The sequence below is a fragment of the Candidatus Dependentiae bacterium genome (assembly GCA_040878395.1).
In the GTDB taxonomy this organism is placed as follows: domain Bacteria; phylum Babelota; class Babeliae; order Babelales; family Vermiphilaceae; genus JAKBEL01.
In genome coordinates this window covers 1-43,808 of sequence record JBBDMI010000004.1, presented here as the reverse complement: position 1 = coordinate 43,808, position 43,808 = coordinate 1, and the positions used below count along the sequence as shown (strand labels likewise).

At 36.3% G+C, this 43,808-nt stretch carries 40 protein-coding genes, 5 tRNA genes and 2 rRNA genes; 34 read left to right on the top strand and 13 right to left on the bottom strand.

Annotated elements, in window-relative coordinates:
- The 5 genes from WD055_01505 to WD055_01485 all read left to right on the top strand — a co-directional run.
- Positions 1-630 (top strand): 23S ribosomal RNA (locus tag WD055_01505); the annotation flags it as partial.
- A gap of 91 nt (positions 631-721) precedes the next feature.
- Positions 722-836 (top strand): 5S ribosomal RNA (rrf, locus tag WD055_01500).
- 187 nt (positions 837-1,023) lie between these two features.
- Entirely contained in the window at positions 1,024-1,620 is a 597-nt protein-coding gene (locus WD055_01495) for a hypothetical protein (GenBank protein MEX0848881.1), read from the top strand.
- A gap of 39 nt (positions 1,621-1,659) precedes the next feature.
- Positions 1,660-2,244 carry a hypothetical protein gene (locus WD055_01490; protein ID MEX0848880.1) on the top strand — a complete coding sequence of 195 codons (585 nt, stop codon included), beginning with the start codon at positions 1,660-1,662 and terminating at the stop codon, positions 2,242-2,244.
- Positions 2,245-2,351: 107 nt separating this feature from the next.
- Positions 2,352-2,813 carry a hypothetical protein gene (locus WD055_01485; protein MEX0848879.1) on the top strand — a complete coding sequence of 154 codons (462 nt, stop codon included), beginning with the start codon at positions 2,352-2,354 and terminating at the stop codon, positions 2,811-2,813.
- A 72-nt stretch (positions 2,814-2,885) separates the two neighbouring features.
- Here WD055_01485 and WD055_01480 read toward each other — a convergent pair whose 3' ends face one another.
- The 4 genes from WD055_01480 to WD055_01465 form a co-directional block, all read right to left on the bottom strand.
- A complete protein-coding gene (locus WD055_01480) occupies positions 2,886-3,671 on the bottom strand; it encodes an NTP transferase domain-containing protein (GenBank protein ID MEX0848878.1) in 786 nt (261 codons plus the stop codon).
- 11 nt (positions 3,672-3,682) lie between these two features.
- On the bottom strand, positions 3,683-4,474 hold the full coding sequence (locus tag WD055_01475) for an NTP transferase domain-containing protein (GenBank protein ID MEX0848877.1): 792 nt from the start codon (positions 4,472-4,474) through the stop codon (positions 3,683-3,685).
- A 111-nt stretch (positions 4,475-4,585) separates the two neighbouring features.
- A complete protein-coding gene (locus WD055_01470) occupies positions 4,586-5,008 on the bottom strand; it encodes a J domain-containing protein (GenBank protein MEX0848876.1) in 423 nt (140 codons plus the stop codon).
- Positions 5,001-8,369, bottom strand: coding sequence for a type II CAAX endopeptidase family protein (locus tag WD055_01465; protein ID MEX0848875.1), 3,369 nt, complete (start codon positions 8,367-8,369; stop codon positions 5,001-5,003). Before WD055_01465 ends, WD055_01470 begins: the two co-directional genes overlap by 8 nt.
- 118 nt (positions 8,370-8,487) lie before the next feature.
- Between WD055_01465 and WD055_01460 the strand changes: the two genes are divergently transcribed.
- The 3 genes from WD055_01460 (at position 8,488) to WD055_01450 (ending at position 11,649) form a co-directional block, all read left to right on the top strand.
- On the top strand, positions 8,488-9,651 hold the full coding sequence (locus WD055_01460; protein ID MEX0848874.1) for a cation:dicarboxylase symporter family transporter: 1,164 nt from the start codon (positions 8,488-8,490) through the stop codon (positions 9,649-9,651).
- Positions 9,652-9,762: 111 nt separating this feature from the next.
- Entirely contained in the window at positions 9,763-10,296 is a 534-nt protein-coding gene (locus WD055_01455; protein MEX0848873.1) for a hypothetical protein, read from the top strand.
- Between the two features lie 183 nt (positions 10,297-10,479).
- On the top strand, positions 10,480-11,649 hold the full coding sequence (locus WD055_01450; protein ID MEX0848872.1) for a cation:dicarboxylase symporter family transporter: 1,170 nt from the start codon (positions 10,480-10,482) through the stop codon (positions 11,647-11,649).
- 1 nt (position 11,650) lies between these two features.
- Here the strand turns inward: WD055_01450 and WD055_01445 are convergent, their stop codons facing one another.
- The gene (locus tag WD055_01445) at positions 11,651-12,469 is read right to left on the bottom strand and encodes an inositol oxygenase family protein (protein MEX0848871.1); all 819 of its coding nucleotides are present in this window, start codon (positions 12,467-12,469) and stop codon (positions 11,651-11,653) included.
- A gap of 168 nt (positions 12,470-12,637) precedes the next feature.
- Here WD055_01445 and WD055_01440 point away from each other — a divergent pair, with 168 nt between their 5' ends.
- Positions 12,638-12,901: a hypothetical protein gene (locus WD055_01440; protein ID MEX0848870.1), complete on the top strand. Its 264-nt coding sequence runs from the start codon at positions 12,638-12,640 to the stop codon at positions 12,899-12,901.
- Here the strand turns inward: WD055_01440 and radA are convergent.
- The 7 genes from radA to WD055_01405 all read right to left on the bottom strand — a co-directional run bounded on the left by radA (position 12,898) and on the right by WD055_01405 (position 20,706).
- Positions 12,898-14,244, bottom strand: coding sequence for a DNA repair protein RadA (gene radA / locus WD055_01435; GenBank protein ID MEX0848869.1), 1,347 nt, complete (start codon positions 14,242-14,244; stop codon positions 12,898-12,900). The genes WD055_01440 and radA overlap by 4 nt on opposite strands.
- Positions 14,245-14,250: 6 nt before the next feature.
- Positions 14,251-14,850: a thymidine kinase gene (locus WD055_01430; GenBank protein ID MEX0848868.1), complete on the bottom strand. Its 600-nt coding sequence runs from the start codon at positions 14,848-14,850 to the stop codon at positions 14,251-14,253.
- A gap of 97 nt (positions 14,851-14,947) precedes the next feature.
- Positions 14,948-15,571 (bottom strand): hypothetical protein, encoded by a 624-nt coding sequence (locus tag WD055_01425; protein ID MEX0848867.1) that lies wholly within the window; start codon positions 15,569-15,571, stop codon positions 14,948-14,950.
- Positions 15,572-16,047: 476 nt separating this feature from the next.
- Positions 16,048-16,419, bottom strand: a complete 372-nt coding sequence (locus WD055_01420; GenBank protein ID MEX0848866.1) for a hypothetical protein — start codon at positions 16,417-16,419, stop codon at positions 16,048-16,050.
- A 130-nt stretch (positions 16,420-16,549) separates the two neighbouring features.
- Positions 16,550-19,003 carry a phosphoenolpyruvate synthase gene (ppsA, locus tag WD055_01415; protein MEX0848865.1) on the bottom strand — a complete coding sequence of 818 codons (2,454 nt, stop codon included), beginning with the start codon at positions 19,001-19,003 and terminating at the stop codon, positions 16,550-16,552.
- A gap of 83 nt (positions 19,004-19,086) precedes the next feature.
- Complete coding sequence (locus WD055_01410; GenBank protein ID MEX0848864.1) at positions 19,087-19,878, bottom strand: mechanosensitive ion channel family protein; 792 nt, start codon at positions 19,876-19,878, stop codon at positions 19,087-19,089.
- Positions 19,879-19,968: 90 nt separating this feature from the next.
- The gene (locus tag WD055_01405) at positions 19,969-20,706 is read right to left on the bottom strand and encodes a hypothetical protein (GenBank protein MEX0848863.1); all 738 of its coding nucleotides are present in this window, start codon (positions 20,704-20,706) and stop codon (positions 19,969-19,971) included.
- A 102-nt stretch (positions 20,707-20,808) separates the two neighbouring features.
- Here WD055_01405 and WD055_01400 point away from each other — a divergent pair, with 102 nt between their 5' ends.
- The 5 genes from WD055_01400 to WD055_01380 all read left to right on the top strand — a co-directional run bounded on the left by WD055_01400 (position 20,809) and on the right by WD055_01380 (position 26,740).
- Positions 20,809-21,570 carry a pseudouridine synthase gene (locus tag WD055_01400; protein MEX0848862.1) on the top strand — a complete coding sequence of 254 codons (762 nt, stop codon included), beginning with the start codon at positions 20,809-20,811 and terminating at the stop codon, positions 21,568-21,570.
- Positions 21,571-21,596: 26 nt separating this feature from the next.
- A complete protein-coding gene (locus WD055_01395; protein ID MEX0848861.1) occupies positions 21,597-22,619 on the top strand; it encodes a hypothetical protein in 1,023 nt (340 codons plus the stop codon).
- Between the two features lie 121 nt (positions 22,620-22,740).
- The gene (locus WD055_01390) at positions 22,741-24,906 is read left to right on the top strand and encodes a hypothetical protein (protein ID MEX0848860.1); all 2,166 of its coding nucleotides are present in this window, start codon (positions 22,741-22,743) and stop codon (positions 24,904-24,906) included.
- A 20-nt stretch (positions 24,907-24,926) separates the two neighbouring features.
- Positions 24,927-26,252, top strand: a complete 1,326-nt coding sequence (gene murA, locus WD055_01385) for a UDP-N-acetylglucosamine 1-carboxyvinyltransferase (GenBank protein MEX0848859.1) — start codon at positions 24,927-24,929, stop codon at positions 26,250-26,252.
- 77 nt (positions 26,253-26,329) lie between these two features.
- Positions 26,330-26,740 carry a DUF2177 family protein gene (locus WD055_01380; GenBank protein MEX0848858.1) on the top strand — a complete coding sequence of 137 codons (411 nt, stop codon included), beginning with the start codon at positions 26,330-26,332 and terminating at the stop codon, positions 26,738-26,740.
- 8 nt (positions 26,741-26,748) lie between these two features.
- Here the strand turns inward: WD055_01380 and atpG are convergent, their stop codons facing one another.
- Entirely contained in the window at positions 26,749-27,594 is an 846-nt protein-coding gene (gene atpG, locus WD055_01375) for an ATP synthase F1 subunit gamma (protein ID MEX0848857.1), read from the bottom strand.
- Between the two features lie 106 nt (positions 27,595-27,700).
- On the opposite strand from atpG, the gene WD055_01370 reads away from it, so the two are divergent.
- The 20 genes from WD055_01370 to rpoC all read left to right on the top strand — a co-directional run bounded on the left by WD055_01370 (position 27,701) and on the right by rpoC (position 43,765).
- Positions 27,701-28,396, top strand: a complete 696-nt coding sequence (locus tag WD055_01370; protein MEX0848856.1) for a cyclase family protein — start codon at positions 27,701-27,703, stop codon at positions 28,394-28,396.
- A 64-nt stretch (positions 28,397-28,460) separates the two neighbouring features.
- Positions 28,461-29,036, top strand: coding sequence for an NYN domain-containing protein (locus WD055_01365; protein MEX0848855.1), 576 nt, complete (start codon positions 28,461-28,463; stop codon positions 29,034-29,036).
- Positions 29,037-29,039: 3 nt separating this feature from the next.
- Positions 29,040-29,465, top strand: a complete 426-nt coding sequence (gene tsaE, locus WD055_01360; GenBank protein ID MEX0848854.1) for a tRNA (adenosine(37)-N6)-threonylcarbamoyltransferase complex ATPase subunit type 1 TsaE — start codon at positions 29,040-29,042, stop codon at positions 29,463-29,465.
- Complete coding sequence (locus WD055_01355) at positions 29,462-29,671, top strand: (2Fe-2S)-binding protein (GenBank protein ID MEX0848853.1); 210 nt, start codon at positions 29,462-29,464, stop codon at positions 29,669-29,671. The genes tsaE and WD055_01355 overlap by 4 nt, the downstream gene beginning before the upstream one ends.
- Positions 29,672-29,772: 101 nt before the next feature.
- Positions 29,773-30,402, top strand: coding sequence for a hypothetical protein (locus tag WD055_01350; GenBank protein MEX0848852.1), 630 nt, complete (start codon positions 29,773-29,775; stop codon positions 30,400-30,402).
- Between the two features lie 101 nt (positions 30,403-30,503).
- Positions 30,504-31,157: a hypothetical protein gene (locus WD055_01345; GenBank protein MEX0848851.1), complete on the top strand. Its 654-nt coding sequence runs from the start codon at positions 30,504-30,506 to the stop codon at positions 31,155-31,157.
- A gap of 74 nt (positions 31,158-31,231) precedes the next feature.
- Positions 31,232-31,316, top strand: a tRNA-Tyr gene (locus tag WD055_01340).
- A gap of 347 nt (positions 31,317-31,663) precedes the next feature.
- Positions 31,664-31,740: transfer RNA gene (locus WD055_01335), tRNA-Gly, on the top strand.
- A gap of 19 nt (positions 31,741-31,759) precedes the next feature.
- Positions 31,760-31,835, top strand: a tRNA-Thr gene (locus WD055_01330).
- 82 nt (positions 31,836-31,917) lie between these two features.
- Positions 31,918-31,993 (top strand) — tRNA-Thr (locus tag WD055_01325).
- 48 nt (positions 31,994-32,041) lie between these two features.
- Positions 32,042-32,203 carry a 50S ribosomal protein L33 gene (gene rpmG / locus WD055_01320; protein MEX0848850.1) on the top strand — a complete coding sequence of 54 codons (162 nt, stop codon included), beginning with the start codon at positions 32,042-32,044 and terminating at the stop codon, positions 32,201-32,203.
- A 5-nt stretch (positions 32,204-32,208) separates the two neighbouring features.
- A tRNA-Trp gene (locus WD055_01315) sits at positions 32,209-32,284 on the top strand.
- Between the two features lie 54 nt (positions 32,285-32,338).
- Positions 32,339-32,536: a preprotein translocase subunit SecE gene (secE, locus tag WD055_01310; GenBank protein ID MEX0848849.1), complete on the top strand. Its 198-nt coding sequence runs from the start codon at positions 32,339-32,341 to the stop codon at positions 32,534-32,536.
- Between the two features lie 18 nt (positions 32,537-32,554).
- On the top strand, positions 32,555-33,073 hold the full coding sequence (nusG, locus tag WD055_01305; protein ID MEX0848848.1) for a transcription termination/antitermination protein NusG: 519 nt from the start codon (positions 32,555-32,557) through the stop codon (positions 33,071-33,073).
- Positions 33,074-33,099: 26 nt separating this feature from the next.
- Positions 33,100-33,528, top strand: a complete 429-nt coding sequence (gene rplK / locus WD055_01300) for a 50S ribosomal protein L11 (GenBank protein MEX0848847.1) — start codon at positions 33,100-33,102, stop codon at positions 33,526-33,528.
- 15 nt (positions 33,529-33,543) lie between these two features.
- Positions 33,544-34,236: a 50S ribosomal protein L1 gene (gene rplA, locus WD055_01295; GenBank protein ID MEX0848846.1), complete on the top strand. Its 693-nt coding sequence runs from the start codon at positions 33,544-33,546 to the stop codon at positions 34,234-34,236.
- Between the two features lie 18 nt (positions 34,237-34,254).
- A complete protein-coding gene (rplJ, locus tag WD055_01290) occupies positions 34,255-34,773 on the top strand; it encodes a 50S ribosomal protein L10 (protein ID MEX0848845.1) in 519 nt (172 codons plus the stop codon).
- Positions 34,774-34,870: 97 nt separating this feature from the next.
- The gene (rplL, locus tag WD055_01285; protein ID MEX0848844.1) at positions 34,871-35,251 is read left to right on the top strand and encodes a 50S ribosomal protein L7/L12; all 381 of its coding nucleotides are present in this window, start codon (positions 34,871-34,873) and stop codon (positions 35,249-35,251) included.
- A gap of 83 nt (positions 35,252-35,334) precedes the next feature.
- Entirely contained in the window at positions 35,335-39,642 is a 4,308-nt protein-coding gene (rpoB, locus tag WD055_01280; GenBank protein ID MEX0848843.1) for a DNA-directed RNA polymerase subunit beta, read from the top strand.
- On the top strand, positions 39,635-43,765 hold the full coding sequence (rpoC, locus tag WD055_01275; GenBank protein ID MEX0848842.1) for a DNA-directed RNA polymerase subunit beta': 4,131 nt from the start codon (positions 39,635-39,637) through the stop codon (positions 43,763-43,765). The genes rpoB and rpoC overlap by 8 nt, the downstream gene beginning before the upstream one ends.
- Positions 43,766-43,808 lie beyond the last annotated feature (43 nt).

Genomic DNA, 43,808 nt, shown 5'->3' with positions numbered 1-43,808 from the left:
GTAACGGAGGCGTTCAAAGGTTCCCTCATGACGAATAGAAATCGTCGGTAGAGCGCAAAAGCAGAAGGGAGCTTGACTGCAAGACATACAGGTCGAGCAGGTGCGAAAGCAGGATTTAGTGATCCAGTGGTTCCAAATGGAAGGGCCATTGCTAAACGGATAAAAGGTACGCCGGGGATAACAGGCTGATCTCCTCTAAGAGTCCATATCGACGAGGAGGTTTGGCACCTCGATGTCGGCTCATCACATCCTGGGGCTGAAGAAGGTCCCAAGGGTTTGGCTGTTCGCCAATTAAAGTGGTACGCGAGCTGGGTTCAGAACGTCGTAAGACAGTTCGGTTCTTATCCGTCGTGGGCGTAGGGTACTTGAAGGAAGTTGTCCCTAGTACGAGAGGACCGGGATGAGTAAACCTCTGGTGTTCCAGTTGTTCTCCAAGAGCAGCGCTGGGTAGCTACGTTTATAAGAGATAACCGCTGAAAGCATCTAAGCGGGAAACTTGACCTAAGATGAAGTACCCCCTAATTTAATTTAGATAAGATCCCTCGAAGACTACGAGGTTGATAGGTTGGGTGTGTAAGGACAGTAATGTCTTGAGCTAACCAATACTAATAGATCGAATGTTTTAACTACGTCTAAAAAAATTATTTTCGCTTCATATACTTTTATCTATAAATATTTCAAAAATCACACTTATAGATTTTTTCTGTTGAAATAAAAGATTTCTGGTGGAGATAGCTGTAGGGAAACACCCGTTCCCATCTCGAATACGGCAGTTAAGTCTGCAGCGCCGATGATACTTGTCTGGAGACGGACTGGGAAAGTAGGTACCGCCAGTTTAAATAAAAAAGCCTTGAAGTTTATTCTTCGAGGCTTTTTTATTGCTTAATTTTTTTATTAATTTCTTTTTTAGAGTTTCTTTCTCTTGTAAGTCCGCATGTGCTTAAACATTTTATTGTTTTTATGTATTAATGTATTTTAATATAAGAAAAAATAAAGTTTTTTATATTGAAAAAGGGCAAAAAAATGATGAATTGTGTTATTGCTTTGAATGTATGTAGAGGATTTATTGGATTAATTGGTGCACTTATGGTTGTTACCGGTGTTATAAAGACAGATGGTGATTATGATAACTATGGTAAAACTGAAAATAAATGGGGATCATTTTTCTTTTTTGGTGGTTGGTTATTGTTTGCATTTTCTATTGGATTGCTTAATGGAACGGCAACAGGTTTTGTTTTTACACTTAAGGGTTTATTCGGCGTAGTGAGTTCTGTATTAGTCATTATTGCTGCAGGTCAATCACAAATGGTAATGTATAAACAAAATGAAAAGTTAATGCGTGCATTTTTAATTATGTTTATGTTCGCATGGGTGTGTGTAGCCTATAGTATTGCTTATTCTGTTATGCATCCTTATAGTCCTGATTATTTAAAGTTAGTTATTGCACTTGTTGGTGCGATTGGTGTTATTGCGGGCATGATATTTCAGATGAAATATCGCAAGCGTGGTTTTGATTTTATCAAAACAGGAACTCCATCTGATGGTAATGTTTATTCACCCGGCTTGCCTTTATTTACTGGTGGATGGATGTTGTTGGCACTTGCAAATGCATTAATTTAATTGTTGAGGCGCCAGCTTTCTTGTGGTTAGAATAGTAATATGATAGAAAATGAAAACAGTTTTTGTATAAAACCTACTATTTTTATCGCTATTCCAATTGCAGAGCAACTGCAAATGTTTGAAAATATGCAAAAATATTTTGTATGTATGTTGTCTAACAAAATTGAGCCTGCAAGAAATTTACATGTCACCATTGCTTATATTGGGCAAGTAGAAACAATCCATGTGAATGAAATTTTAAAAGTTGTAAAAAAGGCAATGAAAGATTTTGCAATGTTACGAAAGCCGGTACATTTGTTATGGTTGGGAGAAGTTTCATTATATAATAATGCGATTGCTTTAACGTTTGCATATGATGAGGGTTTGGCGTTACTGGCACAAGTGGTACGTAAAGAACTTGTCCGTGCCGGAATTCAGTTTGATGATAAATTTCCATTTCGAGCACATACAACTATTGCGCGTATTAAACCAAATGACATGATCAAAAAAATATCGGTTAAACGTGATGTTCTTGCACTGATTAAGCAAACAACAATATATGCATTACATCCAATTTTGATAAAACAAATTGGAGTATATAAATCCGGTCAAATAGTGCCATTGAAAATTTTTAACTGTACTTGATTTTATCTTGTGATACCATTATACATCTGTGTATTTTCGTTTATACTAAAGCATATAAATAGGACATCGTAAACAACATTACATATATGTTACATAAAGGGTATGACATGCAATATTTGAAATTAGCATTACTAGTGTTAACCAGTAGCTTGCTACATGGAGCTGCACCGGAAAAAAATGTTACAATCAAGGATCGTGTTGTTAATGTAAAAGATCAAGCTGTTAGTAAGGTAAGCGCATTGCTTGTATTGTGGAGTGGTACAAGTAAAGAAGATAAGTTAAAACGTTTAGATTATTATCAAAAATTATTAGAAGGCCTTAAAGATCGACGTTTTTTGAAAAACTGGCAAATGTATAAAAAAAGATGGTATGCATGGATTGTTGATGGAAAAATGCCGATTAAAAATCCGGATGGTCGTATAAGTGATGAAAAATTTATACAGTATGCTATGGTTGTTCACGAGCTTATTAAAGGAGCTCCATTAACACAAGATGAGAGAGAAGAACTATGCCGTCAAGAGCTTGAAGATATCGAACAATATCGAAAAGCAAAAGGTATACGTTCATAGAAATTGTTTAAAAAAAAGATAAAAAAACCGTTACAATTGTGACGGTTTTTTTTATTGAAAATAACTATGAGTTTATTGTATATGTTTTTGTAATAATGTTTGTGCATGTAGAAATTCTTCTTGTGTGTTTACACCATATACATAGTCAAATGGTACGTGAACCAAATTCACATCTACATTATGTTTGCTTGCAATTTCAATTAAATCAGTAATGTAATATTCATTTTTATTGGTATGTAGCCAAAGTTTGTCTATATGTTCTTCTAAAAATGTACGGCTGATCAAATAAAATCCTGCATTTACAAGAGGATAATCTTCCGGATTTTTTTTAAAGTCTACTGCTTCGACAATACGAGTGACACCATCTTTTTTAACAATACGCCCATATGCACAGTTAGGTTCAGCTTGAGCAGTTAAAATACTAAATTGCGCATTTGTTTTTTTGTGTTCATCAATAAAATGTTGTAACAGTTTTGCATTGGTGAGTGGGTGATCACCATTCATTATCAAAATATCATCTGCATGCCAAAATTCTTTGGTACATTGCAATGCATGTCCTGTTCCTAGCTGTTTATCTTGTACGGTAAATGTGATATCATGCTGTGGTAATGCTTGCACAATTTCTTGTTTAACCAACTCTTTTTTAAATCCAATTACCATAGTGATTGGCATATCCAATTGAGCAGCGGCTTTGACCGGATAAAGTACCATAGCCTGTTTGCCAATGTGAGTTAAAAGTTTTGGTGTATCTGAATCAAAACGAGTTGATTTTCCGGCAGCGAAAACAATTGCCTGTATACTTGCTTGGATATGTAAAGTCATACAGCATAAAAATAATACTAACGTTTTATATTTCATTAAAATTCCTTTTAAGTTGTTTTTTTCATTAATGCTTCAGCAAAGACAAGTTCATTTTTTGTATTTACTCCATGAACCATTTCATAAGGTACCGTAATGATGTTAATTTTATGCCCCTCACGGCTTGCAATTTCAATTAAATCGTTGATGTAATATTCTTGTTTATTTTTATGCATCCAAAGTTCATCAATATGTTTTTCAATAAAGTCTCGCTTTATCAAATAATAACCGGCATTAACGCGTGGATGTTTATGTGGATCCATACCCACAAAATCTTTCGCCTCAACACATTTAGTGATCCCATTTTTGTCAGTTACAATGCGGCCATAACTTCCCGGTTCAGTTCGTTTAGAAACGACAATAGTTATTACGGCATTTTTTTGTTCATGTGCATCAATTAATTTTTGTATGGTTTCGCTTTTCATTAACGGTTGATCACCGTAAAGCATCAAAATGTCATCACCGGTAAGTTTGTCAATCGCACAACGTAAAGCATGGCCGGTGCCCAGTTGTTTTTCTTGGATTGCAAATTCGATAGTAGCATTTGGCATTTCATTCAGTAAGGTTTGCTGCATTAAATCTCGTTGATGCCCAACAACAACCACCATAGGAATGCCCAGATTATCTACTGCTTGAGTTGGATAAAGGATCATAGGTTTTCCATTAAATGGTGTGAGCAGTTTTGATGTTTTACTTTCAAATCGTGACGATTTGCCTGCTGCAAAAATTACAGCTTGTATATGAGTTAGAGTATATTGTGCTTGCGTAACCAATAGCATGGATAATAATAATTTTTTGTACATTATAAGAACTCCTTCTTTATAAAAAATGTATTAAATAGATGCGCATTATCTTAGCGTGAATATGAAAAAAAATAAAATAAAGAAAAAAGTGTTGATTTCGTTATGGTATAATTAATCAAATTTACTTTCACATGTAGTAAATAATGACACATTACAAAGAAAGCAAGAAAGCACTCTTTTCAATAAAGTTGGTTGTAATGACGCATCATAAACGCGACGGCTTTCTTCATCTCTTAAAGTTTCATATATAGCATTCAAATCTTGAAACTGTTTAGTAGCATCAGAATGCGAATTTTTATCAGGATGTAGTTTATGTGATAAATTTAAGTATACTTTGCGTAAATCTCTTTGGCTTGAGCTCATATCTATTTTTATTTTATCATCTAATGCATGTTCCTCCAGATGCGTATTTAATATGTCATAGTAGCTTATATCTGAAGTTGAACCTGTTGTGCATAAAAAAATAGGCCAATAATCTTCCTCAGGTAAAACTGAATAAAACACGAAAATACAAACCCATGTGAAGTTACGCATGTTTCCTTTCCATATTTATGGATAACAATACTGCAGTTATAACGATACAAACTATAGATATTGTGCCAGTAATCCACATGTTGGGCAACAGGTCAAAAATCATTTGTTGTAGAATGTTTAGGCTAAACATAGTAGCTATTGCAAAAGGTACACTCGGTAATGAAAATCGAAGAAGTATATACCATATTAACATGAGGACAATGCCGTAACATATGCTTGAGCTCAACCAGTATGATATAATTTCTAATGAATCGATGCCATTCAGGCATAAGCTCGCAATGATACATAATCCAAATGCAATTGCCAAATGTTTTTTTCCATGATGAGTTATGTAGTTTAATGTTATGATGCCTAAACAGTATGCAAGGGTATATTGTATAAATTTAAGCAGATGTGCATTGGTGTATCCAATTGCATTTGACCAGGTACCTAAAGTGTTATAAAAACCCCAAAGCGGTTCTATTGATGGTTGCATCAGCTCTATTAATGCCCATGACCCACTGAGCAATAGGCCTGCACTCACACCAATAGATAAGGTGCTTAACCATTTTTTGTAAACAAATCTTTGCGGTAAATCTATAATTAAACTTAATACAAATGCAAAAACTGCTGCACGCATTAAAAATTGCAACATAAGGACGCTGAAGGTCATGAACAGTTGATTTGCAAATGGAGCTTGTGTATTGAATTGCGAAATTAAATGTGGCCAATTGTTACACAATTTTATAGTAAACAGTAGGGTGAAAAAAAGTAAACTCATTACAAAAGTCTTCGTATGGAGTTTTTTGTTTGCCCAACGAAGCAATGCGATTAACATGCCAAAAATAAAGAGCATGCGGATTAATAGATGGCACAATAGTTGAAGTGCTTGTGTTGTATTCCGTTGCTTACGTTCGTTGCGTTGCCATGTTTCAGGCATATGGATTTTTTTCTGCAGATGGGTAACGGTGTCTCCTGTAATGGAAATAACTATCTGTTTTTCACCTTTGAGTGTATTGCTTGCAATTTTATTTGCGTAAATGAATACCCAATCTTTACGGTCCGGCAGTTGTTTAGGTGTTGCAGATACTTCATATAGATCATCTAAATTATTACCGTCATCTACTAATGCTTGTTGTGCAATACTGCGAGCCTCTTTTTTATTCAATTGTGTACCGGCAATACTTTCGGGAATTTTGTGTTGTAGGCTTAAAACGTTATATAGTGTATTTCTATCGAAGGTATTTGCTCCAACAATTGCTTGGTATGATTCGCCTCGTTCAGCAAGGCTGCCGCTGAATTTTAAAAAGCGCACAAGCCAATGTGGTGGATTTAAATAAGAACCAAGAAGGGTAGCGTATATAGGTTGTTGATATTGCTGCCAAATATATTTATGTTGTAAATCAACTTTTTCCTGTTTTTCGAAAGTAGGTTTTATTTGTGCATATGGTTGAAAACCATCAATTGGAATCTGTTGTTGTTCTAAATATTGTTTTGCAATAGCAATCGCATCATTGCGATAGAGTTTTAATGGTGGTGCATTGGAGTTGAATTTTGTGGCAAATATCCATGCAGCAAGGCCACATATTGATGCTATAATGATGAGTAATGCATTACGATTGGTCAGTTTTTTGCTCACGGTTGGTATAACGTCTTCAGTTGTGATTGTTGGTTTATCGGCAAGCCAAGTGCCGTTATAGGCATCGGGTGTTAATTTCTGCCATTTTCCTTCTTGTAGACGACGATATAATATGATGCCTAATGGTAAGAAGGTGAAAAATAGTACTGCTGTTTGGTTTATCCAGATGCGTGGCGCTGTCGATAAGAAAATAGGTAGAGAAAACCAAAAAACGTCATATGCATAATGGGTGATAACTGATGTGAGTAAACCGAAGCGTAGATACATTAAGCCAAAAAGAAACGATGGGAAAATAAGTTCAATTAGGCGTGCATAAGCCGGTTGTGCTGCATAATTTGCGTGTGCGCCACCAAACACAATTGCTTGCAAAATAAATGCACCAAAAATCCACCATTTACGTTTGCCAAATCGGTCACCAATGAGCGCTGCACCTGCAAGTGGAATCGCTCTAAATTGTGCCTCTTCGACAAATCCGGCACTGAGTGATGAGGCTATTGATGATAACCATGGGAAGTAGTTTGCTAAAATATTTGGATTTACAAGTTGGCTTAATGGTGCCCACCAATTAAAATAATGTGTTGTTATAAAGTAAAATAAGACTAAAAATGCCATATCAATGCCGATAATCAAATAACTTCCGATTGTTCTGCCTAAAATAGTGTATGAATTTGCAATGCCGGTATCCCAACTACTCCATAGGCGAACATGGCTACCAAATGCACGGCGCGTTAAACTTTCTGCGGTGATAAATATAAGTGATGTTGTAATGAAAGTCATAAAGAATGAGGTTAAAGATTGTACGATAATATTGAGTAAAAAACCCTGCATACTATTTTCAGTATTATAATACATCCACATAAGCGGCATTGAGTTAAGGGTAGAGATAAATTTTAATGATGAAATAAGCAAAGCCCATTTAATTGGCGCTTGCCAGATAACCCAATTTAAACGCATGAGAATAAATAAACCAAAAACACAGCCAATGAGTAAATAAAAGATATATGCAAAGATGCCGGCGGCATATGCGATGGATTCATTTGCTGCGCGCATTTCTCTATATTTAAAAGTAAAAGACTGTGGGATTTTAATAAACTGTTTTATCAAGGTGAGCTTATCACCACTTACTTTGGTTTTTATTCTATAGCGTCCTTCATTTAAGGTAATATCAGTGCGTTCAAATACAAATGTACGATCAATGCGACCATTTTGTTGTATGTCTTTTGCATCTTCAATGAGGGCATAGGGAGTTAAATCAATCTGTAAATTCTCTTTTAATGCTTGCATAACCAATGCAATAGCACCTTTTTTAGAAAGGGAATTGAGCTCTTTATCTTCCGATATTGTTTCTTTAAATCCATATAGTTTGCCATCAGGAGTGAAATATATTTCTGTTTCATTGGTTTGGAATTGCTTGAATCGACGAACTTTCCAGGTGTATGGGATATACCATTTTTGTTGCATCATGTTCAAAAATGCATCTTGACCACCTCCTTCAAGCTCAATAAAGCGTTGTGCTTTAGAATCAGAGTCAAAAGAAACAGCAACTGAAGGGTCTTGCGGCCCCCACCCGAATAGTTCGGCTAGATCGTTAGATTCAGAAATCGCTTGGCCTCTGTCCATAGTTATGGTAATATTAACTATAGGGAAGGCCTTAGAGAAGTATTTGAACGCAAAAGCAAAACTTATCGCACTAATGATAATGAAGCTAATCCAAAAGACTGGTTTTCTAAAAAATGAGTTCATTTATATGTTCCTTTTTTGTACCAATTTGCAGTAAAAGTTTATTTTCAATCTAATAAAAGATTACTGTATCATTCTGGATAAATAAAGTTATTGCAAAACTTAACTGTAGGAATTTAATATGTTACGTACTTTACGATTACCATTACAGCTTGTTGGTGCTATTATATTAGTTACATTTTTTGGTTCATATTTTTCTCCGGCTGCTGTACGATTTTTTTTCACAGTGAGCCATATTTTTAAAGAATTTCTTGGTTTGTTGCTTCCGTTTATTATTTTTTCATTTATTGCATCAGGTATTTTATCTCTCAAGCGCGGTGCCCCTTTAATCCTTCTGATTTTGCTTGCATGTATTTTTGTCTCAAACTTTATTATAACTACGTTGTCTTATGTTTTTGTGAGATTAGCGTTACCCGTTGCACAATGCCCTGCAGCTGCAGAAGCATTAGCAGTGGAAAGTTCTTTAGATCCATTAATTAATTTTAAAATTCCTCAACTTGTAAGTCCTGCTTTAATGCTTGTTTTGGGTGTTATTTGTGGTATTGTATTTTCGATTAAACGTGTAGCTTTCGTTGAAGATACCATTGAAAAAATTAAGTCTTTAGTTGAGATCATATTGTTACGTATTTTTATTCCACTTTTACCAATTTATGTATTTGGTTATTTATTGGAAATTAATCATCGTGGTATTTTAACACTGTTATTTCGTCATTACGGTAATGCAATTGTATTGATTTTATGTATGCAAATGTTTTTTATTTTTAGTTTTTTTGTACTTGCAAGATGTTCATTCAAAAAAGGATGGGAATCTCTTAAAATAGCATTACCTAGTTATATCACTGCGGTTTCTACTATTTCTAGTACTGCAACTATTCCGGTAACGGTTGAATGTGCAGAAAAAAATACTGGTAATCGTCCATTGGCTGAAATGTCAGTTCCGTTACTAGCAAACATTCATTTAATGGGCGCAGGGATAAATATTCCCATTCTATCATTGGCAACCTTAATATTGTTTAAAGCAATTGTGCCAGATCCATTAACTTATTTAACTTTTGTTTTCTATTTTTGTACTTCAATGTTCGCAGTTACAGGCATTCCAGGTGCAGGGCTTATTGTTATGATGCCCTTATTGGATTCCTATTTTCATTTCTCTCCTATTATGATTAGTGTATTAACCACTCTGTATCTTTTGATGGATGCATCCAGTGCGGGTACTAACGTGATGGGTGATGGAGCATTGATTATCATTGTTAATAAATTACTCAAAAAGCTTAAATTAGCTTAAATAGGTAACTTGTTTTTTCTAATCCTTAATATTATTGCTTTTATTTAACCATAATTGATATTATGAAAATATATGCATGTTTTTGTAATATTTAAAGTTAAATAGAGGGAAATGGATGGGTCTTCAGAAAAAAATCTGCTATTGATAGTTTTGAGTGCTTTTTCATTTATTTTAACTCAATGTGCTGTAGCAAATGAATATTCTCCCGAACAGCTTGCAGGTTTAGCAGACCTTGGTCGTCAATTTTTTCAAGCGTTAATTTCAGATAGTTCTGAGATTGCAAGTCATAGAAAAAAAGCTCAATTTAAAGATATAACAAATGATGAACTTGTACGTGCTTTGGTACTATATTTATATTATATTGCTCGAAAAGAAGGTCATGTTTTTGAATCAGGGACTTTTGTTGTTTATGATCCTTCAGGTAATGTGTATAAGTTTTTGATGAATTTAAAAAATAAATATGCACGTGACTCTTCTCACTTTAATGATTTAAACTCAAAGCGAGCTGAAGAGGTCAAGCTTGCACGCCATTTGGACAAACGATTTGGCCATGAAGTTGTTGTGATCACGAATCAAGAAGTGGGGAAATATCTACGCCGTTCAATTAAGTTTTCTGATTGGAATTTTCAAAGTAGATCAGACTGAAATATTTGCTGTCTGCTCAAGTTCCGTATGCTCTTATTGCGTTTCTTAATATCTTTAATTGTGTAGAAAAAAAACATAATGTTTTCATGATGCCAAGTAAATATTTTTTGTATATACCTTGAATTACGTGTAACTTAATACAAAAGCGTTTAAATGCACACACGTATAAATTAAGGATTAAACATGTTTTTAAAGAAGTTTTCATTGCCATTTCAGCTTATTGCAATCATCGCATTTGTATTTTTATGTGGTGATTTTTTTAATGAGTCATCGGTGCGTTTTTTCTATACATTTAGTTTGCTTTTCAAATCGGTTTTGAGTCTGTTTTTGCCACTTATTATTTTTTCATTTGTATTGACCGGTATTTTATCATTTAAACGGAATGCACCGTTAGTGTTGGCGGTTTTGGTTGCAAGTATTTTTGTATCAAATAGTGTTATTGCTTTGTTGACCTATCTCGTTGGGGTAGCAGTAGTGCCTTTTGTTGTTCAAGGTATATCAATTGATGGCTTTCAGATTGCAAGTGGTGTTGAGCCTTATTATCAATTTGATTTTCCTACGTTAATCACTTCAGAAAATGCATTATTGATTGCTATTGTTATTGGTATAGCATTATCATTTGTGCGTATACCAAAGCTGGAAAGAGGAATAAGAATATTCAAAGATGCGGTTGAAAATTTTTTGAATTATTATTTCATTCCTTTGCTCCCGTTGTATGTCTTTGGATTTTTACTTGAGATACATTATCGGGGCATTTTTGCGAGCCTGTTTTCTCATTATGGCAAAGCATTCATTGTGATTCTATCAGTGCAAGTAGTTTTTTTACTGGCATATTACTTCCTTGCAGCTAGTGGATCAACAAAGAAAATGATTAAATATATACAAAATGCGCTGCCAAGTTATTTAACTGCTTTCAGTACTATGTCCAGCACAACCACTATTCCGGTTTCAGTAGAATGTGCTGAAAAAAATATGAACAATAAGCCATTAGCTGAAATTTCTATGCCGATCATGGCTAATATTCATTTAGTTGGTGATAGTATCAGCACACCGCTCTTGGCAATGGTTACCGTTTCTTTATTTTTAGGTACGTTTCCAGATCCAATTTCATATATAAAATTTGTCTTTTTCTTTTGTACGGCAATGCTGGCAGTTTCGGGTATTCCCGGTGGGGGAATCATTGTGATGATTCCTATCTTGATATCTCAGCTTGGTTTTAATGAACAGATGGTGAGTATCATTACTGCACTTTATTTATTACTTGATCCATTTGGTACTGCGGCTAATGTTATGGGCGATGGAGCGTTGGTTATTATAGTTAATAAAGTACTTAAAAAATTACGTGTAGTTTGATTTACCAATCTATTTGATCAGGAAAAAACTCTGCTATTAGTGTTTGATAGTAGGGTTTTACTTTTTCAATATCAATTTGATGTGTGCGGTCTTTGGAATAGAGATCATATGTTTGGAACTTTTTTACCCATGCAAACATCTGCCGATCATACTCGTTGAGTAAATGATCATAAGCATTGTGCTGATGCTGCGCATAAAATGAATGATAGCGGATAACATAAGCAGCTTGAGGGGGTAGATAATTTTTGACTACATGATACAGATATTCATCATGCCCCCAGGACATATGTACATGCTCAAGACCGCAATTAGGCTTGTAGATGCCATATTTAGTTTGATATTCTTTGATGAGTATATCAGGGTTATCATTGAAAAATGCATGGTAAACAATATCTTTTGTATAAGCGCAACCAACTGGAAAGGTGTCGCCGACCACTGCCCATTGTGGTTCGTCAAATGCGCATAATATTTTGCCCAAATCATGAATTAGTCCGGTTATTACAAACCATTCAGGTTGACCATCTTTGCGTATGGCCTCAGCTGTTTGCAATGCATGCTGTATTTGCGGTAAATTGAGATCGGGATCGCTTTCATCGACTAATTGATTTAACTGTTCCAATGCTTGCCAAACACTCATTTGTTTACGGTATGATCCAACATATTGTTGTTTTTTTTGTAAAACAAAATTTAACGTCTGTTGGGTATGGTTTTCATAATAGAATTGTGCGATAGGATTATTATTTGCTTCAGGATAATCACGAAAATCTGCGAAAATTAAACATGTATAGAATGCCATTACTGAAAAAACTTTTTTGATCATAGTTTTCCTTTTTATGATTAAGTATGCATGATGATATTTTAACTTGTTGATTTTGTAAAGATCTTGATTTTAACTATTTTCTAGTTACCTATGATAAGCAGATATTAAATCATATCTTGTTTTGGTATTGCTCAATAAAGTAAACTGATAAAAATGGAGGATCTAATCATGAAGAAGCTTTTTTTTCTTATGTTATTGGTCAGTTTTGGGATTGTGCGGGCAAGATGGCAACCAACAATTACTGAAAAAGAGTATATAATCACGCCAAAAACGCATGAAACCTGTTATCAATATGCTGAGCGTAAAGTACAAGAGATGATCAATAAATATGCAAATCGTCGTATTGTCGGTTCTATTTGGTTAAGTGAGTATTGGGCACATCACTATTATGGTGCTATTGAATACCGTAATTATACATGGAAAGCGGTTTAAATATCTTCAAATAGATTTAATAGCTCATACACATTAGTGAAATGTTTAATCGTGCATGATGAACTTTCGACTTGTTGATTTTTTGCAACGAGTACCGTTTCAATACCGAATTTTTCTGCCTCATGTACGTATGCGCCAATTTGATTGATCGGCTTGATCTGTCCGGTTAAACTTATTTCACCCAGAGCAATTGATTTTTCAGGTAGTGGTTGTTGGAAATAACTTGATAATAGAGCCAAAGCAATGCCAAGATCGGTTGAACTGCTTTTTACCTTAAATCCGCCACTTACTTTAAAGAAGATGTCTTGTGAGCTCAGTTTGATATGTAGGTATTTTTGTAAGATTGCAGCAATGAGAACAACCTGTTTATGATCAACGCCGGATACCACTCGTTGTGCAATTGCAAGTTTTGATTCAATAGTTAATGCCTGTAGTTCAAGCAAAATAGGTTTTGAACCTTCAATAAAACTGACCAAAACTGAACCGGGAGAATAACTGATTTCGGCGATGAGTTGTTGATTGATGTTCGGTACTTCCTCAAGGCCATGTTCACCCATCTGGAAAAAACCTAATTCATTGATAGTACCAAAACGATTTTTTACTGAACGTAGTACACGTGTCTGCCAGCGGTCTTCGCCTTGTAAGTAAAACACCGCGTCAACCATATGCTCTAATGTTTTTGGTCCCGCCATAGTTCCCTCTTTAGTGATATGCCCGGTAACGATCACCGTGATATCATGCTCTTTTGCCAGGCGCATTAAATGAAATGCTGATTCACGCAGTTGACCAACGCTGCCGGGAATTGTTTGTGTTTGGCTTAAATAACAGTTTTGAATTGAATCAATAATCACTACATCAGGTTTATGTTCTTGTGAGGTATTGATAATCGATTCGAGGTTTGCTTGATCAGAAAACAGAAGTGATTCACTTGTGCATTGCAAACGTTGAGCTCGTTGTTTTACCTGTTGTAATGATTCTTCAGTTGAAAAATAATAAACTAAATAGTTTTCTGCCAGTTTATTGGTGATTTGCAGTAAAAGTGTAGATTTACCAATACCGGGATCACCGGTTAAGATGATGAGTGAGCTTGGCATAATGCCACCACCAACAACACGATCCCACTCTTTGATGCCACTCAAAAGTCGAGGTTTGGTTTCGGTTTCAACACTATTTAGTTTTACCAGTTGTGCGGATGCTTCAGAGGTTCTTTTTTTTGCACCTAACGGACTAGTTGTGATTTCTTCAAAACTGTTCCATTGTTTGCATTCAGGACAGCAACCAACCCATTTGGGCGTTTTATAAGTACAGTTAGTACAGTTAAAAGTGGTTTTTTGTTTTGCCATAACTCTTTAACAGCTTGGTTGCTCAAACGTTGGTCTTTTATCAATGATATAACATTCACGGCAACGTGCTTGATATGCTTCTTCAGCTCCAATTTGAATTACAGGATCATTAAATTTTGCCGGCTTACTATTAACTAATCGTTGGGTAAAATGTGCATCATTACAACAAATCGTGCAGATTGAACGTAACTTAGTAATGTCATCTGCAATGGCGAGTAATATTGGAATTGGACCAAAGGGAATGCCACGAAAATCTAAATCTAAACCACCGACAATAACTCGTTTTTTATGCTCGACCAGTTTACAAATAATGTTGATAATTTCCTGAGGGAAAAACTGCACTTCATCAATGCCAATCACTTGAATATTTTGTTGTGCAACATGCTCAATGATATCTTGAACATTTTCGATCGGTTGTGCTTCAATTGCTGCACCATTATGTGAGGTAATCCGATCGACGCCGCGTCGTGTATCAAGTTGTGGTTTGAATACCGCAACTTTTTGTTTGGCAATGTTTGCACGCCGTAAACGTCGAATAAGTTCTTCCGACTTACCGGAAAACATAGGCCCGCAAATTACTTCGAGAGATCCTTTACTTTTTTTCATAATAATCTTTTACCATTCTTGAATTGAGATGCTATTAAGTTGTTATTCCTATGTATAAGCATACGGTAAAATATGATATTTGCCAAAATCTAAAGCATTAACTCATTGATTTTTCGGTTGGACTTTTTGCTCTCAAGGTTTGCTCAGCAATTGCTCCAGATCCTCCAAGCATACCTGCACCTACAGCAACAAGAAAGATTGATTTTTTGCCAGTGAAATTATTTAAATTTTTATAGAGTAATAGAGCACCAGCAGTTGCACATGCACTCAAGCAGATTGTTTTAACCATGAGAGCAGATCCGATAATGCCAGTTTCTTTAAGTTGTAGATAATGCTGAGCGATCGTTTGGTCTAAATTCAGTGAGAGGGCTGCGATAGTTTCTTGCGCTGTATCTTTCAGCTGGGTAATGTTTTTTTCAAGTGTATCTCCCAATTTTACAACAACTTCATCTATTTGTTCAGAACCTTCATGAATTCTGACGCGAAGCTCATCTTGAAATCTTTCATTAGCTTTTTTAGCAGCATTTTTAAATCGCTTAGATGGTAAATTGTTCTTAAATGTTTTATAGGGCCAGGTGATGCATTGTTTTATTGAGCCAACAAGACGCTCAGAAAAGCTTCTGTTCTGTTTGACTACACTATCGGCTTGTATGGGTGTTGCACTCGACACAAATGCGAAAATGAGCATTAATAAGAATTGTCTTTTTTTGTAAAAAATCATTGTTTTTTCCTTTTCAGGAGAGAATTAAATAAAAAACTTTATGTTATTATCTTTAATTGTACTCGCAGTAGGATATAACGCAACTGGTTGGCCTGGTTCAATACATATGAGACTTTAGGGCCTCATAATCATTACCTCATAAAATTGCTTAGGAGTCAAAAGCCCTATGCCTTGATGAGGCCGCACTGAGTCGTAGAAATGAACAAAATTCATGGAGTTTTTTTGCAGTATGTGTAGAGTTGGATGTGCATTATATTGTGCATAAAATTCGTATTTAGCGGTTCCGTTGCCCTTTTTGACAGTTCTATTGAGTTCAGGTCGACGTGGTGGCAGAACAAACAACGGGATATTAGCTTTGTAGCAGGCTTCCTCAAAGTTCGCCATAAACTCTGGATCTTCATACCTTACCCTTTTTTATAAATTTGGGAATAATTTTCCCAACGGTGCTTTCGGATATAGTTTCATCATGCTCTCGTTTATACATTACTGTTATTTTTTAGTCGTGCATGAGGATTTTTCTCTTTTTGGGTAAGCTCTTCTACTCGATTGCTTAATTGATTGTTTTGTTCTTGTAATTTTGCAATTGCTTGTTGTTGCTGACGCAGTGTCGCAAAGGTTGCTTTGCATGTTGTTGCATTTATATCCACTATAGAGTGAATAAGTTTTTTTAGCTCTTGTGTGGCGTGTTCGTTCTTTTTGCCTAGATTCAGAAGCTGTAACTGTCCAAGAGCCATATCATAGGCTAACAAAATGCCACCATCTGCATGTGTAAGGCGTTTGGGTGCACCTTCTTTATCGCTTGCATATAAACTACATGAAATTGTCAGACAGATATATAAGCTTTTCATATACATTCCTTTTTTTGTATAAACGCTATTTGCCAGCATTGTAAAATTTTAATTCAGTATAGTGTCAGCATATGCAAATGAAAAGCTTATTAATATATCATTGATTTTTTATTGTATTGAGTACTTTCTGTTATGTATTTTTTATATGCCGCATGATAAAAGGCATCACCGTATCAGCATTTAATGACAGGCTATGTATGCCGCATTCAGTTAAAAATTGCGCAATTTCGGGGTGATCAGATGGACCTTGTCCGCAAATGCCAATATATTTATTGTTACGCAATGCACCTTCAATCGCCATTTTGAGCATACGTTTTACTGCCAAATCACGTTCATCAAAAAGATGTAGTAACATGGCCGAATCACGATCAACACCTAAGGTAAGTTGAGTCAGATCATTTGAGCCTATAGAAAATCCATCGAAATAATTACAAAATTCATCAATGCATATTACATTCGATGGAATTTCACACATCATAATAAGTTCAAGATCATCTTGACCACGTTTGAGCCCGTGCTGTTCCATGACGGCAATTGTTTTTTCAGCCTCTTTTAATGTACGGACAAATGGAAGCATAAGTTTTACGTTGGTTAATCCCATATCGTTACGCACTCGTTTCATTGCTTGGCATTCAAGGCCAAATGCTTCTTGATATGCCGGATCATAATAACGTGATGCTCCACGGAATCCAATCATAGGATTTTCTTCTTCAGGTTCAAAAGATGAACCACCTAATAAATGACCATATTCATTTGATTTAAAATCTGACATGCGCACAATAACCGGGCGCGGATAAAACGCAGCTGCGATGGTGGCCACTCCCTGTGCTAATGAGCTGATAAAGAACTCTGTTGGGTTGTCATAGGCAGCAGATAAACTATTAATTTCTTGAATTACTTTTGGGTCATTAATGCGTTCAGGATGAATAAAAGCCATAGGGTGTGCTTTGATTGCATTATTTATAATAAATTCAACCCGCGCTAATCCAACACCGGCAACGGGTAACATTGCGGTGTTAAAAGCATTACTTGGCTCTGCAATATTGACCATAACTTTAACCGGTAGTTCGGGTAATGTCTCTAAATAGATTTCTTCTTTTTGGAATGGTATTGCACCTGCATATACTAATCCAACATGGCCTTGTGAGCAGTCAAGAGTGATGAGGTCTCCGGTATGGATTTTTTGTGTTGCATTGCCGGTGCCAACAAGAGCAGGGACGCCGAGTTCACGGCTAACAATTGCTGCATGGCAGGTACGGCCTCCATGATTGGTAATAATTCCACCAGCTTTTTTCATTGCAGGAACCCAATCAGGATCGGTCATAGAGGTGACCAAAATTTCGCCTTCTTTTAATAAATTAGCTTGATCAATATCATCAATAACATGAGCAATGCCGGAAACAATATGTTGTCCAACGCTTTGGCCTGAAGCAATGCTTTTGAGTTTTTTATCGGGATTTAAACGGTAGGTAGTGAGCACGTTACCATTTTGTTTGCGCTGTGCATGAACGGTTTCCGGGCGAGCTTGTACAATATATATATTGCCGTCAATGCCATCCTTTGCCCATTCAATATCCATGGGTGTCCAGTGGTCATACAGTTGTGAATAATGTTCTTCAATTTTACAGATCATTTCAGCTAAATATAAAATTTCATTATCAGTTAAACAGAATAATTTTTGGTCAAGTTCAGGGACTTCAATCTCTTTGACCCCTTTATTTGTGCCTTCATAAATCATTTGAATAGTTTTATTGCCGAGTGTTTTGTTAATGATTGCATTAAATTTTTGTTTGAGTGTTGGTTTGTATACGCGAAATTCATCTGGTGTTACGGTGCCTTGTACTATCATTTCACCAAGGCCGTATGAGCCATTTATGGTGATTGTTTCAGCAAAACCGCTTTCGGTATCAAGTGAAAAAGCTACTCCTGAACAAGCTAAATCAGAACGAACCATTTTTTGTACGCCAACTGATAGTGCAACATCGAATGAATCGAATCCTTGCTCGATACGATATAAAATTGCACGCTCATTGAACAATGATGCAATGCATTTTTTATAGTTATGCAAAATAGCATCGGTGCCACGAACATTTAAATAGGTGTCTTGTTGACCTGCAAATGATGCATTGGGCAAATCTTCAGCTGTACCTGATGAACGGACTGCAACATCGAGCTGTTCATTGCCATACATGGCGCATAAATTTCGATAGGCATCAGTAATTTCGTGTGCTAACAATGAAGGAACTTTTGCATTGATAATCATCGTACGAATTTTATTGGCAACCGAATGTAAGTCTGCATGGGTGCATTGCTTAATAAGTTGCTTGATGACTTTATCTAGTTTGTTTTCTTGCAGGAAATGCCAATAAGCATCAGCGGTAATTGCAAACCCATTTGGAATACGAATGCCTTGCTTTGATAAGTGACTTATCATTTGTCCTAGTGAGGCGTTTTTACCCCCGACTGACATGATGTCATCTAAACCGATTTGATTAAATGGTTTGATGAAATTAAATTCATGTTGTGCTTGTATTATGGTAACTGAATATACCAATACAAAAAATAGTATGTTTTTTGCTTGCATAAATCACCTTTTTTTTACATTGAAAATAGGAATTATTACTCATTTAAGAAATACTCCCAAATGTAAACAATGTAAAGATGAAGCTATGATTTGCAAATGATTGGTGATATTGCGAGTTGAATATCATTTTTAGCTAATGCCATTTTTAAATCAGATAAAAAATGAGCACGAGTAGTCTCCCAATTTTTTTGTGTAGTCCAGACTCCAATAAATAAGCGGCTATAATTTCCTGCTACTTCTTTAATTGCAATAAATGGTGCGAGCTCATTTAATAGATAATCTTTTTGAGTAGCGAGTTCTTTAATAACTCCGATTGCTTGTTGAATGCTTGCTTCAGGTGCTAAATTAATATTGCTTTCAAAGCGACGATTTTTGTTTTTGGTTATATTATAGATGTTACTTTTGAGTACTTGTTCGTTTGGTATGCGTACGATTTTGTTATCGGATGTACGAATAGTAACTGCAAATAGATTGACCGCCTTGATTTGACCTTCAATAGTATTGATAATGATGGTGTCATTTAGTTCAAATGGGTGCTCTAGAGTTAAAAATAGGCCACTGATAATATTGGCAACACTTGTTTGTGCAGCAAAACCGATTGCAACACCGACAACGCCGGCAGCTCCAATTAGTGCAGTCATATCAATGCCAATCTCTTGCAGTGCAATTGTGGCAACTAAGAAAAATAAAAAGTATGAGATTAACCGTACAATGACATTTACACGCAATGCATCGGGGTATAGTTTTAGGAGATGTTTTTTGATTATTTTACGTAAGATATGAATGCCGCTCAAACCAAGAAGTATAATGAAAGCTATTTTACCAAAGCGGATAGCATATTGAATATATTCAGGACGAATTTGGGGGTATTGCATTGTTGTTCCTTAAGGTTTTCATAAGTTTAGATATTTTTGAGCATACTTGATATGCTATATTTATCAATATTTAGTGGATAAGAAAGTTTGTCACTGTAAGATACACTGCTCAGTAAGTTGCGCTTTTTGTCGTTCAAAAAAACTCACCATTGGTTGTTCAGATAGTTCAAAATTTTTACTGAGGCTGTTTAATGCCATCTGGCCTGAGTTTAGTGAAGAAATAAACTTTTTACGTTTTTCCTCTATCAGTTTTTTTATTGCTTTGGGGTTTGATTCTATTTGTTGATTCAATGGTCTGAATTTTTGATCTATAGCTTTGATTAGTTCTTTCTTATTATGTGGAATTTCTTTGTTTTTTTGTTTTTTTTTAAACGCCTTTAACCAAATGGCTAATGTTGTTATTTTATCAGAGCTGCCTTTTGTTTTGTGTAACTCTATATAACGTTTATAGGTATCTTGTTGACGCATTTCAAAAAGAGCTGATTCAGGCCTGAATCCTTGGAGTAGTATTCTGTTGAGTGCTTGTGTAACAATGAATAGATGTAGTGATTGTTCAAATTCGGTATCATTTTTGGGTAGTTGAGTAAATATTGCTGTTGTAGCTTTTGTTATATATGCTTGCGTATTTTTTATAATTGTGGGTAGTTCATTGAGATCTTGATAGGTGGCGATTTGAGATTCGAGGATTTTTTCCGGTTTAATACCAACTTTGAATATGAAATGTTCAATGGTTAATTGGCTATCTGGAATTATTGGAAATACCTGTGCGGCTGCATATATAGTGATAGGATTAAGCCATATGAATATAATGGTTAATATTTCTTTCATGTACTGTTCTCCTATAAAAACATTATGGAAAAATGCCATTTTTGTTGATTAATGATATACTAAAATAGATGATATTGTAAATTAATAAAGGCAAAATGAGCGATGACACATAAAAAACTGAAAAAAGCTGTTGAACCAGAAAAAGATGAAAACCATATGCCATTGAATAAATATATTGCTCAAGCAGGTGTTTGTTCACGGCGTAATGCGGTTGAATTAATCAAAGATGGTCATGTAAAAGTGAGTGGTAAGGTAGTAAGAGAGCCCGGTTTTAAGGTTACTTCAGATCATTCAGTAAAAGTGAAAAATAGATTGATTCAAAAAGAAGAGCCTATTTATGTATTGATGAATAAGCCAAAAGGGGTAGTGACAACGGTAGCTGATGAAAAAGGTAGAACAGCTGTTGTGGATCTTATTAAATTGCCACAAAAGCAACGTATCTATCCGGTTGGCAGGTTAGATATTAATACAACCGGTGTATTGATTTTAACAAATGACGGTTATTTTGCACAAAAAATGGCACATCCTTCAAGTCGTATCCCAAAAATGTATGAAGTAACATTGCATAAAGATATTTATCCTGAAGCATTAGATCAACTTAAAAAAGGTATTCGTTTAGAGGACGGTGTTATTGCGGTCGATGATCTTTACCTTATTCCGGGTCCAAAGAAGAACAAGATTCGTGTTACATTACATAGTGGTAGAAATCGTATTGTTCGTCGTATGTTTGAGCATATGGGTTTGATTGTCGAAAAACTGGAGCGGATTTCTTTTGGTGGGATTACAAAGCGTGGGCTCGCTCGTGGCGAATCACGACGTCTTACTAAAAAGGAGATTGAACGGTTGAAAAAATATAAACTATGATGTTATTCACTATTAAGGAGGCTTTTATGCCATATATTAAACTTTCCCTGTTATTTATATCCCTCACTTTATATGTTTCGATTGCCTATAGTGCGGATGATCAAAGTTGCTTGAGCAAGAACTATACTCTTGATTTTGATTACAGTAGTCAACTACGAGAAAGCACTCTTGATTTAACAGGGTACACTGTTTGTGCGGTTCCTGGTCAGAATGGCTTGGGAAGTAGTAGACAGTATGTGGCACAGATACTTGGCGTATCACCTGATATCGTTGAACAAGTGACCACTCCTTTGGGGTCGATTAATAGCCCAGACTTAGGTCAAAGCGTATGTATAAAGCATTTAAAAAGTGCTATTGATCAAAAAGATAATGTTATAATTCATGCAACCTCTCAAGGTACTGCAACCACATTAAATTATTGTGCTATGTTAAGCGCCGCTGAGCAATCAAAAATTAAAGCGATTATTCTTGAGGCAGTATTGGCAAGTGGAAATAGTGCAATTATGCATACAGTAACCGGTCCCCTTATGGGATGGAACAGTGTTGAAAGTGCTCCAGGATCACGTTATGTAGTACCATATGCTGCAAAAGCAGTTTATCCTCGTTATTGGCCTGCTGGAAAGCAACCCATTAAATCCATAGCTGATATTTGCAGTGATGTACCGATTATCATTATGCATTCTAAAAAGGATCAACAACTTTCATTTAAGGATGCACAGGCACTTTATTATGGTTTACGTAGTCATGGTAATAATAATGTGTATTTTGTACCTTTTGAGGGTTATGATCATATTTCGATATGTGATCGACATCCGGAAAAAAAAGAGCTTGTTAAAAAAATTCTTAGGACTCAATTAGACTTAGCAGGAGAAAAGCTTACATCTGAAGAAAAACAGCAGTATCAACCAGATCCTAAAGCATTACGCAAAACATATGAAGATCTGCTAACTCAAGAACAAAATCATGAAACAATTGGATATGTAAGTGCAGCTGCATCAACAGCATTAGTAGGAGCTTCTCTCTATTACCGCTCTTGCTCTATTTTGTAGAAAGGTATTTTTGAAATTTGTGTGATAATGAATCCCTTGTTTTTTCTCTTTTTATACATTTTTAAAAAAAACGATAGACTTATTTTCATTTCAAATAATCTAAATAAGTGTGGAGAATTGAATGAAAATAATGTATCGATATTTCTTGTTTGTATTGATGGTATTATCAATACAAGCAAAATTAAGTCCGCCTCCAAAAGGATTGCAAACATTTCATGAAATTGCCGTGCAATATAAATCTGGAATTGATGAAATTTTCAATACATTACATCCTGAAGAGCGTATTTTTTTATATTATCTTTATCGTGCAAGTTTACCTGGACATTACCTGTGTTCACACCAAATACATCGCCATGCAGTTGAAATTATGGACCTCTTTGAATCTATTTTAGAGCAGCGTGAACAGCTCAAAAAAATGGAGTGTCAATTAGATTTTTCTGTTGAAGATTTTACCAATGAGGTTATTACCTATCTCGTTTACTTGTGGACAAATCATGGCCAGTATTTTTTACATGATGAATATGAACAAAAAAGAACTCCATTAGATTTAAAATGTCAACTCATAACACCTGAAAACTTACAGAAAGTGATTTCCGTTATTGGAAGCAATAAATCAATTAATCATTTGCTGAGTTCGATATTTGATAATGAAGTTGAGAAAACTCTTTGTGTAGATGGTGATATTGCTGAAAGTGCTATAAATATATATCATCCAGATTTCACTGAGCAGGATTTCGTATCTTTGCCTGAAGATAAACGTTCTCAAATCAATGCTTATTTTGACGTTGCATATGTAGATGATGAGCGTTGTCCACATGTTAATGTGTATAAAGTTGGCGGAAGATGCTCCCAAGAGTTAGAGGTTGCTGTGCATTGGTTACAAAAAGCATATGAGCATGTGCGGCATTATCCGCAGTTGTTTGATATACATACTGAGCGTAGTTTAGACTACTTAATACAATTTTTGAAAACAGGTGATGAAGAGCTATTTAAACAGCATTCAGTTGAATGGATAAAAACACATAATAAGCTTGACTATAATTTTGGTTGGATTGAAGTATATCTTGATCCAAAACAATACAGAGGTGGATTTCAAGCAGAAGTCACTGCAAAGACAATTGATATGAAGATGCTTAATGCATTATTGCCATCTTTAGAAGGAAAGTTACCTTTTCCAGATGAATACAAAAGGAAGAGCTTGGATGATCTTTCAGCAATACCTAATGCATCTATTAATATCGCTTTATTTGCAACAGGCGAATTAGGGCCTTTAGAGATTCTTGCAGCGTATTGCTTGCCAAACTATGATGAATTACGAACGCAACATGGTTCAAAGCAAATTATTTATCACTCAGAAAAAGGATTAAAGCAATTAACTAACCCTGCATTAGCTCGTGCTTTGTTTAGTCTTCCAAAGCAGGTTGAGTGGCTAAAAGAGCATGATCCTGAAGGTAAATTAGGTGATGATATTTGGAACCTTGGATGTATACTGCATGAAACATTAGGACATGGCAGTGGCCGTTTGCATAAGCATACATTTCGTGATGGAGATAAACTTGTTATAGGAAATAAAGCATATAACATTGGCGATACCATTGATGTTACCAGTATAAACAATAACGAGCTATTGGGAAAGTATGGGCAAAGTTTAGAAGAGTTACGAGCAGAAATTATTTCTTTGTACACCAGTGTATTTAATTTTGACGAACTTGCTCAAGCCGGATTATACAAGGATTGGCCTGAAAAGATAGGTAAAGAGCGCTTAATCAAAGAGCTCATCAAAGGTATGGTATGGACCGGCTTAAGTAGATTGCTTTCTCAATCAAAAAAAAGTAATGAGATTCGAGGAGCACATGCCCAAGCAAATACAACAATACTGAATTTTCTTCTTGATGGTGGTGGTTTACAATTACTTAAAGAAAATGTTGAGGTCGAAGGAGAAACCTATCAAGTTTTAGGATTTGAAATTGATGACGTAGAACAAGTTAAAAAAAATATAGTTGCATTAGCACAAGAAGTGCAACGTATAAAATCAACTGGTGATGGTCAAGCGCTTACTGTGATGATGAAAAAGTATGGTATAACTATGCGTAATCCTGAGCATCGAGATATTTTACAACGGAATGATAAAGCTGTTGCTGGTGATTTAGTTGTTATTGCGTCGTTGTATCCTCATTATTATCCAGTCAAATCAAATGATAAAGTAGTAGATGTTGATGCTGTATGGCCAAAAGATGTAGTAGAGCACTTTATGAGACAAAAAAAATATGCCTATAGCAAAGAATAAAAGTTACTAAAAAGGATTACATGAAACAGTACACGCAACTTGTTATTGAAAAATCGCCGCCGCTTAATGGGCAAGTTGAGCTTACCGGTGCCAAAAATGCCGTATTGGTTATTATGGCATCATTAATTTTAACCAAAGGTGAGTCAATTTTGTCCAATGTGCCATTTTCTACAGATGTACGTAACATGATTATTCTTTTGCAACAACTTGGCGCACAAGTCAAATATGTAGCCCAAATGCAAACGTTGTATGTTGATACTTCAGAACTTAATTGTTGGGATGTTGAGCATGCTATTATGAAGAAAATGCGTGCATCAATTTTAGTTATGGGCCCGCTACTTGCACGTTTTGGCAAAGCTAATATTGCATTGCCCGGTGGATGCACTATTGGTTCTCGCCCAATTGATTTGCATTTGAGTAACTTTGAAAAAATGGGAGTTGTAATTTCAGAGTGTGGTGAAACATTAAATACGTCAATTGGTAGTACAACACCACAGAAAATCGTATTAGATTATCCTTCTGTTGGTGCAACAGAAAATGTGATGATGCTTGCGACATGTGTGCAAGGCAAAACGAAAATTATAAATGCTGCACTTGAGCCGGAAGTTTTGGATTTGATAAAAGTGTTGCAAAAAATGGGTGCACAGATTCAAGTTACTGCTCCCGCGACTATTGAAATTGAGGGGGGAATTGAGCTGCGTTCAATTGAGCATACGGTTATTAATGATCGTTTGGAAGCAGGAGCTTTACTTTTGGCTGCTGCAATAACGGGCGGGACCATTGACATTCCGCAAGCCCCTGCATTTGCAATGGAAGTTTTTTTACAAAAATTAAGTCAGATGGGGCATCATATTCAAATTGGTGCCAATGATATTGGCGTTAGTTTACGTGCAACTAAAGAACCGAAAGCGGTCTCTTTCAAAACCGGTCCGTATCCACAGTTTCCTACCGATCTTCAGGCTCCAATGATGGCAGCGCAAGTTGTTGCTGATGGAGTAAGTATTGTTGAAGAAACGGTATTTGAAAATAGGTTAATGCATGTGCGCGAATTGCAAAAAATGGGTGCTGAAATAAAAGTGTTGCATGATCAAAAGGTAATGATAACCGGCGTTGAGCAACTATATGGTTGTCCGGTAATTGCTCCTGATATTCGTGCTTCATGTGCATTAGTGTTGGCAGGATTGGTTGCGCAAGGCAATACTGTTATGACTGGAGTCCATCATTGGCAACGTGCATATGATGCATTGGAAAGCAAGCTGCAATTTTTGGGAGCACTGATTGAATTAGGACAGCATCAAATGGTATCTCTGCAAGAACCTCAAAGATTTTTTGAAAAAAAACAATAGTTATTTCTAGACATGTCAGAGAAGGTGTTGTGTATACTCAGATGAAAATAATAACTTTCATGTATGAGGTGTGCAGTATGTTGAAGTCTGTATTGATTTTGTTTATTTCGTGGATATTTTTTGTTGTTATGGATCTTGTATGGATAGGGTATTTAGCTCGTGATCAATATGTTGAGAAGTTAAGTCCGTTGTTACGCTATTCTGACGGCAGATATAATGTTGTTTGGTGGGCGGCGTTATTAGTATGGTTTTTCATTGTATTGGGTTCTTATGTTTTTGTCTTACCGATTATAAAAGACAAAAGCTTTATGCATGCTCTATGGTATGGAGCTTTATTTGGATTAGTATTATATGCCGTTTACGACCTTACCAACTACAGTTTGCTCAAAGGTTGGCCTCTTTCAGTCACGATGCTGGATATTGCTTGGGGAGCTTTTGTCAATGCGATGCTTGCAGTATGCATGTGGTTGCTTTATAAAAATATTTAGCCTTGTGGTTATGTAAGAAAGAAAGAGCTTAATTCAGTTAATTCGCGTGTGATTTTTGCCTGTCGCAATTTGTTATAATTAAGTTGCATTTGCTCGAGCAATGTTTCGGCGTTTCGGGTTGAGCTGTCCATAGAAACAAAGCGTGCTGAATGCTCTGCTATCAGTGATTGAAACAGTGCATGCTGAATATGTGATAGTAGATATTGCTCTGAAAGATAGTCTAATATTTTATGTGACGACTGCTCAAATTCATATTCAGGATGTTTTGCGGTATTTGGTGAAAGTTGTGCGGGAATGATTTGCTCTGCTTTTGGTCTTTGCATAAAGAATGAAGGGGCAGTATTGCTGAATAATGTCACTGAGCTATACTGTTTTTTTGCCTGTGTAATTTCTTGTAATAGGCTATCAGCAATTGTAAGCAAGTTGTGCAAGCCAAATGTGTCATAAAAAGAAATGAGGGTTCCGAGCTTTTGTTTATGGATATATTGTGTTGCTTGTTTGCCAACGGTAATAATTGAAGGTTTTGTTTTTTGGTTAAGTATTTGCAAGTTAAATAGCTGAAATAAATTTGAATTAAAGCTGCCGCATAGCCCTTTTTGTGAGCCAATCAATATAACCAGAGGATGTTTATTTAATGGTTGTTTGGGCTCTAAAGTGGGATTGTGATACAGTGGTGATAGAGCTCGTGCTGAAGCAAATAATTCCATTATTTTTTGTTGATAAAGTTTTATCGGTTCTTCTTGATGTTTCATACGCGAGTGTGTGGACATGGAGATTAAACGCATAGCATGCGTAATTTTTTTAATAGTTTTAATAGCTTTTATGCGTTGACGCATATGTGTCAGTTGAGACATAGGTTACCTTTTTGTATTTGAGATCTCAATGTAGGATCAATATACTACAAATTCATCAAGTACAAAATAGAATGCTTTGTTTTATTAAATAAAATGGATATTAATAATGGAAAAAATAATAGTTGATCTAACGCATACCTTGCATAGTAGCGTGCCAACATGGACAGGTAGCTGTGGTTTTGCATCAAAAATAAAGTTGGATTATGATCAGGGATGTAGAGTCCAGGATATTAAGATGCATGCAGGGATTGGTACGCATATTGATGCGCCGGCACATTTTTTTTCGGGCGCAATGGAAGTGGAAGATATTTCTTTGAGTCAGTTAATTGCGCCGTTACTTGTTGTTGATGTGCGTCATAAGGTCAACAATAATTATGACTATGTGGTTTCATCAAAAGATATACAGGCTTTTGAGCAAAAGTTTGGAAAAATAGATGCCGAAAGTTTGGTTGTTTTTCATACCGGATGGTCCGATCGTTGGCATGATGCTCAATTATATCGTAATTGTGATGCAAAAAGCAGAATGCATTTTCCTTCAGTTTCCGCTGACGTTGGAGATATACTTTTGCAACGGGATGTTGCAGGAATGGGTATTGATACATTGTCGCCGGATTGTTCCACAGCGTTGTTTCCGGTGCATGAAAAACTATTGGGTGCCAATAAGTATATTGTGGAGAATGTAGCAAATTTGCAGAATATCGATCAAATAGGCTTTGTTGCTTATGTTTTGCCAATTAAAGCTAATAATTTAGTTGAAGCTCCTGTTAGGTTTATTGCGATAAAAAGGAATGCAGATGTTTGATCTGTTTTTATATCAATACTATTTTGTTATATTGAAATCAATTATTTTGCAAAAGGATTAATCGGTGAAAGTGATAGTTGATGCTTATAACGTATTGTATGCAATGGTTAAAACAGATCGTGTAAATGAAAATGAGCGCAAGCATTTTATAGGTCTGCTTGCTGCTTATGCAAAGCGTAAAAAAAATAAAGTGATTGTTGTTTTTGATGCCGGACCATTTCTATTTCCTTCTACTGAACAACAAAAGGGGATTACCGTGAAGTATTCCGGTCCTAATGATTCAGCTGATGATATTATTATGCGTTATATTAAAAAGCATCAAGGTCAGAGTATGATGTTAGCTTCATCGGATCGTGAGCTATGTTTAGCGGCGCAGTATTATGCTGTTGAATCGGTGACTGCGCAAGATTTCCATGCGTTATTGGTTGAACATCAAATGGATAAAGCGCCATTAAAAAAAACAGATCAGGCGATTAAAATTTCTTCAGATTCAGATGAGATGGTTGATGCACTCATGCGTCAGACACGCGTACCTTTAAAAGCTGATGATATGCGAAGCCCGATTGATGAGCGAAAGGCTGCATCACAAAAAGCATCAAAAAAAGAACGTAAACGTATGCAAAAATTAAAGAAGCTATAACAAATGAATAAGATAATATATGGCGCCAATGAGGTTGATTTGGTTGCGCAAAAACTCAAAAATGAACTTGTCGGATGTAAAGTTGTTACATTTACCGGACCTTTGGGTGCTGGTAAAACGACACTTATTCGTGCATTAGGAAAGGCCCTTGGCATCAAGGATGAAATCACCAGTCCAACATTTGCCTATATGAATATGTATGGCAATGAGGCAAATGAGCGTTTTGTTCATTTTGATTTGTATCGATTGAACAATATAGATGAGTTTATTGCAGCAGGTTTTGATGAGTATTTAGATGAAGATATGGTATTTGTTGAATGGCCGGAAATTATAAATCCGTTGCTTAAGTTGGTGCCAACTTGTCATGTTGTTATCGATTATGAAGGCATAGATAGACGTGTTTTACATATTAATAAAGAGTTGTTATGAGTGAATTAAAAAGTCCGTTAGAACAGAAACCTGATTATTTGGTGTGCATTTGTTATGGGGTGATGTATTCAGAGATTGTGCAAGCGATAAACGATGGGTGTGAAGATTTTGATTGTTTACAAGAGCAGTTAATGGTTGGCACCGGATGTTCCAGTTGTATTGAAGAAATTCATGAAATATTGCAAGAAACGGCTTCTGGTAAATGAATTGATTTTCTTGTCTTAATTATTCTAGACTTTTTCCAGCATATTATTTATAACACAGCATAGCATGTTTAACGTTTAATCCTTTTAAGGGAGATGGTGTAATGCGTAAGTGGGAAATGTTTTTGTTATTGTCTTTGTATCCGGGTTTTTTGTGTGCTTTTGATGGCGGTTCTTCTGATGACGAATGTGAGGCAAGCAGTTTTAATTTGGTATTAAAACGGTTAGAAAATAAGGATAAAAAGTTTATTGGTGGAGGGACGCATAATCCGGTCGGTTTTTCATGCATGCAGGAAGGTAAGTATGGTTGTCAGGGCATGCTTTATGCCGGACGATTTAAAGATGACATTAATATTAAAGTGCCGACAAATCCTCTAGATTTGGGTGTAATGTTATGTATCGGTAAATATAGATATAGTATATTTAGGAAATCAGATGTGTCAGAAAAGATTGTAGTGCGTGAATACGGCCGAAGTGAAGGTGAATATGAAGATGTATCTGTTGCGGTGCAAAGTATGCCTTATCCTCGGCTCGGTGATATTTATTTTGTGTTGAAATTTGGCCATAAATCAGGTAAAGGTGTTCCGTTTACTGCATTGTGTCAAACTGTGTTAGCTAAGCAACAAAGTGCTGTGTCAGGAGTTGTGGTGCATTCGCCGCCTGAGGGGGCTGTTGATTATACCCAAGTTCGTCCTGCATACAATCGAGCTTATAAAGAAAAACGAAAAAGATAGGTTATTATTTTTTCTTGAATGTTTCTTGTAAATATAAAAAAATCATGATAGATGATGGTAGTCTTAATTTTTATTCATGATTAACTAAAGAGGAATCTGTCATGAAAAAAGTAGTTTTGGTTTCATTGTTGATAGGTTGTTTAGCGCCACTTGCTTATGGTGCATCTCAAGAATCTGCAGTAGAAAAAAAACATACCAAAAGGCATCGCAGTAAAAGTAAGAAAAGTGAAGCTGCTACATTTGGAAATTGTATAATAGATTCTATTTATAACAAAGGGCATCATCGAGTTCTATTTATTACACCCAAAGGCCATAGATATTTTATAAAACCGAATGAGTTGCGGAAGGTTGCAGTTTTATTTACAATTTCTGAAAGAAAAGCAGCGGCAGAAATTACTACAAAAGAAGTTGAAGAAAATCATTATTTGATGGACAAAGGGGATCATTCTTTTGTGCTCCGTTTAACTCCTGATGGTTTGACTGTGCATCGCATAGATGATGCAGGAACGGTCAAAAAGGGTCGGACATTACTTCCGGTTGATACACAAGATGTTACAAAAGATTTAGCGATTTTACATGCAGAACGTAATAAAACAGGAGCATTTAAGTTGCATGATGTCGGTGAATTGCAAAAAGAAATGAAAGAACGTGCGTCAACTCAAAAAAGATCTTCATTGTCCTCAATAGTGCGAAAGAATGGCGGTTCTTCAGCTGGTCAAGGCGGTGTTAGAGCAAGAAATGTAGTAAAAAGCTAAAAAAACATTAAATTTTAGTTGAAATCTCTTTAAAAAAGCAATATTATAGGATAACAAGTTTTATTTGACATTCAGGCGAGATTCCCGAGCGGTCAAAGGGGACGGACTGTAAATCCGTTGGCTTAGCCTTCGCAGGTTCGAATCCTGCTCTCGCCACCAACCTTCGCCAAGGCTTCGGTTGGCAGGTCAACTTTGAAAAAAGAATTTGACATTAATTGTTAAGATAGTTTTTGCCATAAAGGGCGAAGGTTGTCCGTCGTAGCTTGTCAAGTCGGAAGACGTGGATAAGCGTAGACTGGACTTCTTTGCAGAGCTTCGTGTGGCATGCCATACTTTGCTTTTATAGTGAAGATTCGCATGGCTTAAATAAATTGTATTTAAGTGTTGGTAGATTTTTTTTAAAAAATGGTTAAGCTAATAAAACTTTATCATTTTGTGAAAATAGAAAATTAGATTAATATTTGCAGATGCAAATTAAAATAAGTTGTTTGAAATAAGGTTGGAAAGCGGGAGTAGCTCAATTGGCTAGAGCGACAGCCTTCCAAGCTGTAGGTTACGGGTTCGAGTCCCGTTTCCCGCTCCAAAATAATAAAAATGAGTTGGCTGGCGTAGCTCAGTTGGTAGAGCAGCTGATTTGTAATCAGCAGGTCGCTAGTTCGAATCTAGTCGCCAGCTCCATTTTATTCGACTTAAAAAGAAAAAAAATAATTTGTTTTTTTTCTTTTTTTTATTTACTCTAATATAAATGAGTATTGGAATCGCCCACGTAGCTCAGTCGGTAGAGCACTTCCTTGGTAAGGGAGAGGTCATCGGTTCAAATCCGATCGCGGGCTCCATAGGCTCCATCTGACGGTAGATTTTCGTAAATTTATAGTAGGCTTAGCATGGCAAAAAAAGAAAATCGTTTTGTGATCACGCTTCGTAGCACTGAGAGTGCTGATACGTACACAACAACAAAAAGCAAAAAAAATACCCCTGGAAGACTTGAATTAAAAAAGTATGATCGTGTGCTTCGAAAGCATGTGATTTTCAGGGAATCGAAGTAGTAATTAGGCCAGTAGCTCGAACGGTAGAGCGGCAGACTCCAAATCTGATGGTTGGGGGTTCGAATCCCTCCTGGCCTGCCAAAATCGAGAGTATGGGCGAAAAAATTTTTTTAGAAAATAGATTGTGGATGGACTATGAAAGATATTGTACTGTTCTTAAGTCAAGTGCGCGTTGAGTTAGCAAAAGTTGTTTGGCCAAAATTTGATGATTGGATAGGTTCAACAATTGTTGTACTGGTGCTCATAGCGCTTTTTTCTATCTATCTTTTTTTTATTGATTCGATGTTTTCTCAATTGATGCGATGGGTGTTGACCTATCAAGGCCTCAGATAAAAGTTAGGATATGGTCGAATGAAACAATGGTACGTTGCTCAAGTTTATGCTGGATATGAAGATGCAATCAAAGCTGATCTTGAAAAGCAGATAAAAAAGAAAGAGTTAGAAGAAGATTTTGGTCAGATTTTGGTTCCTTCAGCCAAAATGAAAAGTTTTTTTCAGGCTCAAGAGTCAACTGACGAGCAACTATTTCCTGGTTATGTCCTTGTTGAAATGGAAGCTAGGCCTGAGACTATTCGATTGGTTACATCAAGTTTGCGTGTTTTGCGCTTTTTAGGTGGAAAAAATCCGATACCAATAACAAAGAAAGAAATTGATCGAATTGTTTCCCAAATGAAGGGGGAGGTCGTTGTTTCAACTGATAAAGCAGAATTTGCCGAGGGGCAAGAGGTCGATATTGAAGAAGGACCATTTGCAGGATTTGTTGGGATCATCGATAAAGTTGATCAAGAAAGTGAAAAGCTCACAGTTATGGTCAGTATTTTTGGCCGTATGACGCCTGTTGAGTTAGGGTTTAATCAAGTTAAACGATAAGAAATGTTTAATACTATAGGTTAAAGATGGCAAAACCAATTAAAGCACAAATTAAATTGCAAATTCCTGGTGGAGGTGCAACACCTGCGCCGCCAGTCGGTTCATCGCTTGGGCAACAGGGTGCAAACATTATGGACTTCTGCAAGCAATTTAATGCTGCGACGTCTAGTAGACGAGGTGAGATTGTTCCCGTAATCATTACGGTGTATACTGATAGATCATTTAGTTTTATTACTAAAACACAACCGACAACTGAGCTAATTAAAAAGAAAGTTTCAGCAAAAAAAGGTTCTTCAAGACCTAATGTTGATAAAGTTGGCAAGTTGACATGGAAAGATGTTGAAGAAATCGCAAAAGTAAAAATGCCCGATTTGAATGCTGTCGATATTGAGCAAGCAAAAAAAATTGTTGCCGGTAGCGCCAGAAGTATGGGGGTTGATGTTATCGACGGATAACTCGAGGAAATACATATGTCCAAACACGGAAAAAAATATATCGAAGCTCGACAATCAGTAGAAAGCCCTACTCCTGTTTCTGTTAAAGAAGCATTGGATAAGGTTAAAAAAGCTGTTTTTACAAAATTTAATGAATCAGTTGATGTATCAGTCAATCTTGGCATTGATGCTTCAAAGGGTGACCAAGGTGTACGCGGATCGGTCGTTTTGCCGCATGGCAGAGGGAAAGTGCCGCGTGTTATCGTTTTTGCTAAAGGCGATCATGCTCAAGAGGCTGAAAAAGCCGGAGCAGACTTTGTTGGAGCTGAAGATTTGATTGAAAAGATTAAAAATGGATGGATGGAGTTTGATTACGCCGTTTCAACTCCAGATTTAATGGCTGCAGTTGGTAAATTAGCTAAATTGCTTGGTCCACGAGGACTGTTGCCTAATAAAAAATTAGGTACAGTTACTTTTGAGGTTGCTGCTATTGTAGACGAGCTCAAAAAAGGACGTGCATTTTTCAAAAATGATAAACAAGGAATTGTTCATTTTAGCTTTGGTAAGGTGTCTTTTGATACTGATAAGTTACATGAAAATTTCAAATCATTTGTTAAAGCTATTATGTCTGCAAAGCCAGCGGCATCAAAAGGTAAATACCTTAAAAAAATAAGTATATCTTCCACTATGGGGCCTGGCATCTCGGTTAATCCTGAAGATGTATTATAGCTGAGGAACTAGAAAACTATGAATCGTGAACAGAAAGCTGCGGTAGTCGCATCGCTAAAAGATAGTTTTGCTCAAAGTAATGCTTCATTTGTTGTTAAATATCCTGGTTTGACTGTAGAGCAAATGCAAAAATTGCGTAATGATTTACGTGCTGAAGGGGCAACCTTAAAAGTTACTAAAGCACGTTTAATGAAATTAGCCGCAGATGGAAATCCTGACGCTGAAGTTATGGTTCCATATTTTAAAGAGCAAGTTGGTTTGGTATTTGCCAATCAAGAAGCACCATCAGTTGCAAAGATTTTGAGTGATTTCGCTAAAGATAATGAGGCATTGTCCATTATTGTCGGAAGTTTGGATCAAAATTTATTGACTCAAGCGGATGTAGTTAGAATTGCATCTTTGCCTACAAAAGAGGTTCTTTTGGCTCAATTGTGTGGTACATTGAATGCTCCTATAACAGGATTGGCGCGAGCTCTTACTATGATGCAGCTCAAACTGCTTTGGGCGTTGACTCGGATTGGGGAAAAAAAACAGTAATATGTTAAGGAGTGATGCATCTCTTAATCTATTACTAAGAAGAAGTGTTACTAAGTGAATTTGTTAAATCATAATTGTATAATTGTGGAGAACTAACATGGCATCAAAGTCATATGATAAATTGATTGATGAAATAGGCAATATGTCTGTTTTAGATTTGGCTGATTTTGTAAAATCATTAGAAGAAAAATTTGGCGTTTCGGCTGCAATGCCTACTGCTGCTGCACCTGCTGCTGGAGCAACTGCTGAAGAAGCTGTTGTAGAAAAGTCAGAATTTAAAGTGACTTTACAAGAAGCTGGTTCTGAAAAAATTAAAGCAATTAAAGCATTACGTTCTGTAACTCAGTTGAGCTTGTCAGATGCTAAAAAAGCTGTTGAAGAAGCACCGACTGTTATTGGTGAAAACGTAGCTAAAGAAGATGCAAATAAAATGAAAGAAGCTTTAGAAGCAGCTGGAGCGAAAGTACAGCTTTCTTAATAAAGTTTAAATTATTGAATTAAACGCATCAGTTTATTGAACGTATTAAATATTTTTTTAGTGCTAATACAAGGAGCAACTGAATGTCTAACTTGCATACGGGCAAGATTAATATTCGTAAATTATTTGGCAAAATAAAGGACATCGTCCCTGTTCCAAATTTGATTGAGATTCAATCTTCGTCATTTAATGATTTTGTACAATTGGATTATTTACCTGAGGAACGTAAACAAATTGGGCTCGAAAAAGTCTTGCGTGATATTTTTCCAATTGAATATGAAGATCGTATGTCATTGGAATATGTCAGTTATGAATTAGGAAGTTGGTCTTGTACGTGTGGAAAGTTAACTGGTATTGAAAACCGTTATAAATGGATCGATGCCAAGACTAAGAAATCCGGTTGCTCTCGATTAACTGATGCGCAAAAAAAAACTGCCCGTTATAAAACATGTCCAAACTGTCACTCTCGTGTTGTAATAAAAATGCCAATGTCCCTTGATGAGTGTCGCTCATCGGGGCAAACATTTGCTATGCCACTGAAAGTGAAAATTCAATTGATTACTTGGGCAGTTGATGACAAAGAAAATAAAACTATTCAAGATGTTAAAGAACAAGACATTTTCTTTGCTGATGTGCCGGTCATGGCCGATTTATATGAGGAGCATGGCCGCTTTAAATTAGGGGACTTAGGAACCTTTTTAATTAACGGTGTTGATCGTGTTATTGTGAGTCAATTACACAGATCTGCAGGTGTAGTGTTTTCACAAAGTAAAAAGGTTAAAGATTATCGTGGGCGTCCTTATTATCTTGCTCGCATCATACCGATGCGTGGTTCATGGTTAGATTTTGAGTTTGACAGTAGCGACCACCTGTATATTCGCATTGATAAAAAGAAAAAACTGCTTGTGACCACTTTTCTGCAAGCATTGGGTGTTCCACGCGATGACATTATTTCAATGTTCTATAATTTTGATACTGTTCATTTCGAAAAAGATGAATTTTATTCTATATTGGATGATTCATTGTTGGGACAGCGTATTGAACGTGGAATGTTGCCAGAAAATAAAGAAAAAGCATTTGTTGGAAAACGTATCACTAAAGAGATGCTGAAGCAGTTGAAAAAAGGCGGAATTGATCATCTTTACTTGCGCAAATCAAGTCTGATTAATCGTGTATTTGGAAAAGATGTAATTGACGAACAAACTGGTGAAATTATAGCACAACAAGGTGAGGTTTTTTCAGAAGAGTTTTACGAACAATTCCGTAAATGCAAAAAAATAAGTTTCGACTTAATACGTTCATCAGGTTATGTGTTTCAGCCAACTATTGCTATGACGTTGACGCAAGATACAACTATGACACAAGACGAAGCGTTAAAAGAATTACATGCAAAAGTATGGCCGGGTGACAGCTCTTCTTTGAAAGAGATTAAAGAGCGCATTGAAAATGCTTTATTTAATTCTCGATTTTATGATCTGACACGTGTTGGGCGCATTCGTATGAATCGCAAGTTGGGTCTATCAGTACCTGAAGAAATTGTATCATTAACACAAGAAGATATCATTGCAACAATTCGTTACTTGGTTAATTTACGTGAGCGTGGAGAAGGTGAACTGGATGATATCGATCATTTGGGAAACCGTCGTGTGCGCTTAGTGGGTGAATTATTGAGTAACCAAGTATACCTAGGTTTCTTGCGAATAGATCGTATTATACGTGAACGTTTCCGCATGCAAGAAGCACATAGTGCATTGATGCCTCAAGATTTTCTCAATGTTAAGCCGCTAAGTGCTGTATTACGAGAGTTTTTTGGTTTAGGTCAATTGTCTCAGTTTATGGATCAAACAAATCCATTGGCTGAAATTGCACATAAACGTCGCTTATCTGCTCTTGGGCCCGGCGGTGTAATGAAAGATCGTGCGACTTTTGAAATTCGTGATGTACATACATCTCATTATGGTCGTATATGTCCTATTGAAACTCCTGAGGGTCAAACGGTTGGTTTGATTTCGTCACTTGCTACTTATGCAATGGTAAATGATTTAGGATTCATCGAAACTGCTTATCGTCCGGTTAAAGATAAAAAAATATTGGATGACGTTGTCTTTTTAGATGCGTTTGAAGAATCAGATAAATATATTGCTCAAGCCGATGTTGATACAACAAGTGATCAAAAGCTTAAAGAAGATAAAGTTTTTACTCGTCATCAGGGTAACTTTATGTATGTTGATGCAGATCGGATTAGTTTTATCGATTTGTCACCAAAACAGTTGGTGTCTGTATCATCAGCATTGATTCCTTTCTTAGAGCATGATGATGCTACACGTGCGCTTATGGGTGCAAATATGCAACGCCAAGCAGTACCACTTATCCGTCCTCAGGCGCCAATTGTTGGTACCGGTATGGAAAAAGAGATTGCAAAAGATTCTGGCGGTGCAATTGTGGCAAAACGTGATGGTATTGTTGAGTATGTTTCATCTGACAAAATAATTATTCGCACAGATGAAAAAGAGTTTATTTCTGCTGATGACTGGATTCATCAAGGAATAGACACGTATCCATTGCAAAAATTTAGACGTTCAAGTTATAGTACATGGATTCATCAGCGCCCTGTAATTAAGCGTGGTGATCACGTTAAGGCCGGTGATATTTTAACCGACGGTTCTTCTATTGAGCATGGTGAATTAGCTCTTGGTTCTAACTTAAATGTGGCATTTATGCCATGGAACGGTTATAACTTTGAGGATGCTATTGTTCTATCGGAACGTTTGGTTGCCGACGATGCTTTAACTTCGGTTCATATTGATGAATATGTGATTGATGCTCGCGATACAAAACTTGGACCTGAAGAGATTACACGTGATATTCCAAATGTCAGTGAATCAGCATTATCCGGATTGGATGATGATGGCATTGTTCGTATTGGTACTCGAGTAAAACCGGGTGACATTTTAGTCGGTAAAGTAACATTAAAAGGTGATATTCAATATTCACCTGAAGAAAAATTGCTTCGAGCTATATTTGGTGAAAAATCTCGTGAAGTAAGAGACACTTCATTACGAGTTCCGCCTGGAGTAACCGGTACTATTACAGATGTTAAAATTTTCTCTCGAAGTGGTATCAGAAAAGATAAACGCTATAAAGAAGAAATTGATAAACAAATAAAAAAACTTGAGCTTGATTTTGTAGATCATATAAACACATTACAAGTTATGTTGTGTGAAAAAATGAGTGGTTTACTACATGATAATGAGCCTGCAACGCATACAATAAAAGAGGCGATTAAGGGTAAAACGTTTAATAAAGACGCTATTGCTGCCCTGTCCTTTGAAGATGTTTGTGGTTTAAAGTCAAAGAGCAAAACAGTTAATGATGAAATTAAAGAGCTGAAAGATGCTTATGAAAACCAGATTCGTATATTAACAGGCCTGAAAGAAGAGCATGCTAATAGATTGAAAAAAGGTGATCCATTACCATCAGGTGTAATTAAGATGGTAAAAGTATATATCGCCATGAAACGTTTAATTTCGGCTGGTGATAAACTTGCAGGTCGTCACGGTAACAAAGGTGTAGTTTCTACTATTGTTGCTCGAGAAGATATGCCTTATTTAGATGACGGTACAACAATTGATATTGTATTGAATCCTGTAGGTGTTCCTTCACGTATGAACGTAGGGCAGATTTTAGAGACAGCTCTTGGCTTAGCCGGTAAAGAACTTGGAAAGAAAATAGCAAAATATATTGCTGATAATGGAATGAAAAACATCAAGGAAGAACTGTCAACATGTTACAGCAAAAAGATTATTGATTCAATTGAAAAAGAATTTGGGCATGACGGTATAATTGAATTGGCTAAACGTTCAGCAAAACATGGTGTTTCATTCCAAACACCAGTGTTTGATGGTGCAACATATGATGACGACATTAAGCCATTATTAAAAGAATTAGGTTTGTCAACTTCAGGTGCATTTAAATTGAGAAATGGTCGAACCGGTCAATATTTTGATCAGCCGGTTACAGTTGGTGCAATTTATATGATGAAATTAAATCATATGGTTGACGATAAGCTTCATGCGCGTTCAGTTGGACCATACTCACTTGTAACGCAACAACCATTAGGTGGTAAAGCACAAATGGGTGGACAGCGACTTGGAGAAATGGAGGTTTGGGCATTGGAAGCATATGGGGCAGCATATACATTGCAAGAAATGCTTACATACAAATCTGATGATGTAACAGGTCGTCATAAAGTATATGAAGCTATAGTCCGGGGTGAGGAAGTTCCTGATCCGGGCGTTCCAGAATCATTTAATGTGTTAATAAAAGAGCTTCAAAGTTTAGCGTTGCAAGTTGACTTGTTCAAGAGCGGCAAGGAGAAAGTCAGTGAATAGCAAGATGTTAGAACGTTTTAGAGAATACGTTAACGTTACACAATTTAATGCAATTAAAGTTGGATTAGCTTCTCCTGATAAGATTAAATCATTATCTTATGGTGAAGTTAAAAAAATAGAGACTATTAACTATCGTACTTTAAAACCTGAACGTGATGGTTTGTTTTGTGCCCGTATTTTTGGACCAGTAAAAGACTGGGAATGCAATTGCGGAAAATACAAACGTATGAAACACCGTGGGGTAACTTGTGAAAAATGTGGTGTTGAAGTTATTCAATCACGCGTTCGTCGTGAGCGCATGGGTCATATTGAATTAGTTGCGCCGGTATCACATATTTGGTACTTAAAAGGTATTCCAAGTTATTTAGGTTTGATTCTTGACCTTCCAGTTAAGGATTTAGAGCGTATTATTTATTTTGATGCCTATGTTGTGATTCATCAAGGGAAATCTCCTTATCCTCGAAAAACTTTGCTATCAACATCTGAATTAAATCAGTATGAAGATGCACATTTAGATGATACTGATTTTAAAGCTGAAAATGGCGCAGAAGCTATAAAAGAACTTCTGTCCATGTTGGATTTAAAGTTAGAAGTGGTAACGCTAGAAGAAGAATATAAAAAGACTGCTTCTGTTGCTGTTCGTCATAAAGTTATGCGTCGTATGAAGGTTTTTTCAAACTTATTGCAAGCGAATTTACGTCCAGAATGGATGGTGATGACTGTATTGCCGGTATTGCCTCCTGATTTGCGTCCGTTGGTACCTCTTGAGGGGGGTCGTTTTGCAAGTTCAGATTTAAATGAATTATATAGACGTGTATTGAATAGAAATATTCGTTTGCAACGACTGATTGAGATTGATGCTCCATCAGTGATTATTAAAAATGAAAAAAGAATGTTGCAAGAGTCGGTTGATGCTTTAATTGATAATGGTCGTCGTGGACAACCTGTTCGTGGTTCAAATCGTAGACCACTTAAATCATTAAGTGAAATGCTTCGTGGTAAGCAAGGTCGATTCCGTCAAAATTTACTTGGTCGTCGTGTTGATTATTCAGGACGTTCTGTAATTGTGGTTAACCCATTATTACGTATGGACCAATGTGGTATTCCAAAAATTATGGCATTAGAATTATTTAAGTCCTATGTTTATGGTGCGCTATTAAAGCAGGAAATTGCTCCTAATTTACGTGTTGCCAAAAAGATGGTTGAAGATTTAGAGCCGGAAATTTGGGATGTATTAGAAGAGGTCGTTAAAGATCGTCCAGTGCTATTGAACCGTGCACCAACATTGCATAGACTTGGTATTCAAGCCTTTTATCCCGTGCTTGTTGAAGGTAAAGCTATTACTGTTCATCCATTAGTATGTTCAGCATTCAACGCTGACTTTGATGGTGACCAAATGGCTGTTCATATTCCATTAAGCAAAAAAGCTCAGCTTGAGTCTCAGAATTTAATGTTATCTACGAATAATATTTTATCACCTTCAAATGGTCGTCCAGTAACTGTGCCGTCACAGGACATGGTTCTTGGTCTCTATTATATGACCAAGACAAGACATGGCGCATTAGGTGAAGGTTCTATTTTTGCAGATATGCAAGAAGTTATTACGGCATATCAATGTGGTCAAGTACATCTACATGCAAAAATTAAGATGCGTTTAAGCGATAGATCAATTGTGGATACCTCTGTGGGACGCGTACTTATTTATGATGCATTACCTAAAGGTGTTCCATTTGACTGGATTAACAAAGTCTTAAAGAAGAGTGCTTTGGGAAAACTTGTTGGAAAAATATACTACCGCTTTGGCAGTGAATCTACAGTGGAGACATTAGATAAAATTAAAGGTCTTGGTTTCCGTTTTTCTACTGAAGGTGGTATTTCAATTTCATTGCAAGATCTTGTTGTGCCTGAAAAAAAACATAAAATTGTTAAAAATGCCGAAAAGGCTGTTGATAAAGTTGAACAACTTTATATTGATGGTGTTATTACCAATGGTGAACGTTATAACAAAGTTCTTTCTATCTGGGGTCGAGCAACTGCCGATGTTGGAAAAGAAGTATTTAGTTATTTTGAAGAGCATGATACACAAGCATTTGAGAATGCAGACAATGAATTTATACCATTTAATCCTGTGTTTATGATGTTAGACTCAGGTTCTAAAGGTTCAAAAGAGCAAATTCGTCAGTTAGTTGGTATGCGTGGTCCGATGGCAAAACCATCAGGTGAAATTATCGAAACACCTGTTAAAACAAACTTTAAAGATGGTTTGAGTGTATTCGAATACTTTATTTCAACTCATGGTGCTCGTAAAGGGCAATCTGATACAGCATTGAAAACAGCGAACTCAGGTTATTTAACCCGTCGTTTGGTTGATGTTGCTCAAGATGTTATTGTTACCATGGAAGACTGTCGTACATTAGGATATGTAACTATAGAAGATTTAAAAGAATCTGATGAAGTTCTTTATCCATTATCAGGTCGTGTATTTGGACGTGTGCTTGCTACAGATGCAAAAGATCCAATTTCTGGGGAAATCTTGCTCAAACAAGGTACTGTAGTCGGTAGAGATCAGATTAGTGTTTTGGCTAATTCTGCTATTTCAAAAATTCAAGTAAAATCAGTTCTTACTTGCCAAGCAAAACGTGGTGTATGTGCACAATGTTATGGTTATGATTTATCAAAAGGTGCTATTTCTGATATTGGAAATACTGTTGGTACTATTGCAGCGCAGTCAATTGGTGAACCTGGAACACAGCTTACTATGAGAACGTTCCATATTGGTGGAACAGCGAGTGGTCTAACTGCACAGCCATATTTTGTAGCTAAGAAGAATGGTACGATTAAACTTGGTGGCATGAGTACAGTTGAAAATCGTGAAAATCAGACTTTGAACTTAAGTCGTAAAGCTAAATTATTGATTGTCTCTAAAGATGGTCGTGAAATACAAAGTAACGATGTAGAGTACGGATCAATCATATTGGTTAAAGATGGCCAAGAGGTTACTGTTGGCACAAAATTAGCTGAATGGGATCCTAATAGTAAGGTAATTTTAACTAAAAAAGCCGGTAAAATTGAATTTGTTGACTTGGTTGATAATGTTACTATGCAAGAACGCTTTGATGAAGCAACTGGTAGGTCTAGTTTAATTGTTCTTGAGCATCGTAGTGAAAAATTACAACCTGCCTTGCGAGTACTAGATTCTTCAGGAGAGGAAATTGCACATTACTTCTTGCCTGCAGGCTCACTCTTGATGGCAAATCAAGGTGATGTAGTACATACCGGTGATGTATTAGTTAGGATTCCACGTGAAAAACAACAAACAAAAGATATTACCGGTGGTTTATCACGTATTGCGGAGCTGTTTGAGGCTCGCGCGCCAAAAGATCCTGCAATTATTTCTGATATTGATGGTGAAGTTGTTTTTGGCGGTTTACATCGTGGTTTAAGAAAAATAAGTGTAGTCTCTGGAAATGAATCGTATGATTATTTTGTACCTCGAGGTAAACAGCTTAACGTGATGAACGGTAATCACGTGCAGTCAGGAGATAGACTTACAACTGGTACCCCAATTCTTCATGATATGTTACGTATTTTGGGTCCGGATGTTGTTCAAAGATATTTGGTTGATCAAATTCAAGAAATTTATCGCCTTACAGGTGTTGATATTAGTGATAAACATATTGAGCTTATTGTTCGTCAAATGATGCGTAAAGTGCGTATTACTGATCCAGGAGATACAGATTTCTTGATTGGTGATCGTGTAGATCGTATGCACTTTATGTCAGTAAACTCAGTGTTACGTTCCGAAGGGAAAAAAGTTGCAACGGCAAAACCTATTTTAATGGGTATTACACAAGCTTCATTGAGTACTGAAAGTTGGATTTCAGCAGCTTCATTCCAAGAAACAACACGTATCTTGACCGAAGCAGCAATTTCTGGACAGGCAGATTATCTTTACGGTCTGAAAGAAAATGTGACTGTTGGTAAGCTTATTCCTGCAGGAACAGGTATTCCATCATTTAGAAAAAAATATTTAGGAAATAGTACATCGACATTAGAACAACAGGCGTATGAACAAGAGATGGCTGAAGCAAAAGAGATAGAAGAAAAACAGATAGGCGCGTAGCTCAGTGGTAGAGCACTGCTTTGACGTAGCAGGGGTCAGCGGT

Excerpts from the sequence above, each read along its gene's own strand:
- rplK (MEX0848847.1), top strand. The coding sequence starts at position 33,100 with ATGGCAAAACCAATTAAAGCACAAATTAAATTGCAAATTCCTGGTGGA.
- WD055_01450 (MEX0848872.1), top strand. The coding sequence starts at position 10,480 with ATGTTTTTAAAGAAGTTTTCATTGCCATTTCAGCTTATTGCAATCATC.
- nusG (MEX0848848.1), top strand. The coding sequence starts at position 32,555 with ATGAAACAATGGTACGTTGCTCAAGTTTATGCTGGATATGAAGATGCA.
- WD055_01460 (MEX0848874.1), top strand. The coding sequence starts at position 8,488 with ATGTTACGTACTTTACGATTACCATTACAGCTTGTTGGTGCTATTATA.
- WD055_01390 (MEX0848860.1), top strand. The coding sequence starts at position 22,741 with ATGAAAATAATGTATCGATATTTCTTGTTTGTATTGATGGTATTATCA.
- WD055_01380 (MEX0848858.1), top strand. The coding sequence starts at position 26,330 with ATGTTGAAGTCTGTATTGATTTTGTTTATTTCGTGGATATTTTTTGTT.
- WD055_01495 (MEX0848881.1), top strand. The coding sequence starts at position 1,024 with ATGATGAATTGTGTTATTGCTTTGAATGTATGTAGAGGATTTATTGGA.
- WD055_01455 (MEX0848873.1), top strand. The coding sequence starts at position 9,763 with ATGGATGGGTCTTCAGAAAAAAATCTGCTATTGATAGTTTTGAGTGCT.
- ppsA (MEX0848865.1), bottom strand. The coding sequence starts at position 19,003 with ATGCAAGCAAAAAACATACTATTTTTTGTATTGGTATATTCAGTTACC.
- secE (MEX0848849.1), top strand. The coding sequence starts at position 32,339 with ATGAAAGATATTGTACTGTTCTTAAGTCAAGTGCGCGTTGAGTTAGCA.
- rplA (MEX0848846.1), top strand. The coding sequence starts at position 33,544 with ATGTCCAAACACGGAAAAAAATATATCGAAGCTCGACAATCAGTAGAA.
- tsaE (MEX0848854.1), top strand. The coding sequence starts at position 29,040 with ATGAATAAGATAATATATGGCGCCAATGAGGTTGATTTGGTTGCGCAA.
- WD055_01420 (MEX0848866.1), bottom strand. The coding sequence starts at position 16,419 with ATGAAAAGCTTATATATCTGTCTGACAATTTCATGTAGTTTATATGCA.
- WD055_01410 (MEX0848864.1), bottom strand. The coding sequence starts at position 19,878 with ATGCAATACCCCCAAATTCGTCCTGAATATATTCAATATGCTATCCGC.
- WD055_01345 (MEX0848851.1), top strand. The coding sequence starts at position 30,504 with ATGAAAAAAGTAGTTTTGGTTTCATTGTTGATAGGTTGTTTAGCGCCA.
- WD055_01445 (MEX0848871.1), bottom strand. The coding sequence starts at position 12,469 with ATGATCAAAAAAGTTTTTTCAGTAATGGCATTCTATACATGTTTAATT.
- rpmG (MEX0848850.1), top strand. The coding sequence starts at position 32,042 with ATGGCAAAAAAAGAAAATCGTTTTGTGATCACGCTTCGTAGCACTGAG.
- WD055_01355 (MEX0848853.1), top strand. The coding sequence starts at position 29,462 with ATGAGTGAATTAAAAAGTCCGTTAGAACAGAAACCTGATTATTTGGTG.
- WD055_01430 (MEX0848868.1), bottom strand. The coding sequence starts at position 14,850 with ATGAAAAAAAGTAAAGGATCTCTCGAAGTAATTTGCGGGCCTATGTTT.
- WD055_01485 (MEX0848879.1), top strand. The coding sequence starts at position 2,352 with ATGCAATATTTGAAATTAGCATTACTAGTGTTAACCAGTAGCTTGCTA.
- murA (MEX0848859.1), top strand. The coding sequence starts at position 24,927 with ATGAAACAGTACACGCAACTTGTTATTGAAAAATCGCCGCCGCTTAAT.
- WD055_01465 (MEX0848875.1), bottom strand. The coding sequence starts at position 8,369 with ATGAACTCATTTTTTAGAAAACCAGTCTTTTGGATTAGCTTCATTATC.
- WD055_01400 (MEX0848862.1), top strand. The coding sequence starts at position 20,809 with ATGACACATAAAAAACTGAAAAAAGCTGTTGAACCAGAAAAAGATGAA.
- WD055_01470 (MEX0848876.1), bottom strand. The coding sequence starts at position 5,008 with ATGCGTAACTTCACATGGGTTTGTATTTTCGTGTTTTATTCAGTTTTA.
- WD055_01370 (MEX0848856.1), top strand. The coding sequence starts at position 27,701 with ATGGAAAAAATAATAGTTGATCTAACGCATACCTTGCATAGTAGCGTG.
- WD055_01395 (MEX0848861.1), top strand. The coding sequence starts at position 21,597 with ATGCCATATATTAAACTTTCCCTGTTATTTATATCCCTCACTTTATAT.
- WD055_01425 (MEX0848867.1), bottom strand. The coding sequence starts at position 15,571 with ATGATTTTTTACAAAAAAAGACAATTCTTATTAATGCTCATTTTCGCA.
- WD055_01480 (MEX0848878.1), bottom strand. The coding sequence starts at position 3,671 with ATGAAATATAAAACGTTAGTATTATTTTTATGCTGTATGACTTTACAT.
- radA (MEX0848869.1), bottom strand. The coding sequence starts at position 14,244 with ATGGCAAAACAAAAAACCACTTTTAACTGTACTAACTGTACTTATAAA.
- WD055_01405 (MEX0848863.1), bottom strand. The coding sequence starts at position 20,706 with ATGAAAGAAATATTAACCATTATATTCATATGGCTTAATCCTATCACT.
- WD055_01440 (MEX0848870.1), top strand. The coding sequence starts at position 12,638 with ATGAAGAAGCTTTTTTTTCTTATGTTATTGGTCAGTTTTGGGATTGTG.
- WD055_01490 (MEX0848880.1), top strand. The coding sequence starts at position 1,660 with ATGATAGAAAATGAAAACAGTTTTTGTATAAAACCTACTATTTTTATC.
- rplJ (MEX0848845.1), top strand. The coding sequence starts at position 34,255 with ATGAATCGTGAACAGAAAGCTGCGGTAGTCGCATCGCTAAAAGATAGT.
- atpG (MEX0848857.1), bottom strand. The coding sequence starts at position 27,594 with ATGTCTCAACTGACACATATGCGTCAACGCATAAAAGCTATTAAAACT.
- WD055_01475 (MEX0848877.1), bottom strand. The coding sequence starts at position 4,474 with ATGTACAAAAAATTATTATTATCCATGCTATTGGTTACGCAAGCACAA.
- rplL (MEX0848844.1), top strand. The coding sequence starts at position 34,871 with ATGGCATCAAAGTCATATGATAAATTGATTGATGAAATAGGCAATATG.
- WD055_01350 (MEX0848852.1), top strand. The coding sequence starts at position 29,773 with ATGCGTAAGTGGGAAATGTTTTTGTTATTGTCTTTGTATCCGGGTTTT.
- rpoB (MEX0848843.1), top strand. The coding sequence starts at position 35,335 with ATGTCTAACTTGCATACGGGCAAGATTAATATTCGTAAATTATTTGGC.